General features: G+C 73.8%; 47 protein-coding genes (1 of these 47 only partly in view). 19 read left to right on the forward strand and 28 right to left on the reverse strand.

The genetic code is table 11. The annotated features are described in order from the left end of the window. The 3 genes from ACIQUR_RS32320 to ACIQUR_RS32330 all read left to right on the forward strand — a co-directional run. Window positions 1–516, forward strand: partial view of a cytochrome ubiquinol oxidase subunit I gene (locus ACIQUR_RS32320; RefSeq protein ID WP_403672182.1) — the 3' end only. Its footprint begins 933 nt before the window's first position; only the last 516 of its 1,449 coding nucleotides appear in the window; its start codon lies beyond the left edge, outside the window; it ends in the stop codon at window positions 514–516. Further along, window positions 513–1,589, forward strand: coding sequence for a cytochrome d ubiquinol oxidase subunit II (locus ACIQUR_RS32325; protein ID WP_403672185.1), 1,077 nt, complete (start codon window positions 513–515; stop codon window positions 1,587–1,589). The genes ACIQUR_RS32320 and ACIQUR_RS32325 overlap by 4 nt, the downstream gene beginning before the upstream one ends. A 68-nt stretch (window positions 1,590–1,657) precedes the next feature. Next, window positions 1,658–2,266 (forward strand): VanZ family protein, encoded by a 609-nt coding sequence (locus ACIQUR_RS32330; protein ID WP_403672188.1) that lies wholly within the window; start codon window positions 1,658–1,660, stop codon window positions 2,264–2,266. 89 nt (window positions 2,267–2,355) lie between these two features. Here ACIQUR_RS32330 and ACIQUR_RS32335 read toward each other — a convergent pair whose 3' ends face one another. Both ACIQUR_RS32335 and rph read right to left on the reverse strand, forming a co-directional pair. Beyond that, window positions 2,356–2,637, reverse strand: coding sequence for a WhiB family transcriptional regulator (locus ACIQUR_RS32335; protein WP_403672191.1), 282 nt, complete (start codon window positions 2,635–2,637; stop codon window positions 2,356–2,358). 560 nt (window positions 2,638–3,197) lie between these two features. Beyond that, on the reverse strand, window positions 3,198–5,864 hold the full coding sequence (gene rph / locus ACIQUR_RS32340) for a rifamycin-inactivating phosphotransferase (protein WP_403672194.1): 2,667 nt from the start codon (window positions 5,862–5,864) through the stop codon (window positions 3,198–3,200). A gap of 216 nt (window positions 5,865–6,080) precedes the next feature. Between rph and ACIQUR_RS32345 the strand changes: the two genes are divergently transcribed. The 3 genes from ACIQUR_RS32345 to ppk2 are packed head-to-tail and all read left to right on the forward strand — an operon-like array spanning window position 6,081 to window position 9,162. Further along, the gene (locus ACIQUR_RS32345; protein WP_403672197.1) at window positions 6,081–7,094 is read left to right on the forward strand and encodes an SPFH domain-containing protein; all 1,014 of its coding nucleotides are present in this window, start codon (window positions 6,081–6,083) and stop codon (window positions 7,092–7,094) included. Beyond that, window positions 7,091–7,987: a hypothetical protein gene (locus tag ACIQUR_RS32350; RefSeq protein WP_403672200.1), complete on the forward strand. Its 897-nt coding sequence runs from the start codon at window positions 7,091–7,093 to the stop codon at window positions 7,985–7,987. The genes ACIQUR_RS32345 and ACIQUR_RS32350 overlap by 4 nt, the downstream gene beginning before the upstream one ends. Window positions 7,988–8,022: 35 nt before the next feature. Next, window positions 8,023–9,162: a polyphosphate kinase 2 gene (ppk2, locus tag ACIQUR_RS32355; protein ID WP_403672203.1), complete on the forward strand. Its 1,140-nt coding sequence runs from the start codon at window positions 8,023–8,025 to the stop codon at window positions 9,160–9,162. A 69-nt stretch (window positions 9,163–9,231) separates the two neighbouring features. Here ppk2 and ACIQUR_RS32360 read toward each other — a convergent pair whose 3' ends face one another. After that, window positions 9,232–9,573, reverse strand: coding sequence for an HGxxPAAW family protein (locus tag ACIQUR_RS32360; protein ID WP_403672206.1), 342 nt, complete (start codon window positions 9,571–9,573; stop codon window positions 9,232–9,234). Between the two features lie 81 nt (window positions 9,574–9,654). Between ACIQUR_RS32360 and ACIQUR_RS32365 the strand changes: the two genes are divergently transcribed. From ACIQUR_RS32365 to ACIQUR_RS32375, 3 genes are all read left to right on the forward strand, one after another. Next, window positions 9,655–10,128: a MarR family winged helix-turn-helix transcriptional regulator gene (locus ACIQUR_RS32365; RefSeq protein WP_403672208.1), complete on the forward strand. Its 474-nt coding sequence runs from the start codon at window positions 9,655–9,657 to the stop codon at window positions 10,126–10,128. A gap of 102 nt (window positions 10,129–10,230) precedes the next feature. Beyond that, complete coding sequence (locus ACIQUR_RS32370) at window positions 10,231–10,404, forward strand: CsbD family protein (RefSeq protein WP_403672211.1); 174 nt, start codon at window positions 10,231–10,233, stop codon at window positions 10,402–10,404. Between the two features lie 258 nt (window positions 10,405–10,662). Further along, window positions 10,663–11,880 (forward strand): amidohydrolase, encoded by a 1,218-nt coding sequence (locus tag ACIQUR_RS32375; protein ID WP_403672318.1) that lies wholly within the window; start codon window positions 10,663–10,665, stop codon window positions 11,878–11,880. A 109-nt stretch (window positions 11,881–11,989) separates the two neighbouring features. On the opposite strand, the gene ACIQUR_RS32380 is transcribed toward ACIQUR_RS32375, so the two are convergent. Further along, window positions 11,990–13,459 (reverse strand): phosphatidylinositol-specific phospholipase C domain-containing protein, encoded by a 1,470-nt coding sequence (locus ACIQUR_RS32380; RefSeq protein ID WP_403672213.1) that lies wholly within the window; start codon window positions 13,457–13,459, stop codon window positions 11,990–11,992. A 302-nt stretch (window positions 13,460–13,761) separates the two neighbouring features. On the opposite strand from ACIQUR_RS32380, the gene ACIQUR_RS32385 reads away from it, so the two are divergent. Continuing rightward, window positions 13,762–16,170, forward strand: a complete 2,409-nt coding sequence (locus ACIQUR_RS32385) for an ATP-binding protein (protein ID WP_403672216.1) — start codon at window positions 13,762–13,764, stop codon at window positions 16,168–16,170. Between the two features lie 46 nt (window positions 16,171–16,216). On the opposite strand, the gene ACIQUR_RS32390 is transcribed toward ACIQUR_RS32385, so the two are convergent. After that, window positions 16,217–16,648 (reverse strand): hypothetical protein, encoded by a 432-nt coding sequence (locus ACIQUR_RS32390; RefSeq protein WP_403672219.1) that lies wholly within the window; start codon window positions 16,646–16,648, stop codon window positions 16,217–16,219. 36 nt (window positions 16,649–16,684) lie between these two features. Then, window positions 16,685–17,872 carry an amidase gene (locus ACIQUR_RS32395; RefSeq protein ID WP_403672222.1) on the reverse strand — a complete coding sequence of 396 codons (1,188 nt, stop codon included), beginning with the start codon at window positions 17,870–17,872 and terminating at the stop codon, window positions 16,685–16,687. Between the two features lie 185 nt (window positions 17,873–18,057). On the opposite strand from ACIQUR_RS32395, the gene ACIQUR_RS32400 reads away from it, so the two are divergent. Further along, window positions 18,058–18,516, forward strand: a complete 459-nt coding sequence (locus tag ACIQUR_RS32400; RefSeq protein WP_403672321.1) for a VOC family protein — start codon at window positions 18,058–18,060, stop codon at window positions 18,514–18,516. 51 nt (window positions 18,517–18,567) lie between these two features. Then, on the forward strand, window positions 18,568–18,741 hold the full coding sequence (locus ACIQUR_RS32405; protein WP_403672225.1) for a hypothetical protein: 174 nt from the start codon (window positions 18,568–18,570) through the stop codon (window positions 18,739–18,741). Between the two features lie 276 nt (window positions 18,742–19,017). On the opposite strand, the gene ACIQUR_RS32410 is transcribed toward ACIQUR_RS32405, so the two are convergent. After that, window positions 19,018–19,671: a maleylpyruvate isomerase N-terminal domain-containing protein gene (locus ACIQUR_RS32410; protein ID WP_403672228.1), complete on the reverse strand. Its 654-nt coding sequence runs from the start codon at window positions 19,669–19,671 to the stop codon at window positions 19,018–19,020. Between the two features lie 105 nt (window positions 19,672–19,776). On the opposite strand from ACIQUR_RS32410, the gene ACIQUR_RS32415 reads away from it, so the two are divergent. Next, window positions 19,777–20,217 (forward strand): SRPBCC family protein, encoded by a 441-nt coding sequence (locus ACIQUR_RS32415; RefSeq protein ID WP_403672231.1) that lies wholly within the window; start codon window positions 19,777–19,779, stop codon window positions 20,215–20,217. Window positions 20,218–20,269: 52 nt separating this feature from the next. Here ACIQUR_RS32415 and ACIQUR_RS32420 read toward each other — a convergent pair whose 3' ends face one another. Further along, on the reverse strand, window positions 20,270–21,775 hold the full coding sequence (locus tag ACIQUR_RS32420; protein WP_403672234.1) for a cryptochrome/photolyase family protein: 1,506 nt from the start codon (window positions 21,773–21,775) through the stop codon (window positions 20,270–20,272). Window positions 21,776–21,914: 139 nt separating this feature from the next. Here ACIQUR_RS32420 and ACIQUR_RS32425 point away from each other — a divergent pair, with 139 nt between their 5' ends. After that, window positions 21,915–22,655: a class I SAM-dependent DNA methyltransferase gene (locus tag ACIQUR_RS32425; RefSeq protein ID WP_403672237.1), complete on the forward strand. Its 741-nt coding sequence runs from the start codon at window positions 21,915–21,917 to the stop codon at window positions 22,653–22,655. 53 nt (window positions 22,656–22,708) lie between these two features. On the opposite strand, the gene ACIQUR_RS32430 is transcribed toward ACIQUR_RS32425, so the two are convergent. From ACIQUR_RS32430 to ACIQUR_RS32475, 10 genes are all read right to left on the reverse strand, one after another. After that, window positions 22,709–23,563: an alpha/beta fold hydrolase gene (locus tag ACIQUR_RS32430; RefSeq protein WP_403672240.1), complete on the reverse strand. Its 855-nt coding sequence runs from the start codon at window positions 23,561–23,563 to the stop codon at window positions 22,709–22,711. 186 nt (window positions 23,564–23,749) lie between these two features. Then, window positions 23,750–24,523: a glycosyltransferase family 2 protein gene (locus tag ACIQUR_RS32435; RefSeq protein ID WP_403672243.1), complete on the reverse strand. Its 774-nt coding sequence runs from the start codon at window positions 24,521–24,523 to the stop codon at window positions 23,750–23,752. Between the two features lie 153 nt (window positions 24,524–24,676). After that, complete coding sequence (locus ACIQUR_RS32440) at window positions 24,677–26,407, reverse strand: IPT/TIG domain-containing protein (RefSeq protein ID WP_403672246.1); 1,731 nt, start codon at window positions 26,405–26,407, stop codon at window positions 24,677–24,679. A gap of 301 nt (window positions 26,408–26,708) precedes the next feature. After that, the gene (locus ACIQUR_RS32445) at window positions 26,709–28,409 is read right to left on the reverse strand and encodes a WG repeat-containing protein (protein ID WP_403672249.1); all 1,701 of its coding nucleotides are present in this window, start codon (window positions 28,407–28,409) and stop codon (window positions 26,709–26,711) included. Window positions 28,410–28,608: 199 nt separating this feature from the next. Continuing rightward, window positions 28,609–29,808: a S8 family peptidase gene (locus ACIQUR_RS32450; protein WP_403672251.1), complete on the reverse strand. Its 1,200-nt coding sequence runs from the start codon at window positions 29,806–29,808 to the stop codon at window positions 28,609–28,611. Window positions 29,809–30,068: 260 nt separating this feature from the next. Further along, complete coding sequence (locus ACIQUR_RS32455; RefSeq protein WP_403672254.1) at window positions 30,069–31,421, reverse strand: diacylglycerol/lipid kinase family protein; 1,353 nt, start codon at window positions 31,419–31,421, stop codon at window positions 30,069–30,071. 293 nt (window positions 31,422–31,714) lie between these two features. Continuing rightward, the gene (locus ACIQUR_RS32460) at window positions 31,715–33,349 is read right to left on the reverse strand and encodes an ABC-F family ATP-binding cassette domain-containing protein (protein WP_403672257.1); all 1,635 of its coding nucleotides are present in this window, start codon (window positions 33,347–33,349) and stop codon (window positions 31,715–31,717) included. Between the two features lie 381 nt (window positions 33,350–33,730). Continuing rightward, entirely contained in the window at window positions 33,731–33,952 is a 222-nt protein-coding gene (locus ACIQUR_RS32465; RefSeq protein WP_403672260.1) for a hypothetical protein, read from the reverse strand. A gap of 174 nt (window positions 33,953–34,126) precedes the next feature. Then, window positions 34,127–34,918: a class I SAM-dependent methyltransferase gene (locus ACIQUR_RS32470; RefSeq protein WP_403672263.1), complete on the reverse strand. Its 792-nt coding sequence runs from the start codon at window positions 34,916–34,918 to the stop codon at window positions 34,127–34,129. A gap of 70 nt (window positions 34,919–34,988) precedes the next feature. Continuing rightward, complete coding sequence (locus ACIQUR_RS32475; protein WP_403672266.1) at window positions 34,989–35,615, reverse strand: TetR/AcrR family transcriptional regulator; 627 nt, start codon at window positions 35,613–35,615, stop codon at window positions 34,989–34,991. A 107-nt stretch (window positions 35,616–35,722) separates the two neighbouring features. Between ACIQUR_RS32475 and ACIQUR_RS32480 the strand changes: the two genes are divergently transcribed. From ACIQUR_RS32480 to ACIQUR_RS32495, 4 genes are all read left to right on the forward strand, one after another. Further along, window positions 35,723–36,532: a VOC family protein gene (locus ACIQUR_RS32480; RefSeq protein ID WP_403672269.1), complete on the forward strand. Its 810-nt coding sequence runs from the start codon at window positions 35,723–35,725 to the stop codon at window positions 36,530–36,532. Between the two features lie 104 nt (window positions 36,533–36,636). Continuing rightward, window positions 36,637–37,257 carry a hypothetical protein gene (locus tag ACIQUR_RS32485; RefSeq protein ID WP_403672272.1) on the forward strand — a complete coding sequence of 207 codons (621 nt, stop codon included), beginning with the start codon at window positions 36,637–36,639 and terminating at the stop codon, window positions 37,255–37,257. 296 nt (window positions 37,258–37,553) lie between these two features. Next, on the forward strand, window positions 37,554–37,733 hold the full coding sequence (locus ACIQUR_RS32490) for a three-helix bundle dimerization domain-containing protein (RefSeq protein ID WP_403672275.1): 180 nt from the start codon (window positions 37,554–37,556) through the stop codon (window positions 37,731–37,733). Between the two features lie 483 nt (window positions 37,734–38,216). After that, window positions 38,217–38,702, forward strand: a complete 486-nt coding sequence (locus tag ACIQUR_RS32495; RefSeq protein WP_403672277.1) for a DedA family protein — start codon at window positions 38,217–38,219, stop codon at window positions 38,700–38,702. A 20-nt stretch (window positions 38,703–38,722) separates the two neighbouring features. Here the strand turns inward: ACIQUR_RS32495 and ACIQUR_RS32500 are convergent, their stop codons facing one another. The 7 genes from ACIQUR_RS32500 to ACIQUR_RS32530 form a co-directional block, all read right to left on the reverse strand. Continuing rightward, window positions 38,723–39,187, reverse strand: a complete 465-nt coding sequence (locus ACIQUR_RS32500) for a DUF2199 domain-containing protein (protein ID WP_403672323.1) — start codon at window positions 39,185–39,187, stop codon at window positions 38,723–38,725. A gap of 202 nt (window positions 39,188–39,389) precedes the next feature. Continuing rightward, a complete protein-coding gene (locus ACIQUR_RS32505; protein ID WP_403672280.1) occupies window positions 39,390–40,394 on the reverse strand; it encodes an agmatine/peptidylarginine deiminase in 1,005 nt (334 codons plus the stop codon). Next, entirely contained in the window at window positions 40,391–41,266 is an 876-nt protein-coding gene (locus ACIQUR_RS32510) for a hypothetical protein (protein ID WP_403672283.1), read from the reverse strand. The genes ACIQUR_RS32505 and ACIQUR_RS32510 overlap by 4 nt, the downstream gene beginning before the upstream one ends. Beyond that, window positions 41,253–41,576: an acyl carrier protein gene (locus tag ACIQUR_RS32515; protein ID WP_403672286.1), complete on the reverse strand. Its 324-nt coding sequence runs from the start codon at window positions 41,574–41,576 to the stop codon at window positions 41,253–41,255. Before ACIQUR_RS32515 ends, ACIQUR_RS32510 begins: the two co-directional genes overlap by 14 nt. Continuing rightward, window positions 41,563–42,438: a diiron oxygenase gene (locus ACIQUR_RS32520; protein ID WP_403672289.1), complete on the reverse strand. Its 876-nt coding sequence runs from the start codon at window positions 42,436–42,438 to the stop codon at window positions 41,563–41,565. The genes ACIQUR_RS32515 and ACIQUR_RS32520 overlap by 14 nt, the downstream gene beginning before the upstream one ends. A gap of 59 nt (window positions 42,439–42,497) precedes the next feature. Continuing rightward, complete coding sequence (locus ACIQUR_RS32525; protein WP_403672292.1) at window positions 42,498–43,943, reverse strand: condensation domain-containing protein; 1,446 nt, start codon at window positions 43,941–43,943, stop codon at window positions 42,498–42,500. Continuing rightward, on the reverse strand, window positions 43,940–45,025 hold the full coding sequence (locus ACIQUR_RS32530; RefSeq protein WP_403672295.1) for a threonine aldolase family protein: 1,086 nt from the start codon (window positions 45,023–45,025) through the stop codon (window positions 43,940–43,942). The genes ACIQUR_RS32525 and ACIQUR_RS32530 overlap by 4 nt, the downstream gene beginning before the upstream one ends. Window positions 45,026–45,340: 315 nt before the next feature. On the opposite strand from ACIQUR_RS32530, the gene ACIQUR_RS32535 reads away from it, so the two are divergent. After that, window positions 45,341–46,564 (forward strand): MFS transporter, encoded by a 1,224-nt coding sequence (locus ACIQUR_RS32535; RefSeq protein ID WP_403672298.1) that lies wholly within the window; start codon window positions 45,341–45,343, stop codon window positions 46,562–46,564. Between the two features lie 21 nt (window positions 46,565–46,585). Here ACIQUR_RS32535 and ACIQUR_RS32540 read toward each other — a convergent pair whose 3' ends face one another. The 3 genes from ACIQUR_RS32540 to ACIQUR_RS32550 all read right to left on the reverse strand — a co-directional run bounded on the left by ACIQUR_RS32540 (window position 46,586) and on the right by ACIQUR_RS32550 (window position 47,715). Continuing rightward, the gene (locus tag ACIQUR_RS32540; RefSeq protein ID WP_403672301.1) at window positions 46,586–46,771 is read right to left on the reverse strand and encodes a hypothetical protein; all 186 of its coding nucleotides are present in this window, start codon (window positions 46,769–46,771) and stop codon (window positions 46,586–46,588) included. 101 nt (window positions 46,772–46,872) lie between these two features. Further along, window positions 46,873–47,103 (reverse strand): DUF6480 family protein, encoded by a 231-nt coding sequence (locus ACIQUR_RS32545; RefSeq protein WP_403672304.1) that lies wholly within the window; start codon window positions 47,101–47,103, stop codon window positions 46,873–46,875. Between the two features lie 114 nt (window positions 47,104–47,217). After that, window positions 47,218–47,715 (reverse strand): DUF1877 family protein, encoded by a 498-nt coding sequence (locus ACIQUR_RS32550; RefSeq protein ID WP_403672307.1) that lies wholly within the window; start codon window positions 47,713–47,715, stop codon window positions 47,218–47,220. Window positions 47,716–47,857 lie beyond the last annotated feature (142 nt).

Here is a 47,857-nt window from a genome sequence, read left to right on the forward strand (position 1 = left end):
GGCCTGTCCTCCGTGGCGGCCGATCAGAGACCGACGGCCACTCAGGCGACCATCGCCCACTGGGCGTTCGACATCATGGTGCTGGTCGGGTCGGCGCTGGTGGTGCTCGCCCTCTGGTACGGCCTGGTCTGGCTGCGGTACCGGCGGCTGCCCGCGTCGAGGTGGTTCTACCGCTGCGCCGCCTGTGCCGGCGTCGGAGCCGTCGTGACCGTGGAGGCGGGCTGGGTCGCCGCCGAGGTGGGCCGGCAGCCGTGGATCGTGTACGAGAACATGCGGGTCGCCGAGGCGGTGACCGCGACCCGCTCCCCCACCCTGTGGGTCATGTTCGGCATCGTGGTCGTCGTGTACGCGTTCCTCTTCGGCTCGTTCCTCGCCGTCCTGCTGAGCCTGCGGAAGCGCTGGCGGCTCGCGGACGCGCAGCACTCCGCCGGCGGGCCTGCCGCCGCGCCGGAGGCGGACGCACCGTACGGACCACGCGGGCCGCTGCCCGTGGGGGACGGGGAGGGGACTCCGTGACCGCCGACCTGATCGCGGTGGTGCTGCTGCTCGCCGTCACCGCGTACGCCTGCGCGGGCGGCGCCGACTACGGGGCCGGCTTCTGGGACCTGACGGCCGGCGGGGCGCGGCGCGGCCGGCGTGCCCGGTGGCTCGTCGACCACGCGATGGCTCCCGTGTGGGAGGTGAACAACGTCTGGCTGATCTTCGTCCTCGTCCTCATGTGGACCGGGTTCCCCGTGCTGTTCCAGGCCGTGTTCTCGGCGATGTGGGTGCCGCTGGCGCTGGCCGTCGTCGGCATGGTGCTGCGCGGGGCCGGTTTCGCGTTCCGCAAGCCGTCCCGGCGGCCTGCCGGGCGCCGGCTGTACGGAGCGGTGTTCGCCGTGGCCTCGGTGGTGACGCCGTTCTTCCTCGGGGCGGCGGCCGGCGGCGTGGCGTCGGGGCGGGTGACGCCCGGCACCGAGGCGTCGGCGCACGCCTGGTCCGGCCCGACCTCGCTCGTGTTCGGGCTGGGTGCCGTCACGACGTCGGCGTTCCTCGGCGCGGTGTTCCTGACGGGGGACGCCCGCCGGTTCGACGCGCCGGACCTGGTCGGCCACTTCAGGCGGCGGGCGCTGGGCGGCCTGGGTGTGCTCGCCGTCCTGGCGGTGGTCACGGCGTTCGTCCTCCACGACGACTCCCCCTACGTGTGGCACGGGCTGACCCACGGGCCGGGGCTGTTCCTCGTCGCCGTGGCGGTGGTGTCCGCCGTGGCGACCGGCGCCCTGCTGCTGCGGGCTTCCCCGGGGGTGTGGGTCCGGGTGGCGGCGGTCGGGGCGGTCGGGTCCTCCGTGCTCGCCTGGGGCACGGCGCAGCGCCCCTACCTGCTCCCCACCTCGCTGACCGTGGCCGACGCCGCGGGCGCACCGGCCACCCTGACGTGGCTGGCGATCGTGACGCTGGTGGCCCTGTTGCTCGTCGTACCGGCGGTGGTCCTCCTGTACTGGCTGGACACGCACGGGGAGCTGGAGGAACTCACCGACGCAGAGCTGCGCGGGGGCGGCAGCACGGGCGCCCGGGACGACGGGGGCCCGGCGGCCGGCGGTGACGGCTGACGGCCGCCGGCTGACGGGCCCTCCAACTCCCATGAATTCGAAGGCGGTTCGGGGGTAGACGCGCCCGCATGACCTGGACACTGGAGCGGATCGGCAGACGGTTCACATCGGGTACCCGGCGCACGGCGACGGAGGGGAAGCCCCCGCCGCCGTCCGCGGGGAAGGACTCCACGGCGACCCGGCGGGCGCACCCCGCGGTGCGGGCGCTGGCCATGGTGGCGGCGTTCGCCGCGACGGTGGCGTTCAGCGTGCTGCTGGCCCGGCTGACGCTGGAACCCTCCGCGTCCTCGGCGGCGCTGGTGCACAGCAACGTCCATCCCGGGCGCTCCATCAGGCTGTACCTGGGCGACGCCCCCGCCCGGGAGGCGGTGCGGCAGCTGGGCGGGAACCTGCTGCTCGGCGTGCCGCTGGGCCTGCTGCTGCCGGTGCTGGTGCCGCCGGCCCGCGGGTTCGTGCGGGTGGGGGTGGTGACGGCCGCCCTGATGACGCTCGTCGAACTCATCCAGGGTGCTCTGGTCACCGGCCGGGCCTTCGACGTGGACGACGTCATCCTCAACACCGCCGGCGCGCTGCTCGGTTACCTGCTCCTGGGCCGGCGGCTGGGCCGCGCGGTGCACCGGCCGCGCCGGCACTGGTGGCACCGCCGGACCACCCGTGGCGCTGCGGCGCCCGACTGAGGGGGCGCGAGGAGCGGACGTACCGGTACGGGCCCGGCCCCGGCCGCCGTGGGTGGCGTCGGGGCCGGGCCCGTACCGGTGCCTGGCCTTCAGGCCGTGGTGCGTACGTAGAGGGCCCGGCGCTCCTCCTCGGTCAGGCCGCCCCAGACCCCGTACGGCTCCCGGGAACTCAGGGCGTGCCGGCGGCACTCGACGCGTACCGGGCAGGGCGCGCAGACCTTCCGTGCCGCCTCCTCCCGGGCCGAGCGCTCCCGGCCGCTCTCGCACTCGGGCTGGAAGAACCCCTGCGTACCGAGACCCCGGCACGCGGCGCGGTCCGGCCACGTCTGGTGGTCCTCGGCTCGGTCCAGCAGCGGCCACACGTTCGCCATCGGTCGACTCCTCTCGCACGGGGACCGGTGTCCCCAGGCAGCTCAGTCCTCGTCTGGCCGGACGGCGCGTTCCGAAACGTCCGCTCCCGCCGGGACGCCGGCGCGCGCGGTCCGCGGCGCGCGGTGCCGGGGTCGCGGGGACGCGGGAGGGCGTCTGGGGGCGCGGGAGGCCTGGGTGCGCGCCCCGGGCCGGGCGGGGCGGGCGTGGCGGGGCCGCCGGGCGGGCCGGGAGCGGCGGCCGAGGAGGATCTCCTCGTAACGGCCCAGTGCCAGCAGGACGCACAGCATCACGGCGGGCATCGCCAGGGCGGCCATCGCCATCAGGGGGTCACCGGGGCCGGCCATCACGGGGCGGGGCGGTCGAGTCGGATACGGCGGCGGGCGCCCGCAACGGCGGGGGCCCGCTCCGTACGGCTGGTGGGGATGCGTGAAGGGGACACTCGGCGCTGCTGCCCGGGGGCGGGGCACGCATGCGCTCGGATCCGCCGGTCCATCCGCCCCGCCGGGTCGGGCGGGGCGGATGGACCGGCGGGGCGCCCGGACGGGGCGTCAGGCCCGGTTCAGGAGAGGATTTCCACGTACCCGTCGGTGCCGTGTACGCGGATGCGCTGGCCGTCGCGGATCAGCCGGGTCGCCCGGTCCACGCCCACGACCGCCGGCAGGCCGTACTCGCGGGCGATCACCGCCCCGTGGGTCATGAGACCGCCGACCTCCGTCACCAGGGCCGCGGCGCCCACGAACAGGGGTGACCAGCTGGGGTCGGTGAAGGTCGTCACGAGGATGTCGCCCGCCTCCAGGTCGGCGTCCGCGATGTCGAGGACGACACGGGCCCGCCCCTCCACGGTCCCCGCGGACACCGGCAGGCCGGTCAGGGCGCCGGGCGGTACGTCGTCACGCCGGTACGCGCCGGTGAGGGCTTCGCCCTCCGAGGTGAGCACCCGGGGCGGGGTGAGCGCCTCGTACGACCTGAACGCCTCCTTCCGCTGCCGGATCAGCTCGGCGAGCCGCCGGGCCGTCGCCGCCCGGTCGCCGGCGCCGGACCCGTACGGGTCGCCGCGGACGACGTCCCGGAACTCCGGGAAGGTCAGGTGGAAGACGTCGTCCCGCTCGGCCAGCACACCGGCCCGCACGAGACGCGCGGCCTCCCCGAGCAGGGCCTGCTTGTAGAGGGCGTAGCGGCTGACGATGCCGTACTTCGGATACTCGCGGTACCCGATGAAGGCCCGGACCGTGTCGATCATCCGCCGGGTCTCCTCGGCCTTGCGCTCGCCGTCCGGCAGGGCGCGCAGGCGCGCCAGTACGTCCTGCGCCTTGGCGTGCGCCCTCCTGCGGCCCTCCTCGAAGCGCCGGGCGGCGGCGCCCGGCTCGAAGTTCCGCACGTTGTCGAGGATCACGGGCACGAGGGCGCCGGGGCGCTCCTGCCAGCGCGGCCTGGTGATGTCGATCTCCCCGACGCAACGCATGCCGTACCGGGCCAGGTAGTCCTCGATGGCCTTCCGGGCGCCGGGCCCGCCGGGCAGGCCGTCGAGTCCGTCCAGGAAGCCGCCGTCCTCGACGCCCCGGTCGTGGACGTCCTGGAGGAACGCGACCACTTCGGGGAGCGGGCGGACCGTGTCCGCGACGGCGAGGAGGTCCAGCCCCATCTCCGAGGTGATGTTGCCGGGGGCGGACAGGGTGAGGGTGTCGGCGGCGTTCTTCTCCCCCAGCCATTCCTGCAGCCTGTCGTTGAGCCACCAGGTGGCCTCCATGCCCGCCATGATCGCCCGCATGCTCAGCGGGTCGCCCACCACCCGCCGGTGCTCCTCGAAGGCCTGCTCCAGGTAGTCGAACAGGTCGGGTCCGCTCTTCGTCCGGAGGTCGCGCTCCAGCGCCGCGACGGACGTGCGGCTGCGCTCGATGAGTTCGCCGACCACGGCGGGATCGGTCTCGACGGCGCTGGGCGCGGCGCTGTGCCCGCCCGCGGCGGCCGGAGCGCCGGCGGGCTCGGCGTCCGGGCCCGACGCGACGAAGCCCCGGTCGAGGACCGTCTCCAGGGCGTCCCTGACCAGCGGGTCGCCCTTGCCGAGGGCGTCCAGGAGGCCGGCGCGGGTCTCGGGTGCGGCGAGGCGCGCGGTGACGTCGACGAACAGCCGTCCGCCGGCCTCGTGCATCGGCACCATCGCCGTCTCCTGCCACATGGAGTGGCCCAGGGGCTTCATGGCGTCGGTCATCATCTGTCCGTGGCCGACCGAGACGTAGACGCGGTTGTCCTCGTCCTCCGCGGCGGGGACGGGGAAGAGCGTCGTGATCGGGCGGCTCTGCACGATCCGGAAGGCGCCGTCCGCGTCCAGGCACCACTCGATGTCCTGCGGGCGGCCGAAGTGGGCCTCGATGCGCCGTCCGAGCCGTACGAGTTCCACGGCCTGCGCGTCCGTCAGGGCGGGCTGCTCCCGCTGCTGCTCGCCGACCTCGACCAGTTCCGTACCGCCGCCCGGCAGGGGCCGGACGGCGCGCTGCTTCGCGGCGATCGTCCGGGAGACGACCCGGCCGTCGCGCACCGTGAACACGTCGGGGTTGACCAGGCCGGAGACCAGGGCCTCGCCGAGGCCGAAGCCGGCGTCCACGGTGGCGACCTTCCGGTTGCCCGAGACGGGGTCGGCGGTGAACAGGATTCCGGACGCCGCGGGGAAGACCATCCGCTGCACGACCACGGCCATGTGGACCGCGCGGTCGTCGATCCCGTTGCGGCGGCGGTAGGTGACGGCGCGTTCGGTGAACAGCGAGGCCCAGCACCGGCTGAGGTGCCGGAGGACCTCCGCCGGTCCCACGACGTTGAGGTACGTGTCCTGCTGGCCGGCGAAGGAGGCCGTCGGGAGGTCCTCCGCGGTCGCGCTGGAGCGGACGGCGCAGGGGACGTCCGCGCCGAGCCGGGCAAGCCCGCCGGTGACCGCTGCCACCAGGTCTTCGGGGAGTTCGACGTCCTCGATGGTCCGGCGGATCCGTGCGCTGAGCGTGCGGACCTCGTCCCGGTCGTCCGGGTCGAGGCCGGCCAGCCGGTCGAGCAGCCCCGCGAGCGGCCGCGCGCCCGCCACGAGGTGCCGGAAGGCGTCCGTCGTCACGCAGAAGCCGTCCGGCACGCTGATGCCCTCGATCCGCGACAGGCCGCCCAGGTGCGCGCCCTTCCCGCCGACGCGCGCGATCTGCGTCCCGTCGGTCTCCCGCAGGTCCACCACGTACTGCTCGTTCACTCGCCAACCACCTCTGCCTCGTCCTCAGGCCGACGATTGTGCGTCCTGACCGGAGCCTTGCCGCAAGGCCCCCCCTGCGCTACACGTTGAAGAGGGCAAGGAGATCACTCTCCTTGCCCTTCGTGTTTCCCGGCCCCTCCCCCTCCTGTTTTCGTCCCCTTGACGATATTGACGACCCCGATTATCGTCAGACCGACGAAATAGAGGGGGTCCACGATGGCCGACATCACCCGGCGCTTCGGCTGGCGTCACCTGCGCTCCGCGCCCACCGCCCACATCCGCCACCACAAGCGCGGCCAGCTCGTCCACGACGGGCGGGGGCTCAGCTTCTGGTACCGGTCGCTGTCGGCGGCGCTGTCCGAAGTGCCCGTCGACGACCGGGAGCTGGCCATGGCGTTCCACGCCCGTACGGCCGACTTCCAGGACGTCACCGTGCAGGCGACCGTCACGTACCGGATCAGCGACCCGGCCGAGGCGGCGGACCGGCTCGACTTCTCCGTCGACCCCGACACCGGCAGCTGGCGCGGCGCGCCGTTGGAGCAGATCGCCACCCTCCTCACCGAGACCGCGCAGCAGCACGCGCTGGACGTGCTGGCCCGCACCCCGCTGGCCGTCGCCCTGGTGGACGGCGTCGCCTCGGTACGCCAGAGGGTCGCCGCCGGTCTGGCCGCCGAGCCCCGGCTCCCGGCCACCGGCATCGACGTGGTGGCCGTGCGCGTCGTGGCCATCCGGCCCGAGGCGGAGGTGGAGCGCGCCCTGCGCACGCCGGCCCGCGAGCAGATCCAGCAGGAGGCGGACCGGGCCACCTACGAGCGGCGGGCCGTCGCCGTGGAGCGCGAGCGCGCGATCGCCGAGAACGAACTGGCCAGTCAGATCGAACTCGCCCGCCGCGAGGAGCAGTTGGTGGAGCAGCGCGGCATCAACGCCCGCCGTGAGGCCGAGGAGAAGGCGGCGGCCGACAGCGTGCGGACCGAGGCGGAGGCGGCGCGCAAGGTCCGGCTGGCCCGCGCGGACGCCGAGGCGGCACGCGCGACGGGCTCGGCGCGCGCCGAGGCCCAGGCTGCGTGGCTCCAGGTGCACGGCGAGACCGGCCCCGGCACGCTGTACGCCCTGGCGGCGACCCGGCTGGCGGAGAACCTGCCGCGCGTGGAGAGCATCACGCTCTCCCCCGACGTCCTCACCGGCCTCCTCAGCAAGCTCGGGCGCCCGGATTCCGGGGCGGACGCGTGAGCCTGGCCCCTCGCGCGGTGCTCGTCCACCGCAGGACCGAGTACGAGGAGCTGATCGACCGGCACGGGACCCACGGGCAGGCCGCGTTCTTCCTCTCCAGCCGGGGCCGCTCGATCGACGAGGTGCTCGAACGGCACAACCGGAACCGGCAGGCCCTGCGGGAGGTGGCGGCCGCGGTGCCGCTCACCTGGCGCAGTTCCCAGGTCGAGCGGGCGGACCTGGACCGCTTCCTGTTCGCGCCGGAGGACGTGGTGGTCGTGGTGGGGCAGGACGGTCTGGTCGCCAACACCGCGAAGTACCTCGCCGGGCAGCCGGTGATCGGCATCGACACCGACCCCGGACGCAACCCCGGGGTCCTGGTCCGCCACCGCTGCGCCGACGCCGCGGCCCTGCTGCGCGCCGCGACCGCCGGGGGCGGGACGGAGGACCTGACCATGGTCGAGGCCGTCGCGGACGACACCCAGCGCCTGCTCGCGCTGAACGAGATCTACCTGGGCCCGCCCGGGCACCAGACCGCCCGCTACCGGCTGGGCCCCGACGGCGGGAACGACCGGGGCGAGGCCCAGGCGTCCTCCGGTGTCCTGGTCGGCACCGGCACCGGGGCGACCGGCTGGCTGCGCTCCCTGTGGCTGGAACGCGGCAGCACCGAACGGCTCCCCGGGCCGTGCGAGCGCCGGCTCCTGTGGTTCGTACGAGAGGCCTGGCCGTCGCCCGCGACCGGAACGTCCAGGGTGGCGGGCCAGTTGGAGCCGGGTCAGGGGCTGCGGCTGACCGTCGAGTCGGACCGGCTCGTGGTCTTCGGCGACGGGATGGAGGCCGACTCCCTGCACCTGACCTGGGGCCAGAGCGTCCGGCTGGGCATCGCGGCGACGTCGCTGCGGCTGCTGGCGTAGTCGTTTGCGACGGCGGACGCGGGTAGGGGCGGGGCATGCGCGAGGAGGAACTGCGGCACACGGAAGCCGGGGAGCCGCGCCGGCCTGAGGCCGGGGAGCGGCGTCGGCCGGAGGCCCGGGAGCCGGATCGGCCGGATCGGCCGGATCGGCCGGAGGCAGGGGAGCCGGATCCGCCGGAGACCGGGGAACTGCGGCGGCCTGGGGCCGGGGAACTGCTGGCCGGGCTGAGCGTGGATGCCCGCCGGCCCGAGCAGCCCGTCCTGCTGGACGCCGACGGGGCCCCGATCCGTACCTGGCGGGAGGGCTATCCGTACGACCGCCGGATCAAGCGGGCCGAGTACGAGCGGACCAAGCGGATCCTGCAGATCGAGCTGCTGAAGCTCCAGCGCTGGGTCAGGGAAACCGGCGCCCGCCTGGTGGTGATCTGCGAGGGCAGGGACGCGGCGGGCAAGGGCGGGACCATCCAGCGGTTCACCGAACGGCTCAATCCCCGCGGCGCCCGGATCGTCGCGCTCGACAAGCCGACCGAGCGGGAGGCGGGGCAGTGGTACTTCCAGCGCTACGTCGCCCACCTGCCGGCGCCCGGGGAGATCGTCTTCTTCGACCGGTCCTGGTACAACCGGGCCGGCGTCGAGAAGGTCATGGGCTTCTGCACCCGGCAGCAGTACGAGCTGTTCCTGCGGCAGTGCCCCCCATTCGAAGCGATGCTGGTCGAGGACGGCATCCTGCTGGTGAAGTTCTGGTTCTCGGTGTCCCGCGCCGAGCAGCGCACGCGATTCGCCATCCGGCAGGTCGACCCGGTGCGGCAGTGGAAGCTGTCGCCCACCGACCTGGCGTCGCTGGACCTGTGGGACGACTACACCCAGGCCAAGGTCGCGATGTTCCGGGCCACCGACACCGGTCACGCACCCTGGACGGTGGTGAAGAGCAACGACAAGCGCCGCGGCCGGCTGGAGGCGATGCGGAGCCTGCTGTGGCGCATCGCGTACGACCGCAAGGACGAGACGGCCGTGGGCCGGCCCGACCCCCTCATCGTCGGCGCCGCCGACACCCTGCTCGAAACGGGCGAGGAGCCCACGTCCCTCACCCCCACCCCCCTGGCCGGGCCGCCGCTCGGCCCCGGCCTCCACCCCGATCCGCGGGGCCCCGCGGACGGCGAGGAGGCCCGTTCCTGACGGGTGGGCCGGGACGCGCCGGGGAACGGCCGCGCCCCCGTGCCGGATGTCGGCGACCGTGCGCGCCGGTCAGACGGCCGGGGCCGCCGCGGGCTCGGCGGCCGGTACCGGCGCCTGCCGCCGGCCGGCCAGCCGGCAGCCACGGCAGTCCCTGTGCCCGGCGCGGGCGGCGAGGTCGCGGGTGCGGAGGGGCCAGTCCTCGACGGGCCGCGGTCCGGGGGCCTTGCCCCAGCCGGCGAGGTGCAGGACCCAGGTGAGCAGGACCGCGAGCACCAGCACGGCGAGCCCCGTCCAGATGCCGGGGGCCCAGCCGCAGACCCCCACTCCGGTCAGGGCCGCCCCGACCGTCGCCACGGCCGTGCCGGCCCATCCGGCGACGGTGTGTCCCTCGTCGTACTGATGTGCGCTCATCGTTCCAACCCCTTCCGACCTGCACGGATCTAGAATGTCTCAGCAAGTGAGGGATTTATCTTAGCAGGTAAGGGAATAACCATGGAAGGCTCCCCCCGCCCCGCCGCGACCCCCGCCGAAGCGATCGGAGCGATGGACCACCTGATCGCGACGAGCATGGTCGGCCAGCAGGAGTTCGCGCGGAGGCTCGGGCTCAGCCCGACCGACCTGATCTGCTTCGCCTACGTCCTGGAGGCCGGGGACACCCCGGTCACCGCCGGGGACCTGGCGGCCCGGGCCCACGTCACGACGGGGGCGGTGACCGGCATCCTCAACCGTCTGCAGCGGGGCGGGTTCGTGAGCCGCCGGCCGGACCCCGACGACCGGCGACGGGTCCGCGTGGTCGCCGAGCCGGAGGCCGCGGACCGCGTCCGGGCCATCTACGAGCCGTACTACGCGCGCCTCGCCCAGCTCTTCGCCGACTACTCGCCGGACGAAGTCGCCGTCCTGGCCGACTGGTTCACCCGCGCGGGCCGGCTGGCGGCGGACTACCTGGCCGAGTCCTGCGAGGACTGACCGAGGTGGGAACCGGCCGCTGTGAAGTGGTGGGTTTGGCCGCGGGGATCCGGAGCAAGCGAGGGGTTACGACCAATCCGGTACACAACGAGGAGGTCCCTGATGTCGGGTACCGAGAAGCGCAAGGCCATCGCCGAGCAGGCCAAGGGCAAGGCGAAGGAGGCGCTCGGGCGCGCCGTGGGCAACGAGCGGTTGACCGCCGAGGGCCGCGCGGAGCAGGCCAAGGGCAACGCCCGCCATGCCAAGGAAGACGTCAAGGACACCTTCCGCAACTAGGGCCGCCGGCGGGCGCACCGCCGTGACAGCCGGGCCCCGGCCGGATTCCACGCGGCCGGGGCCCCGTCGTGTCCAGGCCCACCGGCACCTCCGGCCGGGGTGCGGGGGCGTCACGGCACACCCGGACGGAAGGACGGACGGCGCATCAAGGGCGGTCGTCGTGGAAGACGCGCGGAAACGACCGGCGCAGCGCAGGGAGGGTTTTCCGTGACCGACGCCTTCGAGCCCGTCGACGGCCCCGGGGGCCTGCCGGGCCCCGTGCCCTCCGCCGGTCCACCCGCGGGCGACGCCCTGGAGGCGGTCTACGAGCGGATCCGTCACGAGGTCGCCGCCCGTGCCGTGCGCCTGTGGGACACCGCGCTGGCCCTGCACCGGGACCCCGAGCCCGCGTACGAAGAGCACCGGGCGGCCCGGAGGCTCACCGCCGAGCTGGCGCGGGAGGGATTCCGGGTGGACCGCGGGACGGCCGGACTGGCCACGGCGTTCACCGCGTCCGCCGGCGGGGGCCGGGGGCCCCGGGTGGCGCTGCTGCTGGAGTACGACGCGCTGCCGGGCCTCGGGCACGCCTGCGGGCACAACCTGATCGCCGCGGCCGGGCTGGGGGCGGCCCTCGCCCTGCGGGCCGCTCTGGGCGATCCTCCCGGCACCCTCCTGGCGGTCGGCACGCCCGCCGAGGAGCGGGGCGGAGGGAAGGTGGCGCTGGTGGAGGCCGGGGTGTTCGACGGCGTGGACGCGGCCCTGATGGTGCATCCCGGTGTGCACAGCTGGTCGTGGGCGCCGCTGACGGCCAGCGCGCAGGTCCGGGTGGGGTTCCACGGGCGCGCCGCCCACCCGACCGGGAATCCGACCGACGGGATCGACGCGCTCGGCGCGCTGGTCCAGCTCTTCAACTCGCTCGGTGTGCTGCACCGTCGGCTGCCGGCCGGGTCCCACGTCCAGGGCATCGTCACCGACGGAGGCCGGGCGACCAACATCGTGCCGGAGTACGCCGAGGGGCTGTTCGGGCTCCGCGGGGCGACCACGGCGGCGCTGGAGGCTCTCTCGGGCGAACTCCGGCGGTGCGCCGAGGGGACGGCGGCCGCCACCGGCACCGGGGTGACCGTGGAGCGGGTGGGTGCGCGTTACGAGCACTTCCGCGACAGCCCCGTGCTGTCCGGCCGGTTCGCCGGGCACCTGGCACGGGCCGGGATCGAGCTGACCGAACCGGAGGCGGGGGTGTACCTGGGGTCGTCCGACATCGGGAACGTCAGCACGCGCCTGCCGGCCGTCCACCCGTTCGTCGCCGTCATGGACGCCGCCGGGGGATCCGACCACACGCCCGCGTTCGCCGCGGCGGCCGCATCGCACCGCGGGCGCCGCGTGCTGCTCGCCGCAGCGGAAGCGCTCGCCTGCACGGCGGCGGACGTGCTGCTGCGCCCGGAGGTCCGGGCGCGGGCATGGGCGGCGCTACGGGAGCGGGCCGCGGCCGGCCTGTGAGCGCCCGGCTGCCCCGCAGACCGGCAGACCCGCTGCCCGGCGGACCGGCCGCCCGACGGGCCGGCCGGCACCGCGTGGGGGCGGTGCCGGCCGGAGTGCGCGGGGTGGGTCAGCGCTTGGGGCAGGCGGCCTGGGTGACCTTGCCCGCCTTGCCGCCGGTCGTCGCGGGGTCCAGGGTCAGGCACTTGCCGGTCCACTGGTTGACGAAGTAGTAGCCGTGCGACCTGCCGTTGGCGTCGATGTTGGTCGGCATGACCTCCCAGAGCTGGGTGGCCGACGACCAGCGGGTCTCGCACGGCCACCAGAACAGCTGCGTGCCGTCGCCGGGCGGGGTGCCGAGGTTCCACGGGATGGTGAGGCAGTAGCCGTTGTTCGCCTTGATCCAGTAGTAGCCCTTGCCGTCGTAGTTCGGCTTGGTGGCCGTCCACTGGTGGCTGCTGGGCGCGGGGTTCGCGCAGGCCCGCTGCGTGACCAGGCCGCCGGAGCCGTCGGGGAACTCGTCACCGCGCACCATGCACCGGCCGGTGTTGTAGGTGCTGACGTACTGCTTGGAGTCGCTGACGGTCCACACCGCCGGGTGCGGCTCGAAGACGTAGTTGTCGCGGTTGAGTTCGGCGACCACGGACAGCGGGGTGTGGCCCGAGTTGTCGGAGTCCTGGTAGTAGTCCACCGCGACGAAGTTGGGGTTGCGGCCCGCGGCGGGCCGGCACGACTTCTCGATGCGGCTCTTGAGCTGGGCCCCGTTGTCCACCTTGGCGTAGCCGGCCGGGTCGAGGTTGTCCGAGCTGAACTGGTTCATGGTGAACAGCGGGGTCAGGTTGGACGTTCCCGGCATCGGGTTCGTGTCGAGCGGCTTGCTCTGCCCGCGCTGCTCGCAGCCGTAGGGCTGGCCCTGGCCGTAGCTGTACCGGTTCTCCACGGTGTGGGTCCAGGTGTTCATCAGGGTGCCCTTGCCGACGGCCAGGTCGCTCCAGCTGTCCTGGAAGACGACCAGGCGCTGGTTGTCGGCGACCATGTCGCGCAGCCGCGGCCAGTTGTTGGTGTTGATGCCGTAGTTGTTCTGGTTGAACAGCAGACCGCCGGCGTCCTTGGCGTCCAGCATGTCGGTGATGGTCTTGCTGAGCGTCTGCTGGCTCGCGTAGTTCTCCAGGAAGACCGTCACCACCTCCTGCTGGTTCTTCTGCAGGAAGTTCACGATGGTCAGCAGCGCGGACTTGAAGTCCTCGTAGCACAGGGCCGTACCGCCGTGGCAGAGCGCGACGGGCCCGGTGCCCTTGGGGTCGTAGGTGTCGAGCATCAGGGCGCGCACCCCGTTGTCGAGCTGCTCCTTGATGCTGTGCGACTGGTTGGGCGGGACGGGGAACTGGCTCCAGTCGTCGGCGTAGGAGTTGTGGGTGGTCACCCATGACCACTGGTGGTAGCGCGAGTTCCCGTACTTGCTGCCTGCCGCCGCCGCGCCGGTGGGCGCCGTCAGCATCGAGGCGAGGACGAGGAGCGGGATCACCGGCACGACGAGCAGTCGCAGCAGGCGGGCCTGGTGGCCGGCACCCGGACGGGGCGCGGCACCACTGGTTGTCATGTGAATTTCCCCTGGTCGAAGGCGGTCGCCGGTGGTCCGCGGGCGCGGACGTGGAGGCGACCGTGGTCTGGCGTTCCCCCGGGTCCGGCGCGGGGCCGCCCGCGGAGGGGGCGGGCGGCCTGGCCGCGGAGGACCGGCCCGGCGGGGGCTGGTCGGGCCGCCGTCCGGGTCGCCAACAGCCAAGCGCGCGGCGGTGGGAGCGGACCAGGCGGTTCCACCGGCAGAGATACGGTCCGGCATACTTCTGCCGGAAGGATTCGGCGGACCGGCCGGTCCGTGCGGCACCGGGGGACACAGCGGGCATGGGGACGGACACACCGGCCACCGGCGGGTTCGGCGAGCGCCTGCTGCGCCTGCGCACCGCCGCCGGGTTGAGCCAGGAGGCGCTGGCACACGCCGCGGGGGTGAGCGTGCGGGCCCTGTCGGACATGGAGCGCGGCCGGTCCCGTGGTCCGCAGCGGCGCACCGTGGAGGCCCTCGCCGCGGCGCTGGAACTGGACGAGACCGGCGCCGTGGAGCTGGAGCGGGCGGCCAGCCTGGGGCGGCCGCGCACCCGGCGGACCGCCGCGCGGCCCCCGGCCGGGACGGCCGGCCCCGCCCGTACGGGGGCGGAATCCGCGCCGTACGACCACGAGCCGGCCGGCGCACCGGAGCCGGAGCCGGCCGGCCACCACCCGCTCGCCCTGCCCCGCGACCTCAGCGACTTCACCGCCCGGGGCCCCGCCCTGGCGCAGCTGAGGGCCCTGGCCGAGCGACCCGAGCCCGGACCTCCGCCGACAGCCGTGATCAGCGGCCAGCCGGGCCTGGGCAAGACCGCCTTCGCCGTGCACGCCGCCCACGCCCTCGCCCCGTACTTCCCGGACGGGCAGTTCCACGTCGACCTCCGCGGCATGGACCCGCAGCCCACCCTCCCCCGCGACGCGCTCGCCCGGCTGCTGCACGCCCTCGGCGTCGCCGGCAGCGCGGTACCGGCCGCCACCGAGGACCGCAGCGGTCTGCTCCGCTCCGTCCTGCGCGACAAGCGCGTCCTGCTCCTCCTGGACAACGCGAGCGACGAGGAGCAGGTACGTCCGCTGCTGCCCGGCCGGGGTACCTCGCTGACCCTGGTCACCAGCCGCCAGGCCCTGGCCGGTCTGGAGGCGGTGCACCGTACCGAACTCGCCCTGCTGCGCCGCGAGGAGGCGGTGGAGCTGCTCTCCCGCATCGTCGGGCCGGATCGGGTCGGCCGGGAGGGGCAGGCAGCCCGCGACCTGGCCGAGCTGTGCGGCCACCTCCCGCTGGCCGTACGGATCGCCGGGCAGCGCCTGGCCGCACGCCCCGGCGAACGGATCGCCAAGCTCGTCGGCCAGCTGGCCGAGCAGGGCGACCGGCTGGACACGCTGCGGGCCGGCTCACTGGAGGTCCGGGCCGCCTTCGCGCTGTCCTACCGGCAGCTGAGCCCGCAGGCCCGTACCGTCTTCCGGCGCTCCTGCCTCGCCGCCGGCCCCGACTTCAGCCCCGAGACGGCCGCCCTGCTCGCGGGCCTGCCCCGCCGTCAGGCAGCGCGGTGCGCCCAGGACCTGACGGACGCCGGGCTGCTCCAGCCGCACCCCACCGCCGACCGCTACCGCTTCCACGACCTGCTCGCCCTGTACGCCGCCGAGCAGCTGGCCGAGGAGGACGCGCCCGAGGAGATCGCCGCCGCCGAGGACCGGGCCGCCCGCTGGGCGCTGCGCCGGGCCACGGCCGCCGCACTGCACTTCGACGCCGACCACCCGCCCGTGCCCCGGACCGCCGCCGACGGCGACCCCGACCCGGCCACCGCGCCCATCGGCCCGGACCGGGCCCACACCTGGCTGGAGAACGAACGGGCCCAGTGGCTCCGGGCACTGCGGCGGGCCCAGGCGGCCGGCGACCACCGTCGGGTGGTCGACGCGGCCGAGGCGATGCACTGGTTCTCCGACCGGACCATGCACTGGGAGCTGTGGGTCGAGGTGTTCCGGCGCGGCGCGGACTCGGCCCGCGCCCTGGGCAGCCGGCGCGAGGAAGCCGTCCAGCTGAACTACCTGGCCTGGGCCTACAACGTGTGCGTCTACGACCACACCGCCGCGCTCGCCACCGCGCGGGCCGCCCTCGACGTGGCCCGCGAGACCGGCGACGAGGTCCAGGTGGGCTGGGCCATGGGGTACGCGGCCGGGGCGCTGAACCGGCTCGGCCGGACGGACGAGGCCATCGAGGAGTTCCGGCGGGCGGCCGACCACCTCGCCGGCCAGGGCTGCGCCCAGAGCCGCCTGGCGGAGCTCACGGCCCTCAACCTGCTGGGGCAGCTGCTGCGCCAGTCGGGCCGCGCAGCCGAGGCGCTGGCCATCCACCGCAGGAGCGAGGCCCGCTGCCGGGCCGGCGTCCCGGGCAAGCCGCAGGAGGTGATCGGCCTGTACCTCGCCGCGAGCCGCCAGCACATCGGCAACGACCTGGCCGCGCTGGGCCGGTGGCGGGAGGCGGAAGCGCCGTTGTCCTACGCGCTCGGGCACTTCGAGGCGGCCCGGATGCCCGCCTGGAGCGAGGCGGCCCGGCTCGACCTCGGCATCGTCCTGCGCCACCTCGGGCGCCGCGACGAGGCCCGCGCGACCCTGACGGCCGCTCACCAGGCCCTCGTACGCCTCAACAATCCGCGGCAGCTGGAAGCCGCCGCCGAGCTCCACAGCCTGGACGGCGCCGGCCGGGCGGGGTGAGGGCCGGGCGGCGCGTTGCGCGCCCCGGGCGGGCGGAGGGGCGACCTCACAGGTGGGTGAGGACGGCCTCGGGGGCGCCGTCGAGGACGAAGCCGTTGTCGAAGCGGACGCGGGCGGTGGCGCGCCCGCCGTGTTCCCGGAAGTCGCTCCACTGCGGCTCCAGTTCGCGGACCTCCTCCTCCAGGCGCTGCCTGCTCGCCTCGGGCATCGTGTGGCCGTAGTCCTGGAGGAGTGACCGGAGGCGCAGGTACTCGCGGACCGCGTGGCTCTCGCGGGGCGGCCCGTCGACCCGCTCGACGGTGCCCTCGGTGCCGGCCGCCAGGGACAGCAGGCCCGCGGTGGCCCCCGTGGTGCCCGCGACGGCTTCGCCCAGGCAGATGTCCACCGCCAGCTTCACGCGCCGGCCCTCCGCCAGACCCATCGTTCGTCGGTCCCCTTCGCCGCCCGCCGCGCGCCGGTCGGCCGCGGTCGTCGCCATTGTCCCACCGGCGGGGCCCCGGGCTGACGACCGGGATCACGACCGGGGCGTGCCGGCCGGGGGCGGCGGCCCGGGGAGCAGGTGCTGCCAGCGTCCGGCGACGTCGAGGAGCAGGGTGTCCGCGTGGTGGCGGGCGATCAGCTGGAGGCCGACGGGTTCGCCGGCCGGGGTGCGGCCGGCGGGCAGGGTGATCGCGGGGTGGCCGGAGAGGTTGAAGGCCCAGGTGAGGGCCACGCTCATGCGGGTGCCGGGGCCCTCGTGGCCGTGCGGAGGGTGGGGCGTGGTCGGGGTGGCGAGGAGATCGGATTCCTCGAACACCTCGTGCAGGGTGCGCGCGTTGGCCTCGGCCAGGCTCCTGGTGGTGCTGTCGGGGGTGCCGGCGCGCAGCGCGGTCCAGGCGGGAGCCGGGTCGCACAGCTCCACCGGCCGGTCGACGGGGTGGCACAGTCCGGCGCGGGCGATGCGGTGGAGGGCGCTGAGGGCGGTGGCGGCGACGGCCGGCGCGGTGTCGGCGTACCCCAGGGTGGGGGTCCAGGTGACGCGGGGTGTCCCGGCCGGCGCGGGGGCCGGGGCCGGGGGACGGATGGGGGCGACGGCACGGAAGTAGGCCGCGGCGTCGGCGGGGTCGCGGACGAGCACGCCGGGGGTGTTCAGTCCGGCCCGGTCCCGCGCGGGCAGCAGGCCGTTGGTGGGCTTGAAGCCGGTGATGCCGCACCATGCGGCGGGGATGCGTACGGATCCCGCTCCGTCGGAGCCGGTGGCCAGCGGTACGAGACCCGCGCCGACGGCCGCTGCGGAGCCGGCCGACGAGCCGCCCGGGGACCAGGCGGGGTCGAGGGGGTTGAGGGTGGGGCCGCGGTCGGTGGCACCGTACGTCTGCCAGCCCGTCCCGGGCCGGGGGACGGAGGTGGCGCCGATCGGGACGCAGCCCGCGGCGACGAGGCGCCGGTTCTGTGCGGAGTGGGCGCCCTCGCTCGCCTTGACGGCGATCGGCACACCGGCCAGCGGCAGCCGTGCCCCGCGGGCCACTTGGGCGTCGACCTCCGCGGCCCGGGTCCGGGCCGCATCGGCCCAGAGGGCGGTGAAGGCGCGCAGCGCGCCGTCGCGGCGGGCGCTGACGGCGAGCGCGGTGTCGACGATCTCCGCTGCCGTGGCCCTGCCGCCGGTCACCAGGCCCGCGATCTCGACGGCGGAGAGCGAGGCGTACCGGTGGTCGTCGAGCATGCGGGGCTCCTGGCCTGGTGGGTCGTGCGGCGTCCGCGGTGAAGCGTACGGCCGGGGAGCCGCGTACCCCGCACCCGCGCCTGCGGTTCACGCCGGCCGGCGTGGGGGTGCCCGAGCTCCTCGCGACGCGCCGCAGACACCCGTATCCCGGCCCCGGGGGAACAGGAGACGGCAGCATGGGCCGCATGGCAATCCAGCGGATGGACAACGTCGGCATCGTCGTGGACGACCTGGACGCCGCCGTCGCGTTCTTCGTGGAACTCGGGATGGAGCTGGAGGGCAGGACGGAGGTCGCGGGCGCGTTCGCCGACCAGTGCACCGGACTCGACGGCGTCCGCTGCGACATCGCCATGGTCCGGACCCCCGACGGGCACGGCCGGCTGGAGCTGGCGCGGTACCACAGCCCGGCGGCCACCGGCGCCGGGCCGCGCAACCGGCCGCACAACGTCCTGGGCACGCACCGCGTGATGTTCGCCGTCGACGACATCGAGGACACCGTGGCCCGGCTGCGCCCGCACGGCGCCGAACTCGTCGGCACGATCGCCCGTTTCGAGGACAGCCACCTCCTCTGCTACCTGCGCGGCCCGGACGGCATCATCGTCGGCCTGGCCGAGGAACTTGCGCCGCGGGGGCCGGCGTCCTGACCGCCTGGCGGCCCCGCGGGCCGGCCGGATCCCGGCGCTTATGATCCCGGAATGGACATCGAACTGTCGGATGCGCTGGACGAACTGGTCGAGCTGCAGGAGGCGACCGACGCGGCACACGCCGAGCTGGCGCGCCTTCAGGAGGAGCTCGGCGACTCCGCCGGGTGGACCGAGGAGCAGCAGGTGACCTGGCGGGACGCGTGGGAGGACGCCCGCGAACCGTAGTGGCTGCTGGATTCGGCGCTGGACCTCTACGCCGAGCAGTTCGACATGGACCGCGACGAACTGGAAGCCACGGTGCGGAAGGCGGCGGACGCCGCCCCGGCCGAGGAGCACCGGGCCTGACACCCGAGGTCAGCCGCCGAGGTCGAACACGCCCCACTCGGTGAACGGCTCGGCCCGGACGTAGATCCGGCCCAGGCGACGGTGCCCGACACGTTGAGGGCGTGGCAGTCGAAGAGCCGGGGGGTCGTGCACCGGACGCGGGTGTTGGGCGGGGGGTCAGCCCAGGGGCAGGGGGAGGTGGGGGGTGAGGTGGGCGAGGTGGGGCTGTTCCTCGGGGGTCGGGGGGCGGCGGCCGGTGGTCACCAGGAGGGCGCTCGTGTCGGAGAGGGCGGCGGGGAGCGGGAAGCCGGCGATCTGTTCGAGCATCGCGCGGGAGCGGGCCAGGGCCTCGGGCGGCGGACCGGCGGCGTCGGGGACGGCGGCGACGAGGTCGAGGTGGTGGAGCGTCCATTCGAGGACGTACGCCCCCAGGTAGTCGCGGACGGTGAGGACCTGGCCGCGGGTGCCGACCCGGGCGTCGGGGTCGGCGAGCGCCGCGGGGCGTCCGGCGGCGGAGCCGACGTCGTCGAGGTGGAACCTGAGCAGGCCCGGGTCCTGGTAGGCGGCGGCGAGCCGGACGGTCAGCGCGTCGAGCGGGTCCGCGCCGGTGGGCGGCTCGACGACCTCCCAGTAGGTCACCGCGTTCCTGGTGGGTTCGGTGGCCGCCGGGGTGGCGAGGGTGATGAGGACGTCCTGCGCGTCGATGACCAGGTGGCAGACGAGGTCGCGGACGAGCCAGCCGGCGCAGCCGGACTGCCGCTCGAAGTCCCCGTCCGGGAGCCCGTCGACGGCCGCGCGCAACGCCGACCACGAGAGCGAGAAGAGGTCCATCCCCGGCACGCTAGCAGGGGCCGGAACGCGGGGCGGTGCATCCGCGGACGGGTGTGCGGCGGAAGTCGGTGTAGGGAAGAGCGGTCGACCGCCGAGGAGACGGACATGATCCGAGTCGTACGCACCATGAACGTCCCCGTCGCGATGCCCGACCTGGTGGCCTACCTCGCGGACTTCACGCACGCGCAGGAGTGGGATCCGGCGACCGTCGCCTGTGTCCGGGTGGACGCGGGACCGGTCCGCCCCGGCGCGCGCTGGCGGAACACCTCGCGCTTCCGGGGGCGGGACGCCGAGGTGTCGTACCGGCTCGACGTCCAGGAAGGCGACCGGCTGGTCTTCAGCGGTGAGAACGGCACGGTCGCCGTCACGGACGACCTGCGCTTCACGCCGGCGGAGGAGGGGGCGACCCGGCTGGTCTACACCGCGACGTTCCGCTTCAAGGGCGTGGCCCGGCTGGCCGCTCCGTTCGTACGCAAGGACGTCGAGCGGCTCGCGGACGACGTCGCCGCCGCCCTGCCGCGGGCCGTGACGCGCCGCGTCCCCTGAGGGCGGCCGGGTCGCCCGTCGCCACGGGACCCGGCAGCCTCCGCGGTGGACCTCAGGGCGGGTTGCCGTCCTGCCGGCGGCGGGTCCGCAGCACCTCCTCGACGTCGTGCAGCCGGTCCAGGCCCTGTACGGCTCGGGCGGTGCGCGGGTTGGCGGCCAGGCGGGAGCGGTGCCGGTGGACGAAGGACCAGTAGCCCGTGGTGTACGGGCAGGCCCGGTCGCCCGTGCGGTCGCCGGGCCGGTAGGCGCAGCCGCCGCACAGGTCGCTCATGCGGTGGATGTAGGCCCCGCCGCTGGTGTACGGCTTGGTGGTCATCAGGCCGCCGTCGGCGTACTGGGACATGCCGATGACGTTGGGCAGCATCACCCAGTCGTAGCCGTCGACGAAGCACCGGTGGAACCAGTCGGTGACCGCGCGGGGGTCCCAGCCCTGCTGGAGTGCGTGGCTCCCGAGGACCATGAGCCTGGGGATGTGGTGCGTCCATCCCGTGTCGCGGACCTGGGCGAGCACCGTCGAGAGGCAGCGTGCGGTGACGGCGTCGGCGTCGAGTTCGAGGAACCAGTCGGGCAGGGCGGCACGGTGTCCGAGCGCGTTGCGGTGCCGGTAGTCCTCGCCGAAGTACCAGTACGTGTGCCACACGTACTCGCGCCAGCCCGCGACCTGCCGTACGAAGCCCTCCGCGCTCTGCACGGGTACGTGGCCGGCGCGCCAGGCGTCCTCGGCGGCGCCGACCACCTCCGCCGGGTCGAGGAGTCCCAGGTTGAGCGACGACGACAGCAGGCTGTGGCTCATCACCGCGTCGCCGGCGAGCATCGAGTCCTCCTGCGGGCCGAACGTGGCGAGGCGGTGCTCCACGAACCGGCGCAGCGCGGCCAGCGCTTCGCGGCGCGAGGCGGGGAAGGTGCGCGGGCCGTCGCGTCCGACGAAGCCGATGCCCTCGTCGCGTTCCCAGCGGTCCAGGTCGGCACGCACCTGCTCGTCGATGTCGGTTTCACGCGGGCGGTACGGTGCGGCCACCCCGAGGGTGGCCGCGTGCTTCGGCGGCGGTTCCCGGTTGGCCTGGTCGTGGTTCCACCGTCCGCCGGCCGGCTCGTCACCGTCCATGAGCAGGCCGAGGGCGTGGCGCGTCCACCGGTAGAAGTCCTCGTGTCTCAGTTGTTTGCGTCCGCCCGCCCAGGAGCGGAAGGCCTCCGCCGGTACCAGGAAGCCGCGTGCGGGCAGGACGCGGACGTTCGGGAGCGAGCGGACGAGGCCGTCCGCGGCCCGTGAGGTGGGCTGGTGGACGGTGACCGGTGCGTCGCCGACGGTCCGGCGCAGGCCTTCCCGGTAGGTCTCGGCGCGGACGTAGTGGACCCGGTCTCCGAGTTCCGCCGCACGGTGCCGCATCGCGGAGAGGACGAGGTGGGCCTTGGCGCGGTGGAACCTCCGCCGGCGGAAGACGGAGCGGGCCTCGACCATCACGACGGGCGCGTCCCCGGCCGGTCCCGCCACGTCCTCGCCGGGGCGGAGGAAGTGGGGGCCGAGCTGGTCTCCGAACAGCCAGTGCCACACAGCCACGGTTCCCCTCGCGCCGTCCGATGGAGGCTCCAGCTATACAGCCGCCCGGGCGGGTGGGCGAAGCGCGCCGCGCCGGGCGCCGCGAGGAGGGCGTAAATGCGTCGACAGCGCCCCTCGGCATCCGGCAGGGTTCCGGTCCGTGACGAGCAGTGAACTGTGGACCCGTGCGACCGCCGAGCGCTACGACGCCGAGGAGACGGAGATGTCCTCGGCCGACGTCCTCGGACCGACCCTGGACTTCCTCGCCCGACTCGCCGGAGACGGCCGGGCGCTGGAGTTCGCCATCGGAACGGGACGCGTGGGCGTCCCGCTGCGGGAACGCGGCGTGCCGGTGGTCGGTGTCGAACTCTCCGAGCACATGGCGGCGGTGCTGCGGCGCAAGACCGACGCGGAGACGCTGCCGGTCGTCCTCGGGGACATGGCGACCACGGTCGTACCGGGCGAGTTCACGCTGGTGTACCTCGTCTACAACACCATCTCGAACCTGCTCACGCAGGACGAGCAGGTCGAGTGCTTCCGCAACGCCGCACGTCATCTGGCGCCCGGCGGCCGGTTCGTCATCGAGCTGGGGGTACCGCCGCTGCGGTACCTGCCGGCCGGCCGGACCGCGGTGCCCTTCGACGTCTCCGAGCACCACGTCGGCTTCGACACCTTCGACCTCGTCGAGCAGGTCCTGGTCTCGCACCACCTCACCCGCGACGGCGACGACGGCCGCTACCGCCGCGACCGCTCCCGGCACCGGTACGCCTGGCCGGCGGAGCTCGACCTGATGGCGCGGATCGCCGGGCTCGACCTGGAGCGCCGGGTCGCGGACTGGGACGGGACGCCGTTCGGCCAGGACTCCGCGAAGCACGTCTCCGTGTGGCGCAAGCCGGTCTGAGGCCGGACGCGCGCCACCGCGGGTGAGGGGTCCGTGAGCGTGGTCGCGTACGGCTATCCGGCCAGGGCGGCGAGTTCGCCGAGGACGCGGGCCGCCGGCGCCGGGTCGACCAGCCACTTCAGGTGGCTGCCCGCGAGGGTGCGGACGTCGTACGGGTTGTCCGGCGTCAGCTCGTCGCCCTCGCGGATCAGCCGGTCCTGTATCGCGAGGGGCATGCACGCGTCGTCGGCCAGGCGGATGTAGGTCTTCGGGATGCGGCCCCAGGTGGCGGCCTGCGCCCGGTCGGCGGGGCCGCCGACGTCCAGGTTCTCGTCCGGCTGGAAGGTGTTCAGGAAGGTCAGGAACTGCTCGTCGGTGCCGTCGGCGAGGAAGGCCGCCCGGAAGGCGGCGAGCGAGTCCGGGTTCGCGGTGCGGAAGTTGACACGGAGCACGCCGAGTTCGGCGGGGTTGCCGGCCAGCGCGGAGGCGAAGGCGGCGGGGTCGACCCCGGCCATCTCGGGCTCGGCGTAGTAGTCGCCGACCTCCAGGCGGACGGGGCACCAGGCCGAGACGTAGACGATGCGGTCGATCAGGTCCGGGCGCGCGTTGGCGGCGGCGGTGGCCGTGATGCCGCCGCGGCTGTGCGAGACGAGGATCACCGGGCCGTTCTGCTTGGCCCGCTCCAGGATCCCGATCAGGTGCGCGACGTTGTCGGCGAGCGTGACGCCCTTGATCGAGCCGGGTGCCGTGGCGAGCCCTTCGGCGTCCTGCGGCGTCTGGTAGGCGCGGGTGAAGGTCGCCTCGAAGCCGTGGCCGGGCAGGTCGACGGCGACCGAGCGGTGCCCGAGGAGGCCGAGTTCGGCCTGGAGGGGGGCGAAGGAGAAGGAGTTCGCGAAGGCTCCGTGTACCAGTACGAAGGTCGGTTGCATCCGGCTACCCGCTTTCTGACGTCGGTGGCATCGGCGGCACGCGCGTCGCCGTCCCGGCCGCGGCGCCTCGTACGCACCAACTTAATGATCATGAAGGGCCGATGGCAATGATCAAGGTGCGGGTGGGGTCCCCGGGGATACGACGTCACGCGTGCCGCCGCCTACCGCGCGGCCGCGGGCTCCGCGCTAGATGCGCGAGTTCCGCACGGACTGCCACACGGCGCCGGCCAGCGCCCGCGTCGCCCGCGGGACGGACAGGTGCTCGTGCTCGCGGTACAGCGCCCAGTTGTACTGCACGAGCGACAGCTTGTTCGACGACAGCGATCCCGCCTGGTGGGCCCGGTACACCGCGAGCGGCTCGGCCAGGCCCCGGGCGTCGGCGCCGTCCCGCATGATCGACAGCCACAGGGCGTAGTCCTGGCGCTTGCGCATCTCCGGCATCAGCCGCGTGCCCAGGACGTTCCGGTCGTACATGGCGGTGAGGGCGCCGATGTAGTCGCGGACCAGCATCGCGCGGTAGTCCACGTGTTCCCGGGCCCGGACGACGCGTCCGTTGGGGACCCAGTCGGTGCTCTCGCCGTCGTGGTCGGCGTCCATCTTGAAGTACGAGGTGAACGTCAGCGGCGCGGTGCCCTCGGCGGCGAAGGCCAGCTGCCTCTCGGTCTTCTCGGGCAGCCACATGTCGTCGCTGTCGAGGAAGGCGACGTAGTCCCCGCGGGCCCGCTCGATCGCGAGGTTGCGGGCCCGGCCGGCACCGCCCTGCTCGGGTGCCGACTGCGGCAGGACGCGCTCGTCCTGCTCGGCGAACTCGCGGAGCAGGTCCATGGAGCCGTCGGTCGACCGGTCGTCGGTGATCAGCAGCTCCAGGTCGGTGTGCGTCTGCGTGAGCACCGATCGGACGGCTGCCCCGAGGGTGGCTGCCGAGTTGTAGACGGGCATCACGACGGACACCAGGGGCACAGCGTTTCTCCTTGCCAGACCGGGAACGACGGTCCATTCAAGCATCGACGCTCCGGTTCTGCGGACTCCGGTCCGGTTCGCCGGTCCGGGGCCGGGGTCCGGGGCGGGCTCCGGCCGGGCGGGGTGCCCGTCCCGGCCGGAGCCCGGCGTTCGTCAGGGGCAGGTGACCAGGACGATGGAGACGGCGGTGCACGAGGCCGTTGCGGTGTCGTTGGCCGCGTGCGGGTCGGTGGGGGTGGAGGCGGTGCGTGCCGCGGTGACCTTGACCGGGCCCAGGGTCAGGAGGTGGAGAGGGACGCGGAAGGTCTTCGCCGCGCCGGCCTGGTCGGCGATCGTCCCGTACGCGCAGGTGACGGTGGCCCCGGTGCTCGTGCAGCCGGCGGACAGGTGGGTGGCGGCCGCGCCCGGCGGGAGGGTGGCCTTCAGGGTCGCGGACGTGACGGTTCCGGGACCGGTGTTGCGGGCGGTGAGGGTGTAGGTGACGTAGGGCGCGAGGATGCCCAGGTTCGGCCGGGCGGTGAGGTCGACGTCGATGTCCGCGGGCGGGGCGACGTACGCGTACCGGCCGGACGGGGTCACCGGGCTGGTGCCGCCGGGGGTGGTGACCCGTACGTCGACGGTGCCGGGCGCATGGGCGGGGGCGGTGACGGTGCAGCCGGTCGCGGTGCACGCGGTGATGGCGGCCGGGGTGTCACCGAAGGTGACGGCCGTGGCACCGGCCAGGTTCGTGCCGGTGACGGTGACGGCGGTGCCGCCCGCTGCCGGGCCGGAGGCCGGGGTGATGGAGGTCACGGCCGGTACCGCCGCGCTCAGGGCCAGCACGTCGAGGGTTTCGCTGCCGTTCTTGACCACGTAGGCGAGGGTGCCGTCGGGGCTCACCCCGGCGGCGACGGGGCCGCCTCCGACCGGCAGGGCCTCGGTGACGGTGTGACTCGCGGTGTCGATCACCGACAGCGTGTGGTTGCTGATGCCGGGCACGTAGGCGGTCGCGCCGTCGGGGCTGACCGCCACGGCGCCCGGGTTGGCCCCGGTGGTGATCGTCGTGGTGACGGCGAGCGTGGCCGGGTCCACCACGGATACGAAGTCGTCGAGGCCGTGGCTGACGTAGACCGCGCCGGAGGCGGGGTTTGCCCGGACCGCGAAGGGCCGGGCGCTCAGGGCCACCGTCCCGGCCACGGTGAGGGTGGCGGTGTCGATGACGGTCAGCGTGTTGTCGCCGAGGTTGCCGACGTAGGCGCGCGTGCCGTCGGGGCTCAGGGCGACGTCGCGCGGGGAGGGGCCCACCGCGACCGATGCGGTGACCGTGTGGGTGGCGGTGTCGACGACGCGCACCGAGCCGCTGGGGGCGGCGGTGTCGACGACGTAGGCCTGGGTGCCGGACGGGGCGACCGCCAGGCCCCTCGGGTCCTGGATGCCGGTGAGGGTGGCCGTGACCGTGTTGGTCGCGGTGTCCACGACGCTGACCGTGGCCGAGCCGCGGTTGACCACGTACAGGCGTGTGCTGTCGGGGGTGACCGACAGGGCGGCCGGGCCGTTGCCGACGGGGATGGTGGCGCCGACGGTGTTCGTGGCGGTGTCCAGGACGGTGACGGTGTTGCCGGGGGTGCCCATGAAGACCCCGGAGTTGCTGACGTAGACGTGCCTGCCGTCGGGGGCCACGGCCACGTGCTCGGGGTTCGCGCCCAGCGGTACGGTCGCGATCACGCTCGGCGGGGCCGCGGCCGCCGGGGGTGCGCTCAGGGCGCCCAGGCCGGTCGCCACGAGGGCGAACGCGGCGGCCAGCGAGGTGCGGCCGCGTCGGCGGCGCTGGTGCGGGTGGCGGCGGGTGCCGGGGTGGTTCCCGGTGCTCGGGTGGTGCGGGCGTAAGCGGGTGATCGCTGACACGGTGAATCCCCCCTCGGAGGCCGCGGCACCACGGCGGGAAGCGGAGGCCCCCGGGAACCGTTGGTGGCGCGACGGCAGACGTCAGTTCTGTTGGTGCCGACCAGGCTCAGCGGGTCGCCGACATCGTCGCAGCGCACGATCACGAGCCGCGCCGAAGTTTCACACTTGCCCGTTTCAGATCACGTGCCGACCGGATTGATCGCTTCGCATGCCCCGCGCCCTCCGCGGTCCCGTGGCCCGGCCCTGGCGCGGCCCCCGAATCCGGGTCCAGGTCCAGGTCCCGGTCCCGGTCCCGGTCCCGTCAGGAAGGGTCCACGAGCGCCAGCCATATCTGGCATTCGCGGTCCCCGTCCCCGATCTGGAAGTACAGCTCCAGGACGAGGTGGCGCCCCGCGACCTCCCAGGCGAGCGAGGTGTTCCCGTCGCCGCCGCGCAGGCAGGGGTGTACGCCCGGGAGAGGATCTCCGTACGCGGCTCGCAGGCCGGCCTCGAAGGCGTCGTGGATCCTGCCGAAGCCCTCTTGGACGTGGTCCTCCAGGAAGGGGTACTCGGCTTCGAGTTCGGCGGCGAGCCAGGTGGTCGCGAGGACGCGCAGCGCGCCGTTCGAGGCGTGGTCGAGGTCGTACTCGTCCAGTTCCTCCAGGTCGTAGGGGTCGTCCCCCGGGCCGAAGATCTCGGAGCGGGGGTAGAACGGCCGGGGCGGCTGCTCGGCGAGCTCGCGGACGAGGGGTTCGGGGTCGGTGTGCAGGGTGAGGCCCGCGCAGAGGTGGCGCTCGGGATCCGCGGTCAGGAAGGGCGGTTCGGGCAGGAAGGTGCCGGGATCGGCCGTGCCGCGCCAGACGGCCGTGCCGCGGGCGTCCCGGAGGACGACGGCGCTGCCGTCGGGAGCGTCCGGAGCCACCCGGCACACCTCGCGGCCGTGCCGGCCCACGTGCGCCACGTGCCCCTCGGCCGTCCGGAAGGGGGCCAGGCCGTGGCCGCCGTCGAAACCGACGACCCAGCCGTCCTCGTCGGTGAGCGGCTCGGGGTGTCCGCTCGGCGTGTACGAGCCGTCCGCGCGCAGCACACCCCACGTGCCGCACTCCTCCGGCCGGGCGACGGCCGCGCCGCCGTCGTCGAAGCCGTCGGCCCACGCGTACACGGCCTCGATCGCCTGCCTGCCGCGCGCGTCGAGGAATCCCCGGGTGGACCCGTAGCCGACCCTGAGGAGCCCGTGGCGGAGCACGTCGTCCTGCTCGCCGGGGTGGGAGATCACCGTTTCCCCCCGGTGGTCGACGAACCCGGCGGACGAGCCCCCTGCCGGCTCGCCCAGCGCGTACGCGAGCCCGTTCTCGTCGAAGCCCGCCAGGTGCCGGAAGGACGGCTCGACCACCCACTCCCCCGCCTCGTCCAGCAGGCCCCACAGCTCGCCGACGCGTACGGGTGCCGTGCCGGCGGCGTTGAAGGCGCGCGCTTCGTCGAAGGCGACGGCCACGACGAGCCGGCCTTCCCGGTCCACGTATCCGCGGCGGTCCTCCGCCGTCACCACGGCGGCGAGTCCGTTGGGTGCGAAGGGCCCGGCGTCTCGGTACGTCCCGCCGACGACCAGGCGGCCCGTCCCGTCCACGTAGCCGCAGCCGCCCTCGGTCCTGACGGCGGCCGGCCCGTGCCCGAAGGGGCCGGCACCGGCGAACCGGGCGGGGATCACCACGGCACCGCTCGCGTCGGCGTACCCCCAGAGCCCGTCGGCCCGGAACCGGGACCGCCCGGCGGAGTCGAAGGCGGTGGCCTTCTCGAACGCCGGCCGGACGCGCCAGTGCCCGTCGCCGCCGAGATACCCCCACGTGCCGTCGAGCCCGGCCGCGGGCGCGGTCAGCCCGCCCCGGCCGTCGTCGACGAACCGCCCCACGGCCGAGAACACCGGCTCCCGTATGAGCCGCCCGTCCGCCCCGACCAGCGCGAACCGCTGCCCGAAGCCCCCGGCACCGATCACGGGCACGGCATGGGGAGGAGAGGGCGTCATGGCGGAACTCCTGTGCGACGAAGGGCTGTCGGACAACGAGGAGAAGCGTATGCGGTGGGTGTGACAGTGAGTGACGACGTGGGGATGGCTCCCTCGTCGGGTGAGCCGTGCGCGGCGGGACGTCCGTTCGGCCCCGGTGTTCCGGAAAGGACGAGCGGCCCTCCCCTGGGGGAGGGCCGCTCGGGTGGGGCGGGGGCGGTTACGGGGTTACCTTCAGGAGTTTGTTCGGGGTGCCGGGGGTCGGGTTCCTGATGGCGTCCGGGGTTGCCGCGGAGGTGAGGGCGGCGGCCGTTTCGGCGGGGGTGGCCGAGGGGTTGGCGGCGAGGTGGAGGGCGGCGGCCCCCGCGACGTGCGGCGCGGCCATCGAGGTTCCGGAGATCGTCTTGACGCCGGTGTCGCTGTCGTTCCAGGCGGAGGTGATCTCGGAGCCGGGCGCGTACAGGTCCACCACCGAGCCGAAGTTGGAGAAGCCCGACTGCTCGTCGCCCTCCGTGCTCGACGCGACGGTCAGGGCCGCGGGCACCCGGGAGGGCGAGCCCTGGCCGGCGTCCGCGGACTCGTTGCCGGCCGCCACGGCGAAGCACACGCCGGACGCGATGGCGCGTTCGACGGCCGCGTCGAGCGCCTCGTCGGCGCCGCCGCCGAGGCTCATGTTGGCCACCGACGGGCCGGTGTGGTGCTGCGTCACCCAGTCGATGCCCGCGACGACCTGTTCGGTGGTGCCGGATCCGTTGTCGTCCAGCACCCGCACCGCGACGATCCGGGCCTTCTTGGCTACGCCGTGGGCGGTGCCGGCGATGGTGCCCGCGACGTGGGTGCCGTGGCCGTTGCCGTCGTCGGCGGTGTCGTCGTCGTCGACCGCGTCGAAGCCGTGGGTGGCCCGGCCGCCGAAGTCCTGGTGCGAGATCCGGACGCCGGTGTCGATGACGTACGCGGTCACGCCCGCTCCCCCGTTGTCGGGGTACGCGTACTTCCGGTCGCCGGCCGTGGCGGGCTGGTCGATCCGGTCCAGGCCCCAGGACGGGGGGTTCTCCTGCGTCTCGTTGATGCTGAAACGCTTGTTCTGGACGACGGTGCCGACGGCGGGGTCGGCCGCGAGCCGCCTGGCCTCCTTCACCGTCAGTCCGGACGCGGAGAAGCCGTTCACCTCGGAGCCGTAGGTGCGCTCCAGTTTGCCTCCGTACTTCTTCGCGAGGTCGTCCTTGTTCGCGGACGCGTCGAGGATGACGACGAAACTGCCGTCCACGGCGCCGGGTGCGCCGAGGCCGTGCACGGTCCCTTCGGCCGGCGTGGCCGCCCCCGCGAAGGGGCTCGCGAACAGGGCCGCGACGGCCGCGCCCGCGGCTCCCGTCGCTATGAGCCCGTTGCGAAGTCGGTGGGATCGCTTGTGAGTTGCCATGGAGTGGTTGCTCCTCGTCGTGACGTGTGGGGCGTCAAACGGTCTGGAGAACCCTGTTCCGATTGACAGGAGCAAATCAAGAGCGAACCCGGGGCGGGGAGTTTTTCAACAAGGTTTCTTTAAAGGCCCTCCACATCACGCGCTCTTCGCACACGCGTTCAGGCGAACTCCTTTACGGGGCCGACACGTTCCGGCCCCGTGGCGGGGTGGGGTGGGGTGGGGTGGGGCGAGCAGTGGGGACGCCTTCCCCTCCGCGGGCGCTACGGGCGGCCGAGGGCGAGGGTGAGGATCTCGTGCCAGTCGACGGGCGGGTACGCCGTGGGCGGGCCCGGGCGCAGCCTGGGGACCCGTACGCGCAGGACCCCGGGACGTACGGAGCAGACGACCGGCGTGGACACGGTGAGGGCCTCGCCGTCCACCGCGACCGGGATCCGCGCCGCATCCGACTCCACGACGATCCGGGCGGAGGTCAGGGAGTGGAGGCCGGCCGCCCCGGCACCGCGGAGGGCGACCTCGGCGGCCTGGGCCGCGCTGTTCACCCGGATCGCCACGAGACCCAGCAGACCGCTGTCCAGCCGTGGCCTGCGGCCCCCGGCGGCCATCGGCTCGGGGGTGGCGTACGGGTTGTTGCTGATCAGCAGCGCCTGCTGGTCCTCCAGCCGGCGCGAGTCCGTCACCGCGTCCAGGGCGTTGCCGGCGTAGCCGAGCAGGAGGTCGGGCATGGCGTCGAGCGCCGTCCGCGCCTGGGCTCCGCGGTACTCGGGGCGCTGGACCACCTCGGCGTAGACGCCGAAGGAGGCGGTGTTCACGAACACGTGGCCGCCGACGACGCCCAGGTCGACCCTGAGTTCCTCGCCGTCCGTGAGGGCGTCCAGGCAGCGGACGGGGTCGTCGCGGTCCAGGCCGAGGTCCCTGGCGAAGTGGTTCCTGGTGCCGGCGGAGACCACCACGAACGGCAGGTCGTGCTCGGCCGCGACCTCGGCCACCTTGGCCTGGGTGCCGTCGCCGCCGGCGACGCCGAGGAGGTCCGCGCCGTCCGCAACGGCCCGGCGGGCGAGCGCGGCGACGTCCGTGACCGCCGTCGGGTCCAGCAGTACGACCCGTGCGCCGAGCGCCTCCGCCCGCTCCACCAACCCGAACCGGCCGACCTTGCCGCCGCCGGACTTCGGGTTCATGATCAGGACCGGCTTGCGGGGGTTCGGCGCGGGGGCCGCCCGCATGCCGTGGGGGCGCCGCACCTCCCGCAGCGCCGTACCGGCGCACACCAGTCCGGCCAGCCACAGCGCCAGGGCGGTGAGCGCGGTGGGCCACAGGCCGGCGCGGGCGAAGGTGACCAGTACGGCCAGCGGCGCGGCCACCATGAGCAGGCCCCCGCCCAGCCGCAGCCAGCCGCGGCGGGACAGCATCCACCACGTCCCCATGGCGCCGAGCACCACGCCGGCCAGCCCGGCCACCACGATGACGAGACCGCTGTGGCCGAAGGCCGCGACCAGTGCCACCAGCGCGCCCAGCGCGCAGACCAGCGCCAGCCGGGCCAGCCAGCGGGCGCGGGCCGGGGTGCCGGCGGCCGCGACGGTGCCGCCACCGGTGCCGGAAGGGGGTGACAGTGCCATCCGCCTCACATCCTCTGGCCGGTCGCCCTGCCGCAACGGCAGGTGGGGGGTGCGGCGCGGTCCGGGGCCGGGCCCGGTCCCGTGGGACCGGGCCCGTGGTCCCGTGCCTTCACCGTACGCGGGCGGGCGCGCCGTCGCCGTCGTGGAGGGGCCGGGCGGCCGACGCGCACGCGTCTCCCAGGGCCATACGGGTGCCCCGGGGTCGGTTGGACACGTCGTGGCCGTCGGGTACGGCGCGGCCGGTCGGGTACGGCGCGGCCGGTCGGGTACGGCGCGGCCGGTCGGGCGTCTGGTCAGCGGGGCGGTGCCCCGGCGTCCGTCAGTTCGCCGGCGGCCAGCCGGAGCCGGCGGTCGACGCCGGTCTCGCGGAGGAACCGCTCGTCGTGGCTGACGACGACGAAGGCTCCCCGGTAGGAGTTCAGGGCGCTTTCCAGCTGTTCCGTGCTGACGAGGTCGAGGTTGTTCGTCGGCTCGTCCAGGAGCAGCAGGTGCGGTGCCGGCTCGGCGTACAGGACGCAGGCCAGGGTCGCCCTCAGCCGTTCTCCGCCGGACAGGGCCCGCACGGGCAGGTGGGCGCCGGCGCCGCGGAAGAGGAAGCGGGCGAGCAGGTTCATCCGGTCCGCCTCGGACCGCCGGGGGGCGAAGCCGGCGAAGTTCTCCGCGACGCTGCGGTCGAGGTCGAGCAGGTCGAGGCGCTGGGACAGGTAGGCGATCCGGCCGCCGGACCGCTTGGTCTCGCCGCCGTCCGGGGAGAGGGCGCCGTGGATCAGGCGCAGGAGCGTGCTCTTGCCCGATCCGTTCGGGCCGGTGAGCGCGATGCGTTCGGGGCCCCGGATGGTGAGGTCGACGCCGGTGGGTCCGTACAGGTTCCGGTCGCCGAGCCGGACCTGGAGGCGCTCGCCGATGAACAGGTTGCGTCCGGCGGGGACGGCCGTCTCGGGCAGGTCCAGTACGAGGCGCGGCTCGTCGCGCAGGGCCCGGCCGGCCTCGTCCAGGCGGGCCTTGGCGTCGACGACCCGGGTGGCGTGGGTCTGCCCGGAGCGGCCCGCGGACTCCTGTGCGGCCCGCTTCAGGTTCCCGGCGACGATACGGGGAAGGCCGGCGCTCTTCAGGTTGCGGGCGGCGTTGCTCTGGCGGCGCTCCGCGCGCTCGCGGGCCTGCTGCATCTCCCGCTTCTCGCGCTTCAGCTCCTGCTCGGCGTTGCGTACGTTCTTCTCGGCGACGGCCCGCTCGGCCCGCACCGACGCTTCGTACGCGGTGAAGTTGCCCCCGTGGAAACGGAGTTCGCCCCGCTCCAGTTCCGCGATGCGGTCCATCCGGTCGAGCAGCTCCCGGTCGTGGCTGACCAGGAGCAGGCAGCCGTTGAACTCCTCCAGCACGCCGTGGAGCCGGTGCCTGGCGTCCAGGTCCAGGTTGTTGGTGGGCTCGTCCAGCAGGAGGACGTCGGGCCGCTTCAGCAGCTGGGCGGCCAGGCCGAGCGAGACGATCTGGCCGCCGCTCAGCGTGCGCAGGCTGCGGTCCAGTGCGAGGCCGCCGAGGCCGAGGCGGTCCAGCTGGACGCGCGTACGGTCCTCGATGTCCCAGTCGTCGCCGATGGCCGTGAAGTGCTCCTCGGCCACGTCGCCCGACTCGACGGCGTCGATGGCCCGGATCACGTCGGCGACGCCCAGCACCTCGGCGACGGTCAGGCCGTCCGCCAGCGGCAGCGACTGCGGGAGGTGGCCGAGGGTGCCGGCCACCGACACCGAGCCCGCCCGGGGGTGCAGGGTCCCGGCGATCAGCTTGAGGAGTGTGCTCTTCCCGGAGCCGTTGGGTGCGACCAGCCCCGTACGGCCCGGGCCGACGACGAAGGACAGGTCCGTGAAGACCGGGGTGTCGTCGGGCCAGGAGAAGGACACGTCGGAGCAGATGACGGCGGCGTGGGACATGCGGGTGACCTCGTACGGAACGGGGGCGGAGCCGAGCGGGTTCGGTCTGCTGCCCCTGCGGACATGGGGGAAGGGAACGACGGAGGGGGCCACCCGGCGGCGCTCACGCGCGCTCGCCGTCGGCCGGTCACATCCCGGGATCACCCGGAGATGTCGTCGTCACCGCCCATGTCTGCTGCGCTCCTCGGTACACCGTCAACGTCCCGCCCAGGCTAACAGGGGCCGGCTGGGACGCATCCGATTTTCCGGCCCGCCGCCGCCATGCCGCCACCCGCCCCGTCGCCCGGACGTGGTGCGGGCACCCGGCCGTGGGTGCCCGCACGCGGCCTGCGCACGTCGCGCGGTTCCCCGCGCCGCGCCGCGCCGCCGCTCGTCCGCGGCCTAGCGGTCGCCTCCGCTGCGCGATCCGTCGGCGGTGCCGGTGGCCCGGGACCTCTCGCGCCAGAAGCTCTCCGCGAACTCGATCACTCCGAGCACCACCAGGACGACGCCGGCCGGCTGCCCCTCGAACCAGAGGAACGTGCTGTCCGGGAAGGCGGCGATGAGCACCACCCCCACGGCGACGAGAACGATCCCCACGGCCTGCTTCATCTTCGCCGACATGATCGAACGACCCCTCCCTCGCTGCCCGTGACCGAAGGTGCCGGCAAACGGGTTGCACAGACTGTCGGTTGGCGACGGAAGCTTTGCGTGTCAACGGGTGACCGCACAAGACGAGGCCGGTCATTGCGCGTCCCGCGCCACCGCCTCCGGCCGTCCGTCCGTCCGTCGGCGCGGCTACCTCTTGCGGGCCGTGAGCTGGAGGATGCGGGCCGTGTGCATGTAGGGGTGTCGATCGGTCAGGGCGAGTTCGAGTCGTTCGAGCTGGGCGTAGTAGTCCGGGTCGTGCTTCCGCTCCTCGTCGGTGACGTAGTCGCAGACGGCCCGGATCCCGTAGTGACGGACGTCCCGGCAGCCGAGGTCCCGGAGCAGCGGGATCAGTTCCTCGGCGGTGTGCAGCCGCAGCTCGGCGTCGAAGAGGCGCGCCCACGTACGGTCTTCGTCGAGCGCGGCCAGGGCCGCTGCGAGGTCGTGCTCGCGAACGGCGACGGTCAGCGGTGCGGAGTGCCGGTTCATCGCCATCACCGAGAGCAGGCCCCCGCTCCTGAGCGGTTCCAGGGCGGCGGACAGCGTCCGGGCGGGTGCGTCGACGTACCCGAGCAGGCTGTGGCACAGCACCACGTCGAACTCACCCGTGACGAGGCCGGAGGGCAGGGCGTGGACGTCGGCGCGGACACAGGTGATCCGGTGCGCCAGGCCGCGCGCCCGGGCCCGGGCGGTGGCTTCGTCGAGCATCGCGGGGGCGTGGTCGACGACGGTGACGTGGTGGCCGCGCGCTGCGAGGCGTACGGCGTCGCCGCCGTCACCGCCCGCCAGGTCGAGCACGCGGAGCGGGGCACCGTGCGGCGCGTCGAGGTGGCGGGCGAGGTTCGCCTCGGCGACCGCGTACCGCAGCCGGCCCCAGGGAGCCTCCTGCCACGCCTGCCACTCGGCCATGGCGGCGTCGAACTTCTCGTGGTCCTCGTCCATCCGTCGACGGTAGCCCGAGGCGGAGTGCTCCACTGGGCGATCGCAGGCTGCCGCGTTCGCGGACGGGGGCTCAGGCGTAGGACTTCAGGGCGGCGTTGAGCAGGGCGTGGACGTGGTTCGCTTCCGGGGTGAGGATGGTTTCGATCTCCTCGTTCGTGCGGCCGGCCAGGGTGAGTTCCTGGATGCGGCGGAACAGCAGGCGGTCGGCGGCCGCGATGAGGGCGGCGGCGGCGCGGGGCGCGACGGCAGGGGCGTCCGGCGGGGTGACGGAGGCGAGGGCGGCGGCCAGGGCCTCCTCCCTGAGGTCGTGGAGTTCCCGCAGCCGGGCCGTGAGGGTGGGGCTGTCGGCGACCATGCGGGCGAACGCCGGGCCGGTGAAGCCGGCGACCGGGCTGTGCTCCGTCAGCGTCGCGCGGAAGGCCCGGCCGAGCGCCGCGAAGGGGCTCTCCCCCGGGGCGCGTCCGGCCACCGCGCCGGCCAGGCTCTCGGTGAACGCCTCGTGGTGGTCGAGGGCCAGATCCTCCTTGCGCGGGAAGTAGTTGGTCACCGTCTTCTTGGCGACCCGGGCCGCGGCGGCGATCTCGGCGATGGTGGTCCGCTCGAAGCCCTGGTCGATGAAGAGGCGCGTGGCGCTGTCGGAGATCGCCTGGCGCGTCTCCTGCTTCTTGGACTCGCGGAGTCCCGGCGCGGTGGTCATGAGCCCAATCTTACGCTCGACGTAAAAATGCTCTTGACCGACCTCCGTCGCGTCCCATATTTTTACCTCCGTCGTAAAAATAGTTCGGTAGTAGTTTGGAGTCGCGCTTGCTGGTCACCACGTCCACCCTGTCCCTCACCGTCGACGACCCCGCCGCCTCGCGGGACTTCCTGCGGAGCCACCTCGGCTACCGGGTCGTGCACGAGGCCGACGGCTTCGTCTCGCTCACCCGCGATGCGGACGCCGCCGCGGACGTCGTGCTGTTGCGCCGGGGCACCGAGGTCCTCCCGCCGGAGCAGCGCGATCAGCGCGCGGGTGGGGTGATCCTGGCGCTCACCGTCGCCGACGGCCTCGAAGCCGAGGAGCGCCGGCTGCGCGAGGCCGGCGCGCCCGTCACCATGCCGCTGCGCGAGGAGCCGTGGGGCGAGCGGCTCTTCCAGCTCACCGATCCCAACGGGGTCGTGGTCCAGCTCGTGGAGTGGGCTGACCCCGGCCCGTCCGATACCGCGAGTGAGACGGCGAGCCAGGAGGTGGCGGAAGGCGCCGTGCTGGTGCTGACGCCTGCGGACGAGGCGGTCATCGAGACGCCCAACGCCCGCATGACCACGCATGCGTCGCCCAGCCGCGGCAGCTCCGAGCTGAGCGCCTGGACGGTCACGATGGCCGCGGGGCAGGCCGGTCCGGATCACGCGGTCAGCCGCGAGCAGGTCTGGACGGTCACCTCCGGCGCCCTGGAGGTCGTCAGCGGGGGCCGCAAGGAGCGGGTGGCGGCCGGCCAGGCCCTGGTGCTCGGGCCGGGGTCGGTGCGGCGGATCGAGGCGCCGGAGGACGTCACGGCGTACGTCGTGATGCGCGCCGACGGCGTGGTGACCGTCCCCGGGACGGACGGCACCCGTCCCCTGCCGTGGGCCGAGTGACGCCAGGGTCCTTCGCCCGGGGTTCCCGTGCGCGTGCGTGCGCGGGTGCGGGTGCGGGCCACGCGCAGGCCGGTGCCGGAAAGGCCCCCGTCTAGGCTCACGGCATGGGGATGGATCTTTCGCTGTTCATGGCCGACTGGGAGCGGTTGGGGCGCCTCGCCGTCGACGACCGGGCCCGGGCGCTGGAGGACGCCGTCTGGCCGCCCGAGCGGGACGACGCGTACGACAGGTACCCCGTGGCGGGCGGCTGGATCTGGCCGCCGGAGCGCGAGGGGGCCTGGTGCGCGGAGTACGACTTCGCCTGCACCACCGGCGCCTACAGCCCGCACTTCCGTGCGGGTGATGCGTGGGACGACGTGCGGGGGTTCGTCGACGCGGCGCTGCGCGAGGCGATGGACACCTTCCTCGGCGGCCTGATCTGGGACGAGGACCCGGACGCCGATCCCGCGCTGACCGGCGGCGGGGGGTTCTTCCCGCCGGCCGGCGACGGCGGGCGGCCGCGCGTGCTGCTGGTGTGCCCGCCCGGGTCGGTGAGCGGCAAGGCGCGGGCCTGGGAGCGGGCGGAGCCGCGGCTGGACGAGCTGAGGGAGCCGTTCGCCGCCGAGTGCGCGGGGTGGGCGGGCCGCCCGGGGAGCTTCGAGGACTTCACCACGCTGCTGCGGGAGTGGGGTGCGGTGACCGCCGAGGCCGCGTACCGGGGTTGGGGGTTGGTGGGGCTGCCCTGAGCCTGCGCCCGCTGCTCCGTGGGCGGGTGGGACCGGCCGGCGCGGCCGCCGTGCGGGGCGGGGTGGAGAGGTTCGGCTTCCCGGTACGCGGTCACCGGCGGCGGGCCGGGCGGGCGCGGCGGGATGCGGCCGGCCGGTGGGGGTGGGGCGGCGGGCGGCGGGCGACGTGGCATCGGCGGGTGATCGACTTCCCGGCCCGGGCGGCGCCCAGCACACTGGGAGGAAGCAGTCCGCACGAGACCGAGCCGAGGTGTCCGATGGCGGAATCGGAAGAAGATGCCTCCACCATCCGCCTCGTGGCCGAACGCCTGATGAAGGCACATCCCCACGTGGACGTCGACGTGGTGCGCGGGTCGGTCCAGACGGCGTTCGAAGAGCTCAGGTACGCGCGCGTGCGGACCTACCTCCCCGTGCTGATGGAACGCCGGGCCCGGGACCTGCTGCCGTCCGAGGGGCCGGGCGAGCTCGACGGCTGATGCCGGCCGCGCTCGCCGATGGCGGTCGGAACCCGGCGGCGTACGGCGGCCGCACGGCCGTCCGGGCGCCGCCTGGGGAATGCGCCTGCCGGTCACGACGCGTCCTCGTGGGTGGAGCGCGGCGCACGCACTGCTCCTCCGCCGCCGGCCCGGCCAGGGCCGTCGTGGCGTTGCGGGGGGGGTGGCCGCCGTCGTCGGCGGCGCGGAGGCGGGGGGATGATGGTTCCGCTCGGGTGGACCGGTGCCTTGACCGGTGCCTGTACTGCCGTATCGGCGTTCGGTTAGGCTTGCCTTGCTTGGCGTGCGGGCGTGCGGGTTCGGGTCCGGTGGCGCAGGTGGCACCCATAGGACGGAACGGGCAGAGGCAGGCGCAGGTGGGAGACGTTGAGCGGGCTTGTGCGCGTCGTGCGCCCGGCTGGGGCCGGACGCTCGGGCGGATGACCGGTGCCCCGGGTTCCGGACCGGAGTGCGGGACGGGGCGCCGTGGATAGGATCGCGCTCACGGCCGGGGCCCTGTACGTCATCGTGCTGCTCCGCGCCGGCGGGACGTTCGCCCTCGGGTGGCTCGCGGGTGCCGGTGCGCGGCGCAGCCGGTTCGCCGAGCGGATCTCCTCGGCGAAGTTCCAGCGCGCCGAGCGGGCGATCCAGCGGTGGGGCGCGCCGGTGGTGGCCGTCTCCTTCTTCACGGTCGGATTCCAGACCGCCGCCAATTTCCTGGCGGGCAGCATGCGGATGCCGCTGTCGCGCTACCTGCCCGCCCTGTTCCTGGGCGGAGCGGCCTGGGCGCTGATCTACGCGACCGCCGGCCTCGGCGTGCTGGAGGTGCTGGCCCGCCTGTTCGCCGAGCAGACGGCCCTCGGCGTGTCCGGCGTGGCCGCCCTCGTCCTGCTGGCCTGCGGCATCGTGGCGTACCGCCGCCGCAGGAGCACCCCGCCGCCCCCCGGCACACCGGCAACCGAGGAGTCGTAGCCGGGCCCGGGCGGGAGCCGTCAGTGCTGCCCGCCGCTGCCTGGGTGGAGCCCGGCCGCCGCGATCTCCCGTACGCGGTCCAGCGTGATCCCGGTGCGCTGTTCGACCGCGAGGGGATGGTCGGTGGGCTCCAGTTCCACGAAGGGGCGCTCGCCGACCGGGCGGGTGTGGACGCGGGTCTTGAGGTTGATCGTCGACGGCGAGTAGACCGGCAACTCGGTCGTCAGCCAGCCGAAGTACGGCTGCTCGGCCTCGCGGCCCGGCGTGTCCCACCGGTCCGCGGCGCGGGAGAAGTTCTCGCGGCTGAGCGAGACCCAGACCCCCCAGGAGAACACGTCGTCGCTGCCGACTACCGGTATCTCGATCAGGCCTTTGACGAAGTAGTACTGCGCACGGATGACGCACTGGTCGGACGACAGCAGGCAGTCCTCGGCGTCGGCGAACGACGGGTCCCACACGGCGGGCGCCTCGGCCGTGTGGTTCATCGGCAGCTCGGTGTGGTGGGCGCCGCAGCACCCGCAGGTGAAGCCGGGATCACTGGTCATGGCACGGAAGCGTAGTTGCCGTGACCGACGCGGTGGCGGGGGCCTCCCCCGCCACCGCGTCACTGCCGCCTGCCGACCCGCCGACCCCGCCGACCCCGCCGGCCCCGTCGGGTCTCGTGGGGTGGCGGGGTCGGTGGGGTGGTCAGTGGGGGCGGGGGGTGGGGAGTTGTTGGGTGATGCAGTGGATGCCCGCGTCGCCCGTGGCCAGGGTGGTCGCTTCGACTCCCACGACGCGGTGGTCCGGGAAGGCCCTGGCGGCGGCTTCCAGGGCCTCGGCGTCGCGGCTCGTGCCGGCCAGCGGCATGATCACCCCGCCGTTGGCGATGTAGAAGTTCATGTAGTTCACGACGGCGTCCTGGCCGTGGACGCGTACCGGCTGCTGCGGAGGCAGTTCGAGGATCTCCAGGCTCCGGCCGGCCGCGTCGGTGGCGGCTTCCAGGACGGCTCGGTTGGCCTTGAGGCGGGCGTGGTCGGGGCGGGCGGGGTCGCCGGGCGCCTCCACCAGGACCCGGCCGGGTCCGGTGAACTGGCAGACGTGGTCCACGTGCCCGTCGGTGTCGCCGGCGAGGTGGCCGTACGGCAGCCAGATCACCTTGGTCGCGCCGAGCAGGGCCTCGAACTCGGCCTCGACGTCCGCGCGGCCGAGCCGCGGGTTGCGGTTGGCGTTGAGTACGCACTGCTCGGTGGCGATCAGGGTGCCTTCGCCGTCCACGCTGATGGCCCCGCCTTCCAGGACCGTCATGGTGGCCCGGCGCTCGATGCCCAGGACGGGGAGCAGCCGCTCGGTGATCCGGTCGTCCTGGGCATACGGGTGGAAGCGCTCGCCGAAGGAGTTGTAGCGGAAGTCCACGCCGACCCGGCCCCGCGGGCCGTGGACCACGATCGGGCCGGTCGCGCGGAGCCAGGCGTCGTCCATGGGGACTTCCACGGTGGTGACGTCCACCTCGCACAGCGCCCGCACCCGCTCGGCCTGGCCGGGCAGGACGAGCAGGATCACCGGTTCGAAGGCGGCGATGGCCCGGACGACCTCGGCGTACTCCCGCTCCACGGATCCGAACGCGTCGCCCCACAGCGAGGCGTACGGCGGCCAGGCCAGCATGCAGGCCTCGTGGGGTTCCCACTCGGCCGGCATCAGGAAACCGGTCATGAGGTCGCCTCGGGGAGCGGGAAGGACGCCACCGCCTCTTCCGCGGCCCGCCAGTCGCCGTCGAAGCGCCCGGAAAGGACGTGCAGCCACCGCTCCATGCCGAAGGCCACGCACGAGGTGTGGGCGTCTTCGCCCGCGTACGTGATCCCGGCGCGCTCGCCGAAGAAGTTGCGGTGGTAGTTGACGGAGGCGATCGCGAGGCCGCCGTCGGCGACGAACTCCTCCTTGGTGGGGAAGAGCCGCTGCATCACGGCCCGGGAGCCGTTGGCGTCGAAGAACGGGTCCGTGGCGACCTCGGTGGTGAGGTCGAGGCCCAGGTGGGCCGCGAAGCCGAGGACGAGGTCCTTGTGGGTGGTGAGGTGGCCCTTGACCGTTTCGGCGTCGCCGACGGCGACGATCTCGCGCATCGTGAAGCCGTGCAGGCGGCGCAGGCCCTCGTAGTGCGTTTCGCGGCGGAAGCACTGGGCGATCGTGGTGAACCGGGCCGGCTCGTCGAGGCGGCTGCCCGCCAGCGACAGGTACGCGTTGTAGCAGGCGGCCGAGGGCAGGACCAGGCCGGCTTCGGCGAGCTGCCGGCCGCCGAGGGTGGTGCCCGGCTCCGCGGGGTGCGTGGGCAGGTCGGCGATCGCGTCCGTGTTCACCGCCGTGGCGGCCAGGACCAGGTGCGGGAAGTTGGTGAAGTAGTCGAAGCGCGCCAGGTCGGCGACCGGGATCAGCGGCGGGTAGAGGACCTCGGCGGCACCGGCCGCGGCCGCCCAGCCGGTGAACACCCGGTCGAGGGCGGCGCGGAGGCGGACCGCCTCGGGGCCGAGCGTGACGAGGCCGTCGGTGACGTCGACGGGGGCGCGCAGGCCCGCATCAGGCGTGGGCACGGGCGGCACCTTCCGTGAGGTAGGCGTCGATGCGCTCCAGCGTGCGGAAGTTGTCGACGTCCGTGGTGGCCAGGTCGACGGGCTCGCCGGTCAGTTCCTCGATGAGCAGGAGGAATTCGACGAAGGCCAGCGAGTCCAGGATGCGGGCCTCGATGAGGTCGCGGTCCCGGGCGATGGTGTCGACGGAGGCGTTGAGCTTCCGGAGGAAGGCGAGGACGGTGTCCATCGACGGGTGCGGCGTGGTCGGCGCGCTGCCGCCGGTGGCGGTGCCGGTGCTGGTGCCGGTGCTGGTGTTCTCATGCGCTGACATGGTCGGTCCCCCAAGAGGTGCTGAAGATTCCGGCGGCGACGAAGAAGCGGTCGACCCGGGCCATGAGCTTGACGTGGAAGGCCTCGCGCACCGGGTGCGAGAGCGCCTCGCGCCGGACGGCGAGGGGGTTCTCGACGCCGCAGTCGCGGAAGATCTGCGGGTTGTAGAGGCTGCGCACGGAGTACGTCATGTAGTCCTTGACGTACTTCTCGATCTCCTCGCGGCGGTCCGGGTCGGCGGCGAGGGCCCGGTCGTAGAGGCGCTTGACGAGCTGCTTGCCGAAGGCGACGTGGCGGCTCTCGTCGTGGTGGTGCGCCGCGTGGATCTCGCGGAGGATGTCCGGGATCAGCTGGTCCTTGCCCATGCGGCTGTTGTAGTAGTCGAAGATCTCTTCGAAGATCAGGATCCGGGAGAAGACGATCACGTCGTCCCACAGGTTGCCGAAGCCCTCGCGGCGGAGCGGCGAGGCGGCCTCCGGGTAGATGCCGCCGGTGTACCGGTGGCAGAACTCGGCGAAGAACCACATGTGGGCGTTCTCTTCGCCGATGAAGTGGTGCAGGTACTCGTTGTACTCGGCGAAGTCGGGCGTGTGGATGCGCTTCGCGACCTCGATCATCAGCTCGCGGATGCCGTGGACGTGCAGGCTGAAGAAGTTGACCGTCTCGTGGCGGGCGAGCGCCTTGAGGGTCTTCTCGTCGTCGATCAGACCGGTGCCGGAGACGGTGAGGTAGTCGGGGTTCATCCACCACTGGTCCTCGGGCACGGCGTCGGGCCAGGTGAACTTGGTGTACGGGTTGTAGTACTCGTCGCGCGACTTCTCGGAGAGGCGCGCGAGCATGGTGCTGAAGCCGGAATCGTCCATGGTGATGCGTTCTTTCGGTGTGGTGCTGGTACGGTCGGCCGCCCGGGTGGCGGCCCCGGTCATGCGGCGGAGTCGGCGAGCGCGACGAGCGAACGCTCCAGTTCGCGCAGGAAGGACTCCATCCGGGCCTCGGTGACGTGCCGGATGTCGCAGGTCAGGGAGAATTCGAGGTACGGGCCCGCGCCTTCGTCCCCGGTTTCCTCCCCGTCGTCGACGATGAGGTAGAAGGGCTCCTGCTCGGTGACCGGGAGCCGGCGGAAGACGGTGCGGGGCAGCAGGCCGGCGGCCGGCACGTCGCGTCGTACGGCCGTGTCCGCCGGGAGCGTGCGCCGGTCGTTGAGGCAGTAGGCGAAGCGCAGCGGTGCGTCCGGGCCGCCGCCCAGTTCGGCGAGGAGCCGGTCCATGCTGTCGGCGTCGCACCCGGACTTCTGGAAGGCGGTGATGGCCGCGAGCCAGGACCGTTTGACCGCCTGGGGCAGGTCGGCGCCCGCGAGGTCCACGGAGAAGTAGCTCTCCTGCATCATCGTGGCCACGGTGGTGCGGCTGTCCCGGCCGAAGCGCTGCGAGCTGGTGAGGTGCAGGTCGATGCGGTCGCTTCCGGTCAGCTCGCGCAGCAGCAGGGAGGTCGCGCCGACGATGACCGCCGCGACGCTCAGGCCGGTGTCCACCGCGATGCGGGCGGCGGCGTGCTGCGCGGCGTGCGAACGGAGCGACGCCTGCCGGTAGGCCGACGCCTCCGGGAGGTCCGCGACGGCGGGCGGCAGCGCGAGGGGCGGCCGGTCGCGGTACAGCGCGGTCACGTGGGCGAGGGTGCGGTCGCGCCGGCGGATGCCCTCGGGCGACTCCTGCCACTCGGCCAGGCCGGCGGAGGTCATCGTGCCGGGCGGCAGCGGAGGGAGCGTACGCCCGTTGCGGAAGTACTCGGTGACCTCCTCGGCCAGGTGCCGGAGGGCGTACCAGTCGACCGCCATGTGCGAGAAGACGTACACGCCGCCCCACACGCGGCCCTCGGTGACCAGGAGCACCAGGCGCATGGGGAGTTCGTCGGCGAAGGAGAACCGGCGGGTGGCGAAGAACCGTTCGAGTACGCCGATCTCGTCGCCCGAGGTCGTGGGGGTGTCCACGAACTCCACGGGCAACTCGCCCTCGGTGAGGACGCGTTGCACGACGCGGCCGTCCGGCCTGCGCGGGAAGACCGAGCGCAGCGCCTCGTGGCGCGAGAGGAGGAAGGAGAGCGCGTCGAGGCACTCGTCCTCGGTGGGGCGGACGCCGGCCGGCACACGGAAGGCCTCGACCACGTTGTAGACGTGGTGGTCCGGCGCCGACTTCTCGATCAGCGCCCAGATCTCCTGCTGGCTCCAGTTCAGCCCGGCTTCGACGGCGCGCCCGCCGGTGAAGGGCGCGCGGCGGACCCTGGCGGGGAGCGGCTGTCCGCTGTGGTCGGGGTCGGCGTTCGTAGGGGGGTTCGTGCGGGGATTCGTGCCGTGGTTCGTGCGGGTGGTCACGTCGGCACCACCGTTCCCGTGCCCGTCCGGACCGCCGCGAGCTCCTCGGCCACCGTCGCGGCGAAGGCGTCGACGTCCTCCGGGGTGGTGTCGAAGGAGCACATCCAGCGGACCTCGCCGGTCTGTTCGTCGCGCACGTAGAAGGGGTGGCGCTTCTGGAGGCGGGCGGTGGCGTCGGCGGGCAGCACGGCGAAGACCGCGTTGGACTCCACCGGCCGGCTGATGCGTACGCCGGCCAGCGCCCCGACGGCTTCGGCCAGGCGGCTCGCCATGGCGTTGGCGTGGCGGGCGTTGGCCAGCCACGCTCCGGACTCCATCAGGGCGATGAACTGGGCCGACACGAAGCGCATCTTGGAGGCGAGCTGGGCCGCGGCCTTGCGCAGGAACTCGGTGCCGCGGACGGCGTCCGGGTTGAGCACGACGAGCGCTTCGCCGAGCAGCAGGCCGTTCTTGGTGCCGCCGAAGGAGAGGACGTCCACCCCCGCGTCGGTGGTCAGGGCGCGCAGCGGGACGTCGAGAGCGGCCGCGGCGTTGGCCAGCCGGGCGCCGTCGAGGTACACCGTCATGCCGCGCTCGTGGGCGTGGGCGCAGATGTCGGCGATCTCCTGCGGCGTGTACAGGGTGCCGAGTTCGGTGGGCTGGGTGAGGGTGACGACGGTCGGCTGCGCGCGGTGCACGTCGCCGCGGCCGCCTGCCTGCCGGTCGATGAGGGCGGGCGTGAGCTTGCCGTCGGGGGTCGGCACGGTGAGCAGCTTGAGGTGGGCGATCCGCTCCGGCGCCCCGCATTCGTCGGTGTTGACGTGCGCGGTCTCGGCGCAGATGACGGCGCCCCAGGGGTCGCTCATGGCCTGGAGGCCCACGACGTTCGCGCCGGTGCCGGTGAGTACGGGGTAGACAGTCGCGCCCGTGCCGAAGTGGTCGCGGAAGACGTGCTGGAGCCGTTCGGTGTAGACGTCGTCGCCGTACGCCGTCTGGTGGCCCTCGTTGGCGGTGGCGAGGGCGGCCAGGACGTCCGGGTGGATTCCTGCGTTGTTGTCGCTGGCGAAGCCCCGCGAGGCGGGGTCGTGCAGTCGGGAGATCAATCCTTCGTCCTTCACTCACGCGGCGCGCCTCGTACGGGCGCCGCGGTGTCGGCTGGATCACGGGGATGCGCGGGGCATGCGGGGATGCCGGGACGCGTGGGGGGGGATCCGGATGAATGGGGGGTGCAAGGTGTCATGGGCTGCTGGTGGCAGCCGTACCTTTCCCACTCCCCTCGATGTCCGGTGCGAAGATCCTACGAGATGATCTAGTAATCAGCGCAAGCCTTCCGGCACACTTCTGATCAAGAAGAAATCCTGCCGTGCAGCCTTGACGTGCTTGGCAGTTGCCCGTATGAGCACACAGGAAGACGGAGCATGCAGACTCCCCCGGCAAGCGTCCTGCGGCGCGCCCACAGAGGTGTCCTCGGCACCTTCGCCCTCGTCGGCGTGGTGAACGGCATCCTGGCCGCCAGACTCCCGGGACTGGCCGCCAAGTTGGGCCTGGACACGGGCGACGTGGGACTGGTGATCCTGTCCTGGGGCGTCGCGGCGACGCTCACCATGCAGGGCATGCGCTGGATCGTCGCGGCGGTCGGGAACCGGCTGCTGCTGCGGATCGGCACGCCGCTGGTGACCGTGTCGGTGGGCCTGATCGCCCTCAGCCCCTCGTTCCCGCTGCTGCTCGCCGCCGCCGCGGGCTTCGGCGTGACGTCCGGTGTGGCCGAGGCGATGATGAACGCGCAGGGCAGTCTGGTCGAACGGCGGTCCGGGCGGCCGATGATGAACGGCTTCCACGCCGGGTGGAGCGCCGGCGCGGTGGCAGGCGGCCTGCTGGCCGTGCTGCTGGCCGCGCTGGATGTCCCGTACACGGCTTCGGTGTTGGGCGTGGCGGCCGTCTCGCTGCCGCTGGCCTTCGCGGTGGGCTGGACGTACCTCGACGAGCCGGCCGAGGAGGAGGAGACGGAGCAGCGCGGCAACCTGCCCGGCATCGTCTACCTGATCGGCGCCGTCGCCTTCATGGCGCTCCTCCTGGAAGGGCTGGTGGCGGACTGGAGCGGCCTGCTCCTGACCCGGGAGCTGCACACGACGGAGGCGGTCGCGGCCCTCGCCTACCCGCTGTACGAGGTGGCCACGTTCACCGGGCGGCTCTTCGGCGACCGGCTGCGCCTGCGCTTCGGCAGCCGGCCGCTCCTGGCGGCGGCCGGCACCGCCACGGCCCTCGGCGTACTGCTGGTGGTCGCGGCGCCGTCCGCGGCCTGGGCGATCGCCGGGTTCGGGATGACGGGCCTGGCCGTGTGCATCGTGGTGCCGCTGTGCATGTCGCTGGCCGGGGCGGTGGTCCCGGGGCGCTCCGACGCCGCCATCGCCCAGGTGTCGGCGATCGGTTACGCGGGCCTGCTCGTCGGGCCGGTGCTGATCGGCTTCGTCGCGGAGGCGAGCTCGCTGCGTACCGGAATCGCCACGGCCATCGGCGTCGCGCTGTTCATCGCCGTCGCGGCGAGCCGGATGCCGCGGGGACTGCCGGCCGCCGGCCCCGGCGCGGAGTCGGACGCGACCGGGTCCCCCACCGCCGTACCGGCGGGCCGCGGCGACGCGTGAACGTCCGGGCGGCGGACCGCGTCAGGGGCGGTAGCTGTCGCTGATGGTCGGCGGGGTGCCGTGCATCAGCATGGCGTTGTACGACATGCGGTCCTGGTGGGCCTGGACCCGGCGGTCCTGTTCCAGGCGCAGGCCCTCGGCAGTTTCGGTGCCGCTGGTGCGGCGGCGCATGATCGTGACGATCAGGATGACGGCAAGCGCGATCATGATCGCGAAGAGAATGCCCAGTGCCGGCACGGAACCCCCCGGACGTGCGTGTGTCGGTCGGATGTCGATGATGGCACAGGCGGGACCGCGGCGGGTGGGTTTCAGAGGGCCACGAGGATGCCGTAGACCAGGAAGAACAGGGCCACCAGGACCGCGAGGACGATGATGATCGTGAGCGGGCCGCCGGCCCAGCCGCGCTTCAGCGGCCGGTACGGTCCCGTGCCCGTTCCGGTGCCGGACTCGGCGGGCGGGGTCTCACCGGGCGGTACGGATGCGCCGCCGGTCAGGCCGGGGGTGGTGCGGGGGTCGGGGTCGGGGTTGCTGGTGCTCATGACCCGCTGCTCCCCGCATGCCGGACCGGCATGCGGGTGCGGCCCGATTCGTTCCCGGCACCGGCGGGCGGCCTGCCGTGCGGTGCCGTGCGGTGCCGCACCGCACACGCCGCGTCACAGCTGCCAGACCAGTACGGCGTGCCCGTCGCGGGCCGCGGCCGCGAAGTACGCCGTGAGGCCGTCGTAGAAGTGGCGGGCCCACTCCAGCGTCGCGGCCCCGTCCCAGTCGTACCGGCACAGGCCCCGCCCGGCGAGTTCCTCCGGCTCGGCGTGCGCGGCCAGCCGGTCGTACGGCAGCGCGGCCAGCTCGCGTGCCGCGACGGCGACCCGGTCGGCGGTGAGGTAGCCGTAGTCGCCCGCCGTCGGGTCCGGGTACACCACCCGGGCGTCGCCGCGGCTCACGTCGACGGGGAAACCGGCACGTCGGAACAGCAGTCCGAGCAGGGGCCAGGCCGTGTAGGTGGTGAAGTACAGCGCGTCGGCGGGCGCCGGCTCGGTGTGCTCCTCGCCCTCGCGGACGTCCTCCATGTGGTCCCAGGCCCAGACCGGGTCCTCCTTCAGGCGCGCCAACTCGTCCGCCGTCAGGCGCAGGTACTCCCCGATGTCACGCATGGCCCCAGGCTAGGCCCTGTCTTTCGGATCACGCCGGGCTCGCGGGCCCTGGCACGCACGCTCGCCGCGTTGTCGTCGGTCGCCAACGCTCCGCGTTGACTCCCTCCTCCGCCTTGCGATCGCACGCACCAGACCCCGCTCC

Origin of the sequence: Streptomyces sp. NPDC101132 (assembly GCF_044759225.1) — a bacterium.
Taxonomy (GTDB): Bacteria; Actinomycetota; Actinomycetes; order Streptomycetales; family Streptomycetaceae; genus Streptomyces.

Coding starts and splice junctions, on each gene's coding strand:
- ACIQUR_RS32330 (WP_403672188.1), top strand. CDS start 1,658: ATGACCTGGACACTGGAGCGGATCGGCAGACGGTTCACATCGGGTACC.
- ACIQUR_RS32335 (WP_403672191.1), bottom strand. CDS start 2,637: ATGGCGAACGTGTGGCCGCTGCTGGACCGAGCCGAGGACCACCAGACG.
- ACIQUR_RS32345 (WP_403672197.1), top strand. CDS start 6,081: ATGGCCGACATCACCCGGCGCTTCGGCTGGCGTCACCTGCGCTCCGCG.
- ppk2 (WP_403672203.1), top strand. CDS start 8,023: ATGCGCGAGGAGGAACTGCGGCACACGGAAGCCGGGGAGCCGCGCCGG.
- ACIQUR_RS32360 (WP_403672206.1), bottom strand. CDS start 9,573: ATGAGCGCACATCAGTACGACGAGGGACACACCGTCGCCGGATGGGCC.
- ACIQUR_RS32365 (WP_403672208.1), top strand. CDS start 9,655: ATGGAAGGCTCCCCCCGCCCCGCCGCGACCCCCGCCGAAGCGATCGGA.
- ACIQUR_RS32370 (WP_403672211.1), top strand. CDS start 10,231: ATGTCGGGTACCGAGAAGCGCAAGGCCATCGCCGAGCAGGCCAAGGGC.
- ACIQUR_RS32380 (WP_403672213.1), bottom strand. CDS start 13,459: ATGACAACCAGTGGTGCCGCGCCCCGTCCGGGTGCCGGCCACCAGGCC.
- ACIQUR_RS32385 (WP_403672216.1), top strand. CDS start 13,762: ATGGGGACGGACACACCGGCCACCGGCGGGTTCGGCGAGCGCCTGCTG.
- ACIQUR_RS32390 (WP_403672219.1), bottom strand. CDS start 16,648: ATGGCGACGACCGCGGCCGACCGGCGCGCGGCGGGCGGCGAAGGGGAC.
- ACIQUR_RS32395 (WP_403672222.1), bottom strand. CDS start 17,872: ATGCTCGACGACCACCGGTACGCCTCGCTCTCCGCCGTCGAGATCGCG.
- ACIQUR_RS32400 (WP_403672321.1), top strand. CDS start 18,058: ATGGCAATCCAGCGGATGGACAACGTCGGCATCGTCGTGGACGACCTG.
- ACIQUR_RS32405 (WP_403672225.1), top strand. CDS start 18,568: ATGGACATCGAACTGTCGGATGCGCTGGACGAACTGGTCGAGCTGCAG.
- ACIQUR_RS32410 (WP_403672228.1), bottom strand. CDS start 19,671: ATGGACCTCTTCTCGCTCTCGTGGTCGGCGTTGCGCGCGGCCGTCGAC.
- ACIQUR_RS32415 (WP_403672231.1), top strand. CDS start 19,777: ATGATCCGAGTCGTACGCACCATGAACGTCCCCGTCGCGATGCCCGAC.
- ACIQUR_RS32430 (WP_403672240.1), bottom strand. CDS start 23,563: ATGCAACCGACCTTCGTACTGGTACACGGAGCCTTCGCGAACTCCTTC.
- ACIQUR_RS32445 (WP_403672249.1), bottom strand. CDS start 28,409: ATGACGCCCTCTCCTCCCCATGCCGTGCCCGTGATCGGTGCCGGGGGC.
- ACIQUR_RS32450 (WP_403672251.1), bottom strand. CDS start 29,808: ATGGCAACTCACAAGCGATCCCACCGACTTCGCAACGGGCTCATAGCG.
- ACIQUR_RS32455 (WP_403672254.1), bottom strand. CDS start 31,421: ATGGCACTGTCACCCCCTTCCGGCACCGGTGGCGGCACCGTCGCGGCC.
- ACIQUR_RS32460 (WP_403672257.1), bottom strand. CDS start 33,349: ATGTCCCACGCCGCCGTCATCTGCTCCGACGTGTCCTTCTCCTGGCCC.
- ACIQUR_RS32465 (WP_403672260.1), bottom strand. CDS start 33,952: ATGTCGGCGAAGATGAAGCAGGCCGTGGGGATCGTTCTCGTCGCCGTG.
- ACIQUR_RS32470 (WP_403672263.1), bottom strand. CDS start 34,918: ATGGACGAGGACCACGAGAAGTTCGACGCCGCCATGGCCGAGTGGCAG.
- ACIQUR_RS32475 (WP_403672266.1), bottom strand. CDS start 35,615: ATGACCACCGCGCCGGGACTCCGCGAGTCCAAGAAGCAGGAGACGCGC.
- ACIQUR_RS32485 (WP_403672272.1), top strand. CDS start 36,637: ATGGGGATGGATCTTTCGCTGTTCATGGCCGACTGGGAGCGGTTGGGG.
- ACIQUR_RS32500 (WP_403672323.1), bottom strand. CDS start 39,187: ATGAACCACACGGCCGAGGCGCCCGCCGTGTGGGACCCGTCGTTCGCC.
- ACIQUR_RS32505 (WP_403672280.1), bottom strand. CDS start 40,394: ATGACCGGTTTCCTGATGCCGGCCGAGTGGGAACCCCACGAGGCCTGC.
- ACIQUR_RS32515 (WP_403672286.1), bottom strand. CDS start 41,576: ATGTCAGCGCATGAGAACACCAGCACCGGCACCAGCACCGGCACCGCC.
- ACIQUR_RS32520 (WP_403672289.1), bottom strand. CDS start 42,438: ATGGACGATTCCGGCTTCAGCACCATGCTCGCGCGCCTCTCCGAGAAG.
- ACIQUR_RS32535 (WP_403672298.1), top strand. CDS start 45,341: ATGCAGACTCCCCCGGCAAGCGTCCTGCGGCGCGCCCACAGAGGTGTC.
- ACIQUR_RS32540 (WP_403672301.1), bottom strand. CDS start 46,771: ATGATCGCGCTTGCCGTCATCCTGATCGTCACGATCATGCGCCGCCGC.
- ACIQUR_RS32545 (WP_403672304.1), bottom strand. CDS start 47,103: ATGAGCACCAGCAACCCCGACCCCGACCCCCGCACCACCCCCGGCCTG.
- ACIQUR_RS32550 (WP_403672307.1), bottom strand. CDS start 47,715: ATGCGTGACATCGGGGAGTACCTGCGCCTGACGGCGGACGAGTTGGCG.